The sequence below is a fragment of the Streptomyces sp. NPDC058955 genome, assembly GCF_042741435.1.
GTDB lineage: Bacteria > Actinomycetota > Actinomycetes > Streptomycetales > Streptomycetaceae > Streptomyces.
Genome location: NZ_JBHYKM010000020.1, coordinates 1 through 55590, shown reverse-complemented (window position 1 = coordinate 55590; position 55590 = coordinate 1). Strand labels below are relative to the sequence as shown.

Here is a 55590-nt window from a genome sequence, read left to right as displayed (position 1 = left end):
GCCGCGGTCCTGGCGGGCCTGGTCCTCATCACCGCCGGCTTCTTCGCGGGTCACGCGGTGGCGTCGTCCGCGGTGAGCCGGACGGCGAGGACCGGGCGGGCGCAGGCGTCCGCGCTCTACCAGTCCGCCTACTACCTGGGCTCCAGCGCGGGCGGCACGCTCGGCGCGATCGCCTTCCACGCGGGCGGCTGGGCCGGGACGGTCACGATCGGTCTGGTGGCGGTGGTCGGCGTCGTCTCGATCACCCTGTACGGGTCGCACAGCGCCCGCGTCGAGGCGCGGCGGATCCGCCCGGTGACGGCCTGAGCACGGCCGTGTGACCGCCTTGTCACGGGTTCGGTCCCGGCGCAACCGGACCCCTCCCCCGCACGTCCCAAATATCAGGACTCAAGGGGGAGTTGACGATCATGAACGGATTCACGCGCCGAGCGGGGAAGAGAGCCGGCATAGCCGCCGGCCTCACCTCGCTGCTCGTTCCGGCCGCCCTCGTGCTGGGCGCCTCGCCGGCCCAGGCCGCGTCGTGCAACGTGACGACGGGCCCGTACCAGAAGCAGGTCGAGAAGTTCCTCGGCCGCACCGTCGACGGGCGCCAGTCGCTCGGCGACTGCCAGGCCATCCAGGCGTTCCAGCGCAAGCACGGCATCACGCCGACCATGGGCTACGCGGGGCCGCTGACCTGGCGCACCATGAACACGATGATCCAGCAGAAGGCGGCCGGGACCAACCCGAACAAGGCCGGCAAGTGTCCGACCAACAAGGGCCGGATCGCCTGCGTGGACCTCACCCGCCAGCTCAGCTGGATCCAGGACGGCTCGCGCCTCAAGTACGGCCCGGTGCCGGTGCGCACCGGCAAGGACGGCACCGAGACCCGGACCGGCCTGAAGAAGATCTACTGGCGGAACATCAACCACTGGTCGACGATCTACCACGTCTCGATGCCGTACTCGCAGTTCTTCGACGGCGGCCAGGCGTTCCACTCCACCACCAAGTCGATGTGGAACCCGCCGGGTTCGGGCGGCTGCGTCAACATGCGGTCGGCCGACGCCAAGGCGTACTGGAACCTGCTGCGCAACGGCGACGACGTCTACGTGTACGGGCGCAAGCCGGGAACCTGACCCCGGCTGTCGGTGCGCTGCGGTAGCTTCGCTCTCACCGGCACCGAACGGGTGCCGGTGAGGGGTGAGTGGGGACGCGATGGGCGAGACCGCCGTGGTGACGACCGATGAACTCGACAAGTACCGGCGTGAGCTGACCGGTTACTGCTACCGGATGCTGGGGTCCTCCTTCGAGGCCGAGGACGCGGTGCAGGACACGATGGTGCGGGCCTGGAAGGCGCTCGACTCCTTCGAGGGGCGTTCGTCGCTGCGGTCCTGGCTCTACCGGATCGCCACCAACGTCTGCCTGGACGCGCTGAACGCGGGGAACAAGCGGGCGCGGCCCATGGACCTGTCCGGGCCGACGCCGGTCGCGCAGGCGCAGCTCGTCAAGCAGCCGGAGATCACCTGGCTGGAGCCGATCCCGGACGGGCGCGTGCTGCCCACCGTCGGCGACCCGGCGGAGGCGGCGCTGCACCGGGAGACCGTGCGGCTCGCCTTCGTCGCCGCGCTCCAGCACCTGGCGCCGAAGCAGCGGGCCGTGCTCATCCTGCGCGAGGTGCTCGCGTGGAAGGCGGCCGAGGTCGCCGAGCTGCTCGACACCTCGGTCGCCTCGGTGAACAGCGCGCTCCAGCGGGCCCGGGCGACCATCGCCGAGCAGGCCCCCGCCGAGTCCGACGCGGCGAACCCGCTGGACGAGGAGCAGCAGGCGCTCCTGGAGCGGTACGTGGCCGCCTTCGAGGGCTACGACATGCAGGCGCTGACCGCGCTCCTCCACGAGGACGCGACCATGACCATGCCGCCGTTCGACCTCTGGCTCCAGGGCCACGAGAACATCGTGGGCTGGATGCTCGGCGTCGGCGACGTCTGCCGCGGTTCGAAGCTGGTGCCGACGGTCGCCAACGGCTCGCCGGCCTTCGCGCACTACCACCCGGACCCGGAGGGCGGTTACAGCCCGTGGGCCCTGATCGTCCTGGAGCTGCGGGACGGGAAGGTGGCCGGGATGGACTTCTTCCTGGACACCCCGCGCTGGTTCCCGCTCTTCGACCTGCCGGAGCGGCTGGAGGCGTAGTCAGAGGACCTCGTCCAGGCCGGTGAGGCGGAGCAGGGCCGTGAGGTCGGGTCCCGCTCCGTCGAAGGTCAGCCGGTGGCCCGCGCGCCGGGCCGCGAGCGCCAGGCGGGCCAGCGCGTCGAGGGCCGGGAGGCCGTGGGCGCGCGGGTCGACCTCGCACCGCACGTCCCCGGGCGGGGCGGCGGCCAGCTCGGCGCAGAGCCGGGCGACCTCCTCGCGGGTGGGCGCGGCGGGCAGGGTCATGACGAGGGGCTGACTGGTGTCCACGAGGGGGTGACCGCCGGAGGGCGGGAAAGTCATCGCGCTAGGCTCGCGATCATGACTTCTCACCCCGTCGAACTGGTGATCTTCGACTGTGACGGCGTTCTGGTGGACAGCGAGCGGCTCTACTGCCGGGTGGACCGGGAGGTCTTCGCCGAGCTGGGGGCCGAGTTCACCGAGGCGGAGCTGGTCGAGCACTTCGTGGGCTCCCCGCACGAGATCTGGACGGCCCTCGTCGAGGAGCGGCGGGGCCGGCCGCTGGAGCCGGGCTGGCAGGAGCCGTACCGGATCCGGTACGAGACGGTGCTCGACGCCGAGCTGACGGCGGTCGAGGGGGTGACGGAGGTCCTGGACGCCCTGTCGGTCCCGTACTGCCTGGCCTCCAACGGCAGCCACGTCGAGATCCGCCGCAACCTCACCCGCACGGGCCTGCTCGACCGCTTCGAGGGGCGGGTCTTCAGCGCCCGCGATGTCGCGCGGGGCAAGCCGGCCCCGGACCTCTTCCTGCACGCCGCCGCCACGATGGGCGTGGCGCCGGAGCGGTGCGCGGTGGTGGAGGACAGCCCGTACGGGGTCCGCGCGGCGCGGGCGGCGGGGATGCGGGCGTACGGCTACACGGGGGGTCTGACCCCGGCCCACCGGCTGGAGGGGGCGGGCACGGTGGTCTTTGACGACATGCGGCGGCTGCCGGGGCTGATGGGGGTCAGCTGACGGGGAACTCGCTCGTGTCGAGGGTGAGGTCGAAGGGGGCGGGGAGGTGGATCTCCTCGCCGAACGGGACCGCGCCCAGGACCCGGTAGACGTCGCCCTTCGGTTCGCCGTAGAGGGTGACGGTGGGGCCGCCGGGGGCGTGGGCGTCGATCAGGAGGTAGAGCGGCACTCCGGCTTCCGCGTACGCGGCGGCCTTCGTGATCCGGTCGGTGCTCGCGTTCGACGGAGAGGTGACCTCGACGACGAGTTCCCCCGTTGTGGCGGGGATGAGATGGCCGGGTTCGTCCAGTTCGGCCAGAGGAGCCACGAGGAGGTCGGGGACGAAGGCGCTCATGCGGCTCGGAATCGAGACGGATTGCGTCTGGTAGACGCCCCAGTCCTCGGGGATGACGGGTGCGAGCCGCCTCAGAACCCGGTAGGCGATGCTGTTGTGCCGGCCGGATGGCGTGGGTGCCACGGTGATGATCCCCTCGATGATCTCCACCTTGCAGCCCTCGGGCCAGTCCATCGACTCCCAGCGACGGACCAGGTCCTCCCAGCCGTTGCCCGCGTCGGCGTGGGGCTCGGCAGCGAGTGCGCTCATGGTGTGCTCCTCAATCGGTCGTCACCGATCCCAGCATGCCGAACGGGACCGGTGGGGGTCCACCGGTCCCGTTCACCCGAAGGTGTCAGCGGCACATGCCAGGGCCGTTACGCGATGCGGTCCAGGACGATCGGGGTCGGGGTGAAGTCGGTGCCCTCGGGGGCGATGTCCCAGGCGGCGTCCAGGGACTTCAGGGCGTAGTCGAACTTCTCCGGGGTGTCCGTGTGGAGGGTGAGGAGCGGCTGGCCCGCCGTCACCGTGTCGCCCGGCTTGGCGTGCAGCTCGACGCCCGCGCCGGCCTGCACCGGGTCCTCCTTGCGGGCGCGGCCGGCGCCGAGGCGCCAGGCGGCGATGCCGATGTCGTACGCGTCGAGGCGGGTCAGGACGCCCGAGGACGGGGCCGTGACGACGTGCTGCTCGCGGGCGACCGGGAGGGCCGCGTCCGGGTCGCCGCCCTGGGCCGCGATCATCCGGCGCCAGTGGTCCATCGCGGAGCCGTCCTTGAGGGCCTTCGCCGGGTCGGCGTCCTTGATGCCGGCCGCGGCCAGCATCTCGGCGGCGAGGGCGATCGTCAGGTCGACGACGTCCTGGGGGCCGCCACCGGCCAGAACCTCGACCGACTCGCGGACCTCCAGGGCGTTGCCGGCGGTGAGGCCGAGCGGGGTCGACATGTCGGTGAGGAGCGCGACCGTCTTCACGCCGCTGTCGGTGCCGAGCGCGACCATGGTGGAGGCCAGCTCGCGGGCGTCCTCGATGGTCTTCATGAAGGCGCCGGTGCCGACCTTGACGTCGAGGACGAGGGAGCCGGTGCCCTCGGCGATCTTCTTCGACATGATCGAGGAGGCGATCAGCGGGATCGCCTCGACCGTGCCGGTGACGTCGCGGAGCGCGTACAGCTTCTTGTCGGCGGGGGCGAGGCCGTCGCCGGCCGCGCAGATGACCGCGCCGGTGGTGTCGAGGACGTGCAGCATCTCCTCGTTGGAGAGCAGCGCGCGCCAGCCGGGGATGGACTCCAGCTTGTCGAGGGTGCCGCCGGTGTGGCCGAGGCCGCGGCCGGAGAGCTGCGGGACGGCCGCGCCGCAGGCGGCGACGAGCGGGGCGAGCGGGAGGGTGATCTTGTCGCCGACGCCGCCGGTGGAGTGCTTGTCGGCGGTCGGGCGGGAGAGCGAGTCGAAGTTCATGCGCTCGCCGGAGGCGATCATGGCCGCCGTCCAGCGGGCGATCTCGTCGCGGTTCATGCCGTTGAGCAGGATGGCCATCGCCAGGGCGGACATCTGCTCGTCGGCGACCGCGCCGCGGGTGTAGGCGTCGATGACCCAGTCGATCTGCTCGGGGCTCAGCTCGCCCTTGTCCCGCTTGGTGCGGATGACGGAGATGACGTCCATGTCGTGGTGCCTCTTTCTACGCGCATAGAGGGGGGAACGGAAGGAGCGGCCCTTCCATCGTGCCGGAAGGGCCGCTCCGGTGTGCTACTTGGCGAGGTGGTCGGGGCCGAACGCCTGCGGCAGCATCTCCGCCAGGGTGACGAACCCGGCGGGCGTCTCCAGGACGAGGTCGGGGCCGCCGAACTCGTACAGGAGCTGCCGGCACCGGCCGCAGGGCACCAGCGACTCGCCCCGGCCGTCCACGCAGACGAAGTGGGTGAGCCGGCCGCCGCCGGTGGCCTGGAGCTGCGAGACCAGGCCGCACTCGGCGCACAGGCCGAGCCCGAAGGAGGCGTTCTCCACGTTGCAGCCGGAGACCGTCCGCCCGTCGTCGACGCGGGCGGCGGCCCCGACCGGGAAGCCGGAGTACGGGGCGTAGGCGCGGGACATCGCGTCCCGGGCCGTGACCCGCAGGGCCTCCCAGTCGGCCTCGGACAGGGCGGTGGTCACTTGCCCTGGCCCTTCCGGTACGGCAGACCGTCCGCCTTCGGCATCCTCAGCCGCTGTGCGGACAGGGCCAGCACGAGCAGGGTGGTGATGTACGGGGCGGCGTCGACGAACTGGCTCGGGACCTGGTCGGTGAGCGCGTACCAGAGGAAGAAGCCGACCGCGAAGACGGCGGAGACCACGGCGGGCACGTACTTCTTCTTGTACAGCTGCCAGGCGGCGGCAAGCACCAGGAGGATCGCGACGAGCAGCAGCAGCGCGTGGACGTTCTCGGCGCCGCCGCGGATCTTGAGGCTGTCGGTGAAGCCGAAGAGGCCGGCGCCGAGCGCCATGCCGCCGGGCATCCAGTTGCCGAAGATCATCGCGGCGAGACCGATGTAACCGCGGCCGCCGGTCTGGCCCTCCTGGTAGATGCCGGTGGAGACGATCGCCAGGAACGCGCCGCCGAGGCCGGCGAGGGCGCCGGACATGGTGACGGCGATGTACTTGTACTTGTAGACGTTGACGCCGAGGGACTCGGCGGCGACCGGGTTCTCACCGCAGGAGCGGAGCCGCAGGCCGAAGGCGGTGCGCCAGAGCACCCACCAGGTGGCCGGGATCAGCAGGATCGCGACGACGGTGAGCAGCGACAGGTCGGTGACCAGGCCGCCGAGGATGCCGGCGAGGTCGGAGATCAGGAACCAGTGCTTCTGCTGGAGGTCGGCCAGCCAGTCCGAAAGCCCCGGGATGGTGATGTCGGTGATCGGGTCGATGCGCGGGGACTGCTTGGAGGAGCCGCCCTCGGCCTCCGCGAACGTGAAGTTCGAGAGGTACATGGTGAAGCCGGCCGCGAGGATGTTGATCGCCACACCGGAGACGATGTGGTTCACGTTGAACGTGATCGTGATGATCGCGTGCAGCAGGCCGCCGAGCGCGCCGCCGAGCACACCGAGCAGGACGCCCACCCAGGGGCCCCACTGGTAGCCGGCCCAGGCACCGAACCAGGTGCCCAGGATCATCATGCCTTCGAGACCGATGTTGACCACGCCCGCGCGCTCGGCCCACAGGCCGCCGAGGCCGGCCATGCCGATCGGCACGGCGAGGCGGAGCGCGCCGGAGACCTGGCCGACGGAGGTCAGGTCGTCGGCGCCGGAGATGACGCGGACGAGGGAGAAGAGGACGAGGCCGGCCGCGACGATCAGCAGGATCCAGGGCCAGGTGAGCTTGCGGCGCCCGGTCTTCTTGGGAGCGGCGCTCGGCTTGGCGACGGTACCGGTGCTCATGCCGAGACCTCCTTGTCGGTCTTGATGGCGCCGCCGGCGGCCAGCTCCTCGCCGACCTTCTGCTGCTGGCGGCGGGTGCCGTAACGGCGGACGAGCTCGTAGGAGACGACCACGGCGATCACGATGATGCCCTGCATGATCTGCGTGATCTCCTTCGGGTAGCCCTCGACGTCGAGCGACGAGGACGCCTTGTCGAGGAACGCGAAGAGCAGCGCGGCGAAGAGGATGCCGACCGGGTTGTTCCGGCCGAGCAGCGCGATCGTGATGGCGGTGAAGCCGACGCCGACCGGGAAGGACAGGCTGTACGTGTGGGTGTCGCCGAGCAGCGTGGGCATGCCGGAGAGGCCCGCGAGACCGCCGGAGATGAGCATCGAGGTGAGGATCATCTTCTTGGCGTCGACGCCGCTGGCCTGGGCCGCGGACTCGCTCTCGCCGGTGGCGCGCAGGTCGAAGCCGAAGCGGGTGCGGTTGAGGACGAACCAGTAGACGACGCCGAGGGCGAGGGCGACGAAGGTGAAGCCGTAGATCTCGCCGTTGCCCTGGCCCATGTCGATGCCGGGGAACCAGCCGGACTCGGCGATCTCGCCGGTCGTCAGGTCGTTGGAGCCCTCGGGCTGGACGCCGAGGTTCTTCGGCAGGATCAGCCAGGCGATCAGCGAGGTCGCGATGGCGTTCAGCATGATCGTCGAGACGACCTCGGAGACCCCGCGGGTGGTCTTCAGGATGCCGGCGATGCCGGCCCAGAAGGCGCCGGTGAGGATCGCGACGACCACGATCAGCAGGATGTGCAGCGGCCCCGGCAGCTCGACCGAGGCGCCGACCACGGCCGAGACCATCGCGGCGAGGCGGTACTGGCCGTCGACGCCGATGTTGAAGAGGTTCATCCGGAAGCCGATGGCGACGGCCAGGGCTGCCAGGTAGTAGATCCCCGTCTGGTTGACGATCAGGACCTGGATGTCCGAGTAGCCGGCGTTGTCGATCATCAGCTGGATCGGCTCGATCGGGTCGAGGCCCGTCGCGAGCAGCACCAGCATGGTGAGCACGAACGAGGAGACCAGCGCGAGCACCGGGCCGGCGGCCCCGATGATCAGCTTGTCCTTGTCGAATTTCATCATCGGGCGTCACCGTCTTCGGACTGCTCGGTGCCTTCGAGGTGGCCGGAGGCCGCGCCGGTCATGGCGGAGCCCAGCTCCTCGGGCGTGATGGTGGCGGGGTCCGCGTCCGCGACGAGCTTGCCGCGGTACATGACCCGGAGGGTGTCGGAGAGGCCGATCAGCTCGTCGAGGTCGGCGGAGATCAGCAGCACCGCCAGGCCCTCGCGGCGGGCGTCGCGGATCGCGTCCCAGATCTGCGCCTGCGCGCCGACGTCCACACCGCGGGTGGGGTGGGCGGCGATCAGGAACTTGGGGTTGTGGCTCATCTCGCGGCCGACGATCAGCTTCTGCTGGTTGCCGCCGGAGAGGGAGGCCGCGGTCACGTCGATGCCCGGGGTGCGGACGTCGTACTCGCGGACGATCCGCTCGGTGTCCTTGCGGGCGGCCTTCGGGTCGAGGATGCCGCGCTTGGAGTTCGGGGCCTCGGTGACGTGGCCGAGGATGCGGTTCTCCCAGAGCGGGGCCTCCAGGAGCAGGCCGTGGCGGTGCCGGTCCTCGGGGATGTAGCCGATGCCGCCCTCGCGGCGCTTGCGCACCGAGACCTTGGAGATGTCCTCGCCGTCGAGGGAGATGACGCCCGCGTCGGGGGTGGCCATGCCCATCAGGGCCTCGATGAGCTCGGTCTGGCCGTTGCCCTCGACGCCGGCGATGCCCAGGATCTCGCCCTTGTGGATGGTGAGCGAGATGTCGTCGAGCAGCTTGCGGCCGGCCGCGACCTCCGGGACGACCGTCGTGCTCGACGGGTCCGCGGGGGCGGCGGTGGTCAGCGGGGCGCCGGTGGCCCCGCCCTCCAGCAGGGTCAGCCCCTGCACCTGGAGCATGGCGACGTCGGTGACGGTCGACTCGCGGGTCTCCGGGGAGGGCAGCTCGCTGCCGACCATCAGCTCGGCGAGCTGCTTGGTGGTGGCGGTCTTCGGGTCGGCGGTGCCGACGGTGGTGCCGCGCCGGATGACGGTGATGTCGTCGGCGACCTTCAGGACCTCGCCCAGCTTGTGCGAGATGAAGATGACGGTCAGGCCCTCGGCCTTGAGCTCGCGCAGGTTGTCGAAGAGCGCGTCGACCTCCTGCGGGACCAGGACGGCGGTCGGCTCGTCGAGGATGAGGATCTTCGCGCCACGGTAGAGGACCTTGAGGATCTCCACGCGCTGGCGGTCGGCGACGCCGAGGTCCTCGACGAGGGCGTCGGGACGGACGCCGAGGCCGTACGCGTCGGAGATCTCCTTGATCTTCTTGCGGGCCTTGGCACCGATGCCGTACAGCTTCTCGCCGCCGAGGACGACGTTCTCCAGGACGGTGAGGTTGTCGGCGAGCATGAAGTGCTGGTGCACCATGCCGATGCCGCGGGCGATCGCGTCGCCGGGGCTGGAGAAGGAGACCTGCTCACCGTCGATGGCGATGGTGCCCTCGTCCGGCTTCTGCATGCCGTAGAGGATCTTCATGAGGGTCGACTTGCCGGCACCGTTCTCACCGATGAGGGCATGGACCGTGCCCTTGCGGACGGTGATCGCGATGTCCTTGTTGGCGACGACGCCGGGGAAGCGCTTGGTGATGCCGTGGAGTTCCACGGCAGGGGGGCTGGACGCGTTGATGACGCACTCTCCTTGGCCGAAAGGAGTGGGAGCGGAGGGCAGGGCGGGGCGAAGTTATCGTGCCGGTGCGACATCTACACGCGTAGCGCTGCCGAAAAATGAAAACCCGTACGGGAATGGGGCCGGGCCCGCGGGCAACAGGTCGTGAGCTGCGCGCCTTACGGAGCGGTCTTGACCGTGATCTTGCCGTCGACGATGTCCTTCTTCGCCTTGTCCACCGCGGCGATGAGGTCGGTCATCGACTTGTACTTCGGGTTGGAGTCGGCCAGGCCGACGCCGTCCGTGGCGAGACCGTAGCGGACCTCACCGGTCTGCGGCTTGCCGTCCTTGACCGACTTGATCAGGTTGTAGACCGAGTCGGAGACGTCCTTGGTGACCGAGGTCAGGATCGAGTCCTTGTACTCGGCGAGACCCGCCTGGTTGTACTGGTCGGAGTCGACGCCGATGGACCACTTGCCGGCCTTGGAGGCGGCCTCGATCGCACCGGAGCCGGCGAGACCGGCGGCGGCGTAGACGACGTCGGCGCCCTTGTCGAGCTGGCCCTCCGCGGCGGCCTTGCCCAGGTCGGGCTTGGCGAAACCGTCGAAGTTCGGCGGCTGGGTCAGGTACTGGGTGAGCACCTTCGCCTTGGGGTTGGTGTCCTTGACGCCCTGGACGTAGCCGGCCTCGAACTTCTTGATCAGCGGGACCTCGACACCGCCGATGAAGCCGACCGTGCCGGACTTGGACGCCTTGGCGGCGGCGACGCCGGCCAGGTAGGAGCCCTGCTCCTCGTTGAAGACGAGGTTGGCGATGTTCTTGCCGGTCACCGAGGTGTCGTCGATGATGCCGAAGGTCGTGTCCGGGAACTGCTTGGCGACCTTCTCGATGGCCGGGGCGTAGGCGAAGCCGACGCCGATGACCGGGTTGTTGCCGGCGCGGGCCAGCGAGGTGAGGCGCTGCACCTTGTCGGCGTCGCCCTCACCGGACGACGGCTCGGCCTCGGCACCCTTGACGCCGAGCTCGTCCTCGGCCTTCTTCAGGCCCGCGTAGGCGGCGTCGTTGAAGGACTGGTCGCCACGGCCGCCGATGTCGTACGCGATGGCGGCCTTGGCGGCCTTCGAGTCGGAGTCGGAGCCGCCGTCGGAGGACGACTTGCCGCAGGCGGTCGCGGAGAGCGCGAGCGCCGCGGAGGCGATGCCCACGGTGGTGATCCTGGTGATCCGGCGCAAGAGGAGGGTCCCTTCAAGACTGACCGAAAGCGCCTCTTCCGGCGCTGGCTTTGCGGCGATCGTAACGCGCGTAGATGTCAGTTAAAGACCCGTTCATGAGTCGTTACCGTATCGACGCGAACCCACGGGTCACAGTACCCGTACACGCTTCGCGATCAAGGCGCAACCCCGTGTCATCAGCCGAGATCGGGGCACCGCCCCACGCATGGCGGGAGGCGGTGCCCCGGGGGTTCAGCTCGCGTCGGCGTCGATCAGCGCGGCGGCGGTGAAGAGCTCCACGGCGGTCCGGATGCACCGCTCGTCGACGTCGAAGTCGCCCGCGTGCAGGTCGCGTACGCGCGGATCGCCGGGGGTGCGGACGCCGAGCCGGGCCATCGCGCCGGGCACGTGCTCCAGGTACCAGGAGAAGTCCTCGCCGCCGAGGCTCTGCTCGGTGTCCTCGACCGAGTCGACGCCGCACCGGGCGGTCATGGCCTCCCGGAGCAGTTCGGCGACCGTGTGGTCGTTGACCACCGGCGGGACGCCCCGGACGTAGTTCACCGTGGACTTGGCCCGGTGCAGCGCGGCGACCTCGTCGACGGCGGCGTGCACCAGGTCGGGGGCGTCGCGCCAGGCGGGCAGGTCGAGGCAGCGGACGGTGCCGGAGAGTTCGGCGTGCTGCGGGATGACGTTGGGCGCGTGGCCGGCCTCGATCCGGCCCCAGGTGACCGAGAGTCCGGAGCGGGCGTCGACCCGGCGGGCGAGCACGGCCGGCACGTCGGTGGCGATCCGGGCGGCGGCGGTGACCAGGTCGGTGGTGAGGTGCGGGCGGGCGGTGTGGCCGCCGGGGCCGTCGAGGGTGATCTCCAGGCGGTCGCAGGCGGAGGTGATGGGACCGGTGCGCAGCCCGATCTTCCCCGCGTCGACCTTGGGGTCGCAGTGGACGGCGATGATGCGGCCGACGCCGTCGAGGACGCCGGCCGCGACCGCGTCGGCCGCGCCTCCCGGCAGCACCTCCTCGGCGGGCTGGAAGAGCAGCCGCACCGGGCGGGGCAGCCGGCCCTCGCGCTCCAGCTCGGCGAGGACCAGGCCGGCGCCGAGGACGGTGGTGGTGTGCACGTCGTGGCCGCAGGCGTGGGCGCGGTTGGGAACGGTGGAGCGGTACGCGACGGTCTTGGCGTCGGGGATGGGCAGGGCGTCGAGGTCGGCGCGGACGGCGAGCATGGGGCGCCCGCCGTCGTAGGTGCCGATGTCACAGATGAGGCCCGTGCCGCCCGGGAGGACGCGCGGCGCCAGGCCGGCCGCCTCCAGGCGGGCCTTGAGCGCGGCGGTGGTACGGAACTCCTGGTTGCCGAGCTCCGGGTGCATGTGCAAGTCCCTGCGGAAGGCGATCAGTTCGTCGCGCAGGGCGGAGGACAGCGTTCCGGGCAGGGTGACGGATCCGGGCTCACGGGACTTCAACTGGTTCACCCTTTGAAGCGTAGGCCCATCCGGTGATCAACTGCCCGTTGATCACGAAAACTTCAGCCCGTTAGGGGAAAGAATCTCGGTTTGCCGTGCATGGGACACACTCCGTATGGGTATGGTCACCCGAATTCGAGCCGGTCGACCGCCGACGCGTTGCGCGGGGTGAGCCGGTCCGCCCCCGACGCCGTGCCGGCGACGCCCGCGAGGAAGCCCTGGGCCCGGGGCGAGGCGGTGGCCTTCAGCCACTCCGGCGCGATCTCGCAGACCGCCACCTTGACCCCCGTGCCCGCCAGCGCGAGCGGCAGGGTGTGGACGACCGTGGACGGGAAGCTGACGATGGTGGCGCCGATCGGGCCGCGCCGGGCGATCAGCTCCAGCGGCAGGTCCGGGCGGACCACCTGGAGGCCGGTCTCGACCGCGACCCGGTGCAGCTTCTCCGGGGTCTCGCGGCGGTGGGCGAAGTAGCGGGTGGCGCCGTGGGTGCGGGCCAGCTGCCCGACCACCCGGAGGTAGTGCTCCGCGTCGACCACCCCGGTCTCGACGAGCGAGGTGCCCACGAGGTCGGCGCCACCGGTGAGCGGGGGCGGTCCGAAGCGCTCCCGGGTCCACGCGTAGGAGTTCTCGGTGACCTCGGTGCCGGGCGGCGCCTGCACGGGCAGCGAGGTGAAGATCTCCACGGTCCGGCCGGGCCCGGGGGCCAGCCGGCGGCGGGCCAGCGAGGTGACCGGGGCGAGGACCAGCTCGCGCGGCCCGAGGTCGCCCTTGCGGTGCCAGCGGACCAGCCGCTCCCCGCCCGCGAGCTGGGCGGCGAACTCCATGGTCGCGGTGCCGTCGTCGACGACCGTGACGTGCCGGGGGCCGAACAGGGTCAGCAGCAGCTGGACGTAACGGGAGAACGGGTCGCCGACGATCACGCGGTCGGCGGAGCGCAGCGGCCCGCCGAGCTCCCGCAGGGTCCGCACGAGCGCGCCGCGCCCGGCCCGCGCCTCCTGCCAGTGCACGGCGAACCCCTCGTCCCGGGCGAGCTGGGCCATCCGGCGCAGCTGGCCCCGCGACATGGGGTCGGTCGGCGAGAGGACGACGATCCTGAGGTCGTCGGCGGCACCGGGGCCGGACACCGGGGCGGAGGCCGCCGCGGTGTCCGGCTCGGGCGTGGGCGCGGGGGCGGGGGGGCGGGCGGGGCGGGGGCGGGACCCCGGCCGCGCGCGTGCGCCCACTCCAGGACGTTCAGGAGCTGGACGGGGCTCTCGACGAACGCCAGTCGGCCGGTCATGCGGAGACGGGCTCCTGGACGCGGCGGAGCTTCTTCATCGGGCCGAGCTCCGACTCGTACACCTTCTTGACGCCGTCGCCGAGCGCGGTCTCGATGGTGCGGATGTCGCGGACGAGGCGCTCCAGGCCCTGCGGCTCGACGGAGGCGGCCTGGTCCGAGCCCCACATGGCGCGGTCGAGGGTGATGTGGCGCTCGACGAAGGTGGCGCCGAGGGCGACGGCGGCGAGGGTGGTCTGCAGGCCGGTCTCGTGGCCGGAGTAGCCGATCGGGACGTTCGGGTACTCGTCCTGGAGCGTCTGGATGACGCGCAGGTTCAGCTCCTCGGCCTTGGCCGGGTAGGTGGAGGTGGCGTGGCAGAGCAGGATGTTGTCGCTGCCCAGGACCTCGACCGCGTGGCGGATCTGCTTCGGCGTCGACATGCCGGTGGAGAGGATGACCGTGCGGCCGGTGGCGCGCAGCTCGCGCAGCAGCTCGTCGTCGGTGAGGGAGGCGGAGGCCACCTTGTGGGCGGGGACGTCGAACTTCTCCAGGAAGGCGACGGCCTCGGTGTCCCACGGGGAGGCGAACCAGTCGATGCCGCGCTTCTTGCAGTGCTCGTCGATCTGGCGGTACTCGTCCTCGCCGAACTCGACGCGGTGGCGGTAGTCGATGTACGTCATCCGGCCCCAGGGGGTGTCGCGCTCGATGTCCCACTGGTCGCGCGGGGTGCAGATCTCGGGGGTGCGCTTCTGGAACTTGACGGCGTCGCAGCCGGCCTCGGCGGCCACGTCGATCAGCTTGAAGGCGTTCTCGAGGTCGCCGTTGTGGTTGATGCCGATCTCGCCGGTGATGTAGACGGGCTGACCCGGGCCGGCGGTCTTCGAGCCGAGGGTGCGCAGACGGGTGTTCATGGTGGTGCTTCCTTTATTCGGCAGGGGTGGTGGTGGGGGTGTTCAGCTCGGGTCCGAGGAGCCAGGCGGCGATCTCGCGGATCGCTCCGAAGCCGCCCGGGGTGGCGGTGACCGCGCGGGCCGCGGCCCGGACGGAGTCGTGGGCGCTGCTCACCGCGACGGGCCAGCCGACGAGGTGGAAGCAGGGCAGGTCGTTGACGTCGTTGCCGGCGTAGAGGACGCGCGCGGGGTCGATGCCCTCGGCCTCGCACCACTCCTTGAGGGCGAGGTCCTTGCGGTCGATGCCGTGCAGCACGGGGATCTTCAGCTTGCGGGCGCGGGCGGCGACGACGGGGTTCTGCTCGGTGGAGAGGATGAGGACGGGCAGTCCGGCGCGGCGGAGGGCCGCGATGCCGAGGCCGTCGCCGCGGTGGGCGGAGACGAACTCCCGGCCCTCCGCGTCGAGGTGGACCCGGTCGTCGGTCTGGGTGCCGTCGAAGTCGAGGACGACCGCGTCGACGTCGGTGAAGCCGGGGGTGACCGGCTCGTCGAGGAGCGGCGCGAGGGCCTTGGCGCGGGCCAGGTCGTGCGGGTCGTCGATCTCCAGGACGCGCGCCGGGTCGGTGACGACGAGCGCGGTGCGGCCGAAGAAGCGGTGCCCGTGGGTGCGGAAGCCGGCCGCGTCCATCGCGTAGACGGCGCCGGTCTCCAGGTACTCGGGCTCGCGGTCCTGGCGGCGCGGGCGGTGCGCCTTGTCGTGGTTGACGCCGGTGGCGCCGTCGGCCGTTTCCTTCCACAGGAAGCCGTGCGAGGGGGCGGCGGTGAAGGCGGTGTCGGCCTCCCCGTCGACGATCCGGGCGACGGCCTCGGCGACCTCGGCGGAGGTCAGGAAGGGGCTGGTGCACTGGACGAGGAGGACCACGTCGGCGGTGCGGCCCGCGGTGGCCTCGAAGGCGTCCAGGGCGTGCAGGACGGCGGACTCGCTGGTGGCGGTGTCGCCGGCGATGGCGGCGGGGCGCTGGACCGCCTCGGCGCCGAAGGAGCGGGCGGCGGCGGCGATGGCGTGGTCGTCGGTGGAGACGACGACGTCGGTGACGCCGACCGCGCCGAGGCAGGCCCGGACCGCCCGGCCGACCAACGGGATCCCGGCGACCGGGGCGAGGTTCTTGGCGGGGACGCCCTTGGAGCCGCCCCGTGCGGGGATGACGGCGAGCACGGTGGGGCTCGGCTTCTTCACGGTCATCACAGTTCTCCCAGGCGTCGGACGACGGGGGCCACGCGCTGGACGCCGTGGCGGTAGGCGCCGCGCGCCGCCTCGCGGACGATCCGGCGCAGCCCGCTGTCGCGGACCGGGGGCGCGGTGACGTCCAGGCGGTGGCGGGCGAGGATCCCCGGCAGGTAGCCGGGGGCCGTCTCCGCGGTGTAGTAGGGGCTGATCGGGGGCAGTTCGGGCAGCGCGAGCAGCGTCGCGACCCGCTCCCGGGCGGCGTCGAAGGCGGCGGCGTACGAGCCTCCGGCCGCGACGCCCTGCCGGGACAGCCACTCCTCGTCGGGCTCGGGCACCTCGCCCCGGTCGAGCCGGTCGAAGGAGGTGAGGAGGCCGGAGCTGATGAAGTGGTGGTTGCCGTTGACCTCGCGGACCCCGCAGTCGGTGAGGATCGCGGTGGGGATCCGGCGGTGCAGGGCCTCCAGGGCGGCCGTGGAGGAGACGGTGACCAGCAGGTCGGTGCGGTCCAGGACCTCGCCCATGTGCCCGTACACCAGACGGAAGTTGGCGGGCGGGTCGAGGTCGCGCACCAGCCGCTGGTACGGGTGCTCCTCCAGGTGCGTGGTGTGCTCGCCGGGCTTGGAGCGGAGCTTGAGGAGGACCTCGCGCTCCGGGTGCAGCCGGGCGTGCCGGACCAGGCGTTCCAGGACGTACGCCCGCTCGGTCCGGGTGACCGGGACGGACGGCTGGGCGGCGAACACCAGGGTGTCACGGCCCTCTTCGGGGCGGTGCGGGGCGCCGCCGAGGAACGGCAGCGCTGCCTCGACGACCGACCCGGCGCCCGCGCCGACCCCTTCGTACACGGCGCGGAACCGGTCCGCGTCGTGCCGGGAGTTGGCGAGGACGACGTCGGCGCCGTGGCGCAGCAGCAGTCCGTCGGCCAGCTTCTCGTAGACCACGCCGACATAGCCGGTGACGATCACCGGCCGGCGGTCGAGACCGAGGTCGGCGAGGCCCTGGAGGACGGCCCGGACGGTGCCGCCGACCAGTGCGAGGACCACGACGTCGTACCGCTCGCCGCGCGCCTCCGCGTCCCGCACCTCGCGCAGGAACTCCGCGCCGGTCACCTCGCGCGGGGCGGCCGTGGAGGCCCCCGTCTCGGCGAGCTGGCGGGCGGTGGGAGTGGCCCGGCCGCGGAGGACGAAACCGGTCGGCTCCTTTTCGGAACCTGAGGCGTCCGCCGGGGTGATGCGGCGCGCGGTGAGCGCACCCCATTTCCACCGGGTGTCGGAATCCGCGAGTACGGCGACCCGTACCGCTTCACTGGAACTTGCTGGCACGTCGAGGACGCTAGAAGTCCATTCCGGTCAACGGCCCAACTGAGCCGCAACAAACGGTGAACAGCACCTCTCCGCGATCTGAAGCGGCCCGGGATTCAGCCGTTGGACGGCCCGAAATCCCCTTGGGTAAAGGCGGTTAATCAGCCCGCCGCTTCGTGTTCACCGAAAATCCCCCGGACGGTCGGCGGGGCGGCCGGGCGGCCGCCTAGCGTCGGCCGCGTGGTCAAGCTCTCCGTCGTCGTGCCGTTCTTCAACGTGCAGACATACGCCCCCGACACCCTCGCCAGTCTGCGCGCCAACGCCCGCGACGACTTCGAGTTCCTCCTCGTCGACGACTGCTCGTCCGACGACACCCCGGAGATCCTCGAACGGGCCGTACGCGAACTGCCCGGCGCCCGCCTGATCCGGCACGAACGGAACGAGGGCCTGGCGACGGCCCGCAACACGGGCCTCGACGCCGCCCGCGGCGAGTACCTCGCCTTCCTCGACGGCGACGACTGGCTCTCCCCCGGCTACTACGGACGGCTGGTCGCGGCCGCCGAGGACCTCGGCTGCGACTTCCTGCGCACCGACCACACCTCGGTCACCGGCCGCGCCCGCTCCGTCCGCCGGGTGCCCGTCCCGCGCCGCGCCGAGGTCCTGGACCCGCGCGAGGCGATCCTCCCCGCCCACCGCACCACCTCCGTCGACTACCCCTTCGCCTGGGCCGGGATCTACCACCGCCGGCTCCTCGACCGCGGCCTGCTGCACTTCCCGCACGGCCTGCGCACCGCCGAGGACCGGCCGTGGATCTGGCGGCTGCACCGCGAGGCGGAATCCTTCGCCGCCATCGGCGAACTCGGCGTCTTCTACCGGCGCGGAGTGGCGACCTCGCTCACCCAGATCGGCGACGTCCGGCAATTGGATTTCATCCGCGCATTCGACCTGGTGATCGAGGAGACCGCGAAGGACAGGGAAGCGGACCGCTTTCTCCCGAAAGCCGTCCGCACCTATTGCGCGGTCATCGCCCATCACATCGGCTCCATCGAGAAGTTCGAGCCGGACGTGGCCAAACAGCTGAAGGCGATGAGCGCCGGCGCGCTGCGCCGGATGCCGCAGGACGTCCTCGACCAGGCGCTGACCGCTATGGGCGGCGACCGGGCCGCGGTCCTGCGCAGACTGCGCCGCCGGCGCCCCGCGCCCCCACCGCCGGCCCCGCCGGGCGGCCGGGGTCCGGTGGCCGGCACGACCCCCTCGGAGGTGGCCGCGTGAGCGAGCGCCGTACGACCCAGATCTTCGCCGCGTCCACCCTCTACGGCGCGGTCACCCTGGCCGCCGCCATAGACAGCGGCTGCTTCGGCGCCGCCGCCCGGCGGATCCTCCTCGTCACCCACAACGCGCCCGTCCCGGAGACCACCCCGGCCTTCGACGAGGCCGAGGGCTTCGACCGGATCCGCGACCGCTTCGACGAGGTGGTCTCCTGGAACGAGACCATCTCCCCGCTCCACCCCGGCGGCTGGACCCCGCGCGGCCAGGACGTGCCGATGCTCCAGCGCCACCTCCACAAGCTGTGGGGACTCGGCGACGACCGGATCGAGCTGGTCCTGGAGTCCATCCAGGTCACCCCCGCCCTCGCCATCGCCACCCTGCTCCCGGAGGCGGCCCTCACCGTCTACGCGGACGGCCTGATGAGCTACGGGCCGACCCGCAACAAGATCGACCCGCTGATCGGCGGCCGCGCCGCCCGCCTCCTCCACCTCGACCTGGTGCCGGGCCTGCGGCCGCTGCTCCTCGGCGAGTTCGGCGCGGTGCCCGAGACCGTGCCCGTGGAGGCGTTCACCAAGGCCGTCGCGGAACTGGCCGGCACCGACGCCCCGGCCGGCGGCGACGAGGGCCCCGCGCTGCTCCTCGGCCAGTACCTGGCCGCGCTCAACCTGATGACGGCCGCCGAGGAGGAGGAACTGCACCTGAGCATGGTGCGCGGCGCGGTCGCCCGCGGCCACCGCGCGCTCGTCTTCAAGCCGCATCCCACCGCCCCCGACTCCTGGACGGCCACGCTGGCCGAGGAGGCGGCCCGGCTCGGCGCCGAACTGACCGTGGAGACCCGCCCGGTCCTCGCCGAGGTGCTCTACCGCGAGCTGCGGCCCGCGCTGGTCGTCGGCTGCTTCTCGACGGCGCTGATGACCGCCCGCACCTTCTACGGCCTGCCGGTCGCCCGGGTCGGCACCCGGGAGCTGCTCCAGCGGCTCACCCCGTTCCAGAACAGCAACCGGATCCCGCTGACGGTCGTCGACGCGGTCCTGCCGCCGCTGGTCCCCGGCCCCGACGACGAGGAGCCGGTGACGGACGCCGCCCGGCTCGACGACCTGGTCGCCGCGGTCGGCTTCGCGATGCAGCCGAACATAAGGGCCGACCTGCGGGAGGCGGCGGTGCGCCACCTGTCCGGGCCGTACGCCGAGCGCACCCGGCACCACTTCACCCGCCGCCGGCTCACCGTCCTCGACCTGCCGGGCGGCCTGCCGGTCCCCCGCCACCCGAGGGTCCGCCGGCTGGCGCGCCGGGCGCTGCGGCTGCGCAAGGCGCTGCTGAAGTAGCCCCGCGGCCGCGCGGGACCGGCCCGGGACCTGTGCGGAGGTCCCGGGCCTCACCGCGTCACGGGCGGGTGATCGGCTCCTGGATCTCGGTCACCCATCCGGCCGGGTCCTCCGGGCACTCCAGGTACAGCTCGCGGGCGAAGCCGGCCGACGCGTACCCGTTGGTGTCGATCCAGGCGGCGAGCGTCTGCGAGGTGGCGAGGACGTCGTCCATCGAACCGCGGTGGACGACGGTCGCCGCCTCCTCGATCCCGGGCAGCACGTGCACCCGCACCCCCTCCGCCTCGGTGCCCTCGGGCACGCTCATCCCGGCGTGCACGACGACCGACCCGTCCCCCTTCCCGGCGTCCTCGTAGTACGCGACCCCCGGCCCGAAGCCGGTGACCCCGGCGGCCTCCAGCCGGCCGCACAGCTCCTCGTACAGCGGCCCGATGACGGGCGTGATGGCCTCCGGCTCGAAACCCCCGGCTTCCGCGCTCAGCTCCGCGATCCGGACCGCGGGGATCTTCTTGACGACGACGTCCTGCGTGGACATGCGTCCCTCGCTCTCGATGGCTCGGAGCCGCGCACCGACCTGGGCGAGCCGGGCGCGCGCCGCTTCCAGCGCCGCCTCCAGCTCGGCCTGCCGCAACCGCAGCATCCCCCGCAGCTCCTCCGCGCCGATCTCGTCCCCGAGGATGGCCCCCACCTGTTCCAGGGTGAAGCCCAGGTCCTTGAGCGCGATGACACGGTTGAGCCGCGCCAGCTGGTCCGCCGAGTAGAAGCGGTACCCGCTGTACGGGTCGACGTGGGCCGGGCGCAGCAGCCCGATGGCGTCGTAGTGACGCAGCATCCGGACCGACACCCGCCCGTGCCGGGCGAAGTCTCCGATGGTGAACATGACGCCCCCTACGGAACGGCCTCACACGGTGTGAGGGTCAAGCGGTGTCAGGCGGCGCTGCTCAGCGACAGCTTCACCGCGAAGCCGAGGAAGAGGGCGCCGGCGGCGGAGGTGGCGCCGGCGGAGAGGCGCTTGCGGCGGCGGAAGGCGGCGGCGAGGCGGGTGCCGCCGAAGATGAGGGTCGTCAGGTAGAGGAAGCTGCCGAGCTGGAGCAGGGTGCCGAGGACCAGGAAGGAGAGCGCCGGGTAGGCGTAGGAGGGGTCCACGAACTGCACGAAGAAGGAGATCAGGAAGAGGATCGCCTTCGGGTTGAAGAGGCTGATGATCAGCGCCCGGCGGTAGGGGTGCTCGGACGGGCCCGTCTCCGGCGCGTCGGCGGCCTCGGCGGCGGCCTCGTGCCGGGTGCGCCACATGGCGAGGGCGGCACGCAGCATGCCGTACGCCATCCAGGCCAGGTAGCCCGCGCCCGCGTACTTCACGATCAGGAAGAGGAGCGGGGTGGTCTGGAGGAGGGAGGCGGCGCCGAGGGCGGCCAGGGTCATCAGGATCGTGTCGCCGGTGAAGACGCCGGCGGCGGCCTTGTATCCGGTCCGGGTGCCCTTGCGGGCGGCGACGGACAGCACGTACAGCGAGTTCGGCCCCGGGAGGAGGATGATGAGGACGAGCCCGGCGAGATAGGTCGGCAGATCGGTGACACCCAGCATGAAGCGGAGTGTCGCACACCGGTACGACACTCCGCGTCGGGTTTCGACGGGTGGACGATCAGAAGACGTCGCTGGGCACGTAGGTGCCCCAGACCTCGCGGAGGGCGTCGCAGACCTCGCCGACGGTGGCGCGGGCCTTGAGCGCGTCCTTCATCGGGTAGAGGACGTTCTCCGTGCCCTCGGCGGCCTTCTTCAGGGCGGCGAGCGCGGCGTCGACGGCCGGCTGGTCGCGCTCGGCGCGCAGCTTGGCGAGGCGGTCGGCCTGCTGGGCCTCGATGGCCGGGTCGACGCGCAGCGGCTCGTACGGCTCCTCGACGTCGATCGTGTAGCGGTTGACGCCGACGACGACCCGCTCGCCGGAGTCGGTCTCCTGCGCGATGCGGTAGGCGGAGCGCTCGATCTCGTTCTTCTGGAAGCCGCGCTCGATGGCGTTGACCGCGCCGCCCATCTCCTCGACCTTGGCCATCAGCTCCAGGGCGGCGGCCTCGACGTCGTCGGTCATCTTCTCGACGACGTACGAGCCGGCGAAGGGGTCGACGGTGGCGGTGACGTCGGTCTCGTACGCGAGGACCTGCTGGGTGCGCAGGGCGAGGCGGGCGGACTTGTCCGTCGGCAGGGCGATGGCCTCGTCGAAGGAGTTGGTGTGCAGCGACTGCGTGCCGCCGAGGACGGCCGCGAGGCCCTGCACGGCGACGCGGACCAGGTTGACCTCGGGCTGCTGCGCGGTGAGCTGCACGCCGGCGGTCTGGGTGTGGAAGCGGAGCATCAGCGACTTGGGGTTCTTGGCGCCGAACTCCTCCTTCATGACGCGCGCCCAGATCCGGCGGGCGGCGCGGAACTTCGCGACCTCCTCCAGGATCGTCGTGCGGGCCACGAAGAAGAAGGAGAGCCGGGGCGCGAAGTCGTCGACGTCCATGCCGGCGGCGACGGCGGTGCGGACGTACTCGATGCCGTCGGCGAGGGTGAACGCGATCTCCTGCGCGGGCGAGGCGCCGGCCTCGGCCATGTGGTAGCCGGAGATCGAGATCGTGTTCCACTTCGGGATCTCGGCCTTGCAGTACTTGAAGATGTCCGCGATCAGCCGCAGCGACGGCTTCGGCGGGAAGATGTACGTGCCGCGGGCGATGTACTCCTTCAGCACGTCGTTCTGGATCGTGCCGGTCAGCTTGTCGGCGGCGACGCCCTGCTCCTCGCCGACCAGCTGGTACATCAGCAGGAGGAGGGAGGCGGGGGCGTTGATCGTCATCGACGTGGAGACCTTGTCGAGCGGGATGCCGTCGAAGAGGACCCGCATGTCGTCGACCGAGTCGATCGCCACGCCGACCTTGCCGACCTCGCCGTGCGCGATCGCCGCGTCCGAGTCGTGGCCCATCTGGGTGGGCAGGTCGAAGGCGACCGAGAGGCCCATGGTGCCGTTGTCGATCAGCTGCTTGTAGCGGGCGTTCGACTCGACGGCGGTGCCGAAGCCGGCGTACTGCCGCATGGTCCAGGGGCGGCCCGTGTACATGGACGGGTACACACCGCGGGTGAAGGGGTACGCGCCCGGCTCCCCCAGCTTCCCGGCGGGATCCCAGCCCTCCAGGGCGTCCGGCCCGTACACCGGCTCGATGGGCAGTCCCGACTCCGACTCGCGCGCCATTGCTTGTGCCTCCCGATTGACCTGCTGCCGCTCATACTCGGCGGTACCGACCCTCGCGACGGACTGTAGCCGTGGGCGTGCGGCCCGGTGGAGAGCAGCACGCTGGGACCTTCCTCACAGCATGAGCGCTTGCTCGCGCACGTGCGCAACCGCGGGCGCGCGGGAAGCATCCCTATGGACACAGTTCACATCCCGGGGGGCAACCATGAAGCGTTCTTCCGCCATACGCAGAGCCGTTCTCGCCACCGCCGCCGTCGCGCTCGCCGTCACCGGCTGTACGGCCCAGGCGGCCGGCGGTGGGGGCGGTGCGTCGACCGCGCCGACGACCGCGCCCACGACCGCGCCCGGTGACGGGAAGCCGTCCTCGCCGGCGCCGACGTCCGCGCCGCCCGCGCCCACCGCCTCGGCGCCCGCTCCGTCGCCGTCGGCGAAGGTGCTGATGAAGGACGGCGACGAGAGCGACCAGGTGCGGGAGCTCCAGGCGCGGCTGCGCCAGCTGGACTACTTCGACCGGGCGCCGACCGGTTTCTACGGCACGATCACGGCAAAGGCCGTCTCGGGCTTCCAGCGGAAGCGGGGGCTGCCCGCGACGGGTTCGGTGGACGAGACGACCTGGCAGCGGCTGCTGGGCATGACGAAGAAGCCGACGGCGGACGAGCTGAAGCCGTCCACCACCAACAAGCTGGACACGCCGGACGCGCGCTGCATGACGGGCCGGGTGCTCTGCATCAGCAAGGAGAGCCGGACGCTGGCCTGGATGATCGACGGCCAGGTCGTCTCGTCGATGGACGTGCGCTTCGGCTCGGAGAACACGCCGACCCGCGAGGGCACCTTCTCGGTGGAGTGGAAGGCCAAGGACTGGACGTCGACGATCTACCACACGCCCATGCCGTACTCGATGTTCTTCAGCCGCGGTCAGGCCGTGCACTACTCGGCGGACTTCGCGGCGCGCGGCTACGCGGGGGCCTCGCACGGCTGTGTGAACGTCCGGGACCGGGCGAAGCTCGCGGCCCTCTTCGACCAGGTGAAGGTCGGCGACAAGGTCGTCGTCCACTGGTAGCGGACGGGGAGTGGAGAAGGGGCGCGGGTGGGACCGGGGGAACGTGTCCCACCCGCGCCGGGTGCGCGGAGCCGTAGGTACGGGGGGAACCCCGGCTCTCTGCGCGGCCGATGACCAGTCGGCTCACTCAGTACTGCGCCGACGGGCCCGAAAGTGTCACACCCCCGTGTCGGGGGCTCCCGCCGGGCAGAGCGCGAGGGCCTCGACGGGCGCCCCGGCCATCGCCCCGGTACGGGACTCGGCCCGCGTCCGGGCCTGCGCATCGGACTGCGTCTCAGCCTGCGTATCGGCCTGCACATCGGCCTGCGTCTCGTCCCGCGTATCGGCCTTCGCCCTGGGCTTGGCCTTGGGGCGGTCCTTCGGGTCGGGCCGGTCCTGGCCGCGCCTGCGGCTGGGGTCGCTGGGGGTGGGGACGGTGCCGTGCGAGAGGTCGGGCGCGTTCCCGTCCTCTTCCTTGGCGTCGTCGTCCTTGGCGTCGCCGTCCTTCTCCTTGTCGCCGGCGTCGGCGCCGGAGCCGGAGCCGGAGCCGCCGGAACCGGTGGAGCCGGTGGACGCGGAGTCGTCCGCGCCGCCGCCGAGGATCCGGTCGCAGTAGACCCGCAGGGTCTCGCCGGTGCGCAGGGCGGTGGAGAGCCGGCGGCGGCCGGCCTCGTCGAGGCGGCCGGAGCGGTAGTCGCGGCAGGCCGCGATCCTGGCCTCGCCGGTGTCGCCGCCGCGGGCCGTGGCGGTGGGGTCGGCGGGGTCGCGCTCGGTGCGGTCCTCGCCGGTGGGCGTGGTGCCGGGCCGGGGGCTCGTGGTGCCGTCCTGCGGCCGGGCGGTGGGGCTCGTGCCGGGCGCGGGCGTGCCGGACGGGCGGCCGGGGTCCGCGCTGCGGGAGGGGTCGTCGTGCCCTTCGAGCCCCGCGGTCGGTTCGCTCGGGTCGGGCGGGGTGGCGGTCTCCGCGGCGGTGACCGTGCGGGAGGGCTCCTTGTCGACGAGCGGCAGGACCCCGGTCCCGGCGGCGACGGCGACGCCGCCGACGGTGACGGCGGCGAGCGCGGCGGCCAGCCCGTACCGCAGGGAGCGGCCCCAGCGCCGGCCCGGTCCGGGGGCGGGGGCGAGCCGGACCCGTCCGAGGTCGGCGGGGGCGGCGGACGCGGCCGCGGCGGTGGCGCGGGCGGCGGAGGCGGTGCGGAAGGCCGCGAGGGCGGCCTCCTCCCCGGCGAGCGGGGCGCCGGGGGCGGGTGCGGTGGCGGCGCGGGCCGCGTCGAGGGCGTCGGCGAGGGCCGCCGCCCGGGTGCGGGCCGACGGGTCGACGGGGTCGACGGGCTCGCCGCGGAGCAGCCGCTCCGCGGCCTCCGGGTCGAGCCACTGGTACCGCTCGTCGGCCATCACATGTCCTTCTGCGTACGCGGACGCCAATGCGTCACACCGCCGGGGGCTATGGACCCCGGGTTCCGGCCGCGCTGGGGTGGCACGCCGTCGAGCGACTGGCCGCCGTCGGCGGCCTCCTCGCCGGTGTCCGGGCCGGTCGTGCCGTCGACGCCGAGGAGTTCGGCGAGCTTCTTCAGGCCGCGGTGGGCGGCGGTGCGGACGGCGCCGGGGCGCTTGCCGAGGGCCTCCGCGGCGCTCTTGGCGTCGAGGCCGACGACGACGCGGAGGACCACGGCCTCGGCCTGGTCCTGCGGGAGCCGGGCGATGAGGGCGAGGGTGTCGCCGGTGGCCAGGGCCTCCAGGGCCTCGCCCGCGGTGTCGGAGTCGGCGGGCTTGTCGGTCAGTTCGGTCTCGTCACCGCCGGAGGCGGGCCGGCGGCCGCGCATCCGGATGTGGTCGAGGGCGCGATTGCGGGCGATCCGGGCCGCCCAGCCGCGGAAGCGGTCCGCGTCGCCGCTGAAGCGGTCGAGGTCGCGGGCGATCTGGAGCCAGGACTCCGAGGTGACGTCCTCGGCGTCGGCGTCCCCGACCAGTGTGCGCATGTAGCCCAGCAGACGGGGATGCACGGCGCGGTACACAGTCCGGAAGGCGTCCTCGTCCCCGTTCTGCGCAGCGAGCACCGCGGCCGTCAGCTCCGCGTCGTCCCCCAGCACTCCCCAAACCCTGTCCGTCGGTCGCCTTCTGCGCGCGCGTCAGTACGTCGGCCGCGTCGTCGGGGCTGGTCATCGCCGCCGAGTCCGCCTCGCGCTCCAGCAAACTACGTCGAGTGCGGGGGTCGCGTCCACGTGGTACGCGCACCTTGTGCAACTTGCAACCTTCGCTCCCCGCGCGGGTGGTGTGACAGAAACCGCACCACCGGCGCTGTATGGAGTACGGAGCCGTGCTGCGGCTCCGTGGATGACGACCGGGGCCTCTCCTGTGGGGGGTGGCGGCCCCGGTCGTCTCCCTTTTTTTGGCCCCCGGGTGCCCGGTTTCTCCCATCTTCACGCGATACGACGCATCACTCGAAAGAGGTCATCGCCCTCCACTGTCAACCACTCGTTGACAGTGGGGGACTGTCAACCTAAGGTTGCCTCATGACGCAGCCCGTGGTTCCGAACGTCAGCATCCGTCTCGACGAACTCATCGAAGCGATCAAGAAGGTCCACCCGGACACGCTGGACCAGCTCTCCGGCGCGGTCATCGCGGCGGACTACCTCGGCGAGGTCGCCGACCACCTCATCGGCCACTTCGTCGACCAGGCCCGCCGCTCCGGCGCCTCCTGGACCGACATCGGCCGCAGCATGGGCGTGACCCGCCAGGCCGCCCAGAAGCGGTTCGTCCCCAAGGACCCCGACACCGAGAAGATGGACCCGAACGCCGGGTTCGCCCGCTTCACCCCGCGCGCCCGCGCGGTCGTCGTCGCCGCGCAGAACGAGGCGATCGCCGCGCGGAACGACGAGACCGTCCCCGGCCACCTCGCGCTCGGCCTGCTCGCCGAGCCCGAGGGGCTCGCCGTCCTGTGGATCACCTCGCAGGGCGTCACCGCCGAGCAGCTGCGGGAGGCCGTCACGCCGACGCTGCCGCCGGCCGTCGAGGACGTGCCGGCGCTCGTCCCGTACGACGCGGCGGCGAAGAAGGTGCTCGAACTGACCTTCCGCGAGGCGCTGCGGCTCGGCCACAACTACGTCGGCACCGAGCACATCCTGCTCGCCCTGCTGGAGCACGAGGACGGCGAGGGCGTGCTGAGCGGCCTCGGCCTGGAGAAGGCGACGGCCGAGCGGCAGCTCTCCGAACTCGTCTCCTCGGCGTCGGTCGGCTTCGAGACCCCCGCGGAGGGCTGAGCCTCAGGCGGTACGGGCCCGGCGCGCGACCACCGCGCGCAGCACCCGGCCGCCCTCGACGGAGAGTTCGCGGGCCCGGCGCAGTCCGGTCGGGCCGTGCGCGACCGCGTCCAGGACGGCCTGCTGGCGCCGGAGTTCACCGGCGTGCAGCGGGCCGTCCTCGGTCACGTCGAACAGGCGGTGCACGGCGAGGGCGACCGAGGAGCACCGGCCGGCCCACTCCCGCAGGGGCCCTTCGGCCCACTCGGCGGGTACGCCGTCGAGCATCGCGCGGACCAGGGTGACGGTCCCGCCGTCCTCGGCGGCCTCGCCCCCGGCGCCGTCCAGCTCGACCCTCGCCTTGGCGACGGCCTCGGCCCAGGTGCCGCCGTCCCCGCGCGCCACCGCCGCCCACACCGGCCGGAGCGCCTCGCCGCCGTCGGGCGCGAGCAGCGGCAGGCACCGGTCCAGACAGGCGAGTCCGGCGGCGGCGAGACCGCGCTCGTCGGCCTCCTCGATCCGTTCCAGCAGACTCCGACCCGTACTCGACGTCATGGACGCCTCCTCGCCACCTGATGCGGACGCTCTACGTCCACTTCTGCGCCGAAGGGCGCTTTCTCGTCACTTGGCGGCCGAAAGCATGCCAGTGGCCTTGGTGTGCTGCATAGAGGTGAGACGGCGTACGAACAGGATGGCGAGGACGCCGGCGGCGACGACGAACCCGTATCCGGCCAGGGACCAGGCCGCCGCGGTGGTCAGCGCGTCCAGCGTCTCGGCCCGGTCGTAGAGCGAGCTGGACAGCCGGTCGAGGACCACCCCCACCACGAAACACGTCCACCAGGAGTTGAGCAGCGTGAGCTCCCGGGCGCCGTCGGCGGCGTACGGGTCCTGGCGGCTGGCCCGCCAGATCTCGACGGCGATCTGCCGCGGGAGCCACAGGTTGGCCAGCGGGATGAACCAGGCGCCGATGGCCCAGCCGTCCGTCCGGGTCTGGGTGTCGGGGGCGAAGAGCCCGGCGTTCAGCCGGACGCGGTGGAACCAGACGATGAAGACGACGACGGTCGCGATGCCGGTGAGGGCGAAGGCGAAGGCCAGCAGGGCCAGGCCGCCGGCCTCGACGCCGGCGAACGCCTCGGCGGCGGCGAGCGGGTCGGCGAGGAGCCACCCCTCGGAGGCCGCGCTCAGCAGGCACAGGAGGACGTCGAGGCCCAGCAGGACGGTCAGAGCCGTGGCCAGGCCGCGGGGATTGCGCAGCATGAAGGTTCCCCCCAGGAACATGTGATCGGAACGCCCCTCCCCCAAGGGGCCGGGCCGGAACATATGCCACCCGGAAGCGTTCCGTCCAGGGAGAAACCGCAGCTCAGCCGCGTACCTTCAGCGCCAGCGCCCGGAAGTCGGACCACGTCCGGGTGGGTTCGCGGGGGTCCCACACCTTCTGGGAGAGGGCCGCGAGCGGGAGGCGGATGCCGGCGGCGACCTGGTCCTGGGTCTGGGCGTTCGCGAAGTCGCACCAGACGGCGAGCCGGGCGCCCTGGATCTGGGCGTCGTAGCGGGCCGGGACCGGGGTGGTGCCGCGGACGACCAGCGGGGTCCACTGCTCGTAGATGCGGCGGCCGGTCGGGTAGGTGAAGGCGTTGGGCTCGCCGAGCACGTAGTACAGGTACTCGTCGTTGAGGTTGACCAGCCGGCGGCCCGCCTGGAGGTACGGGAGCGGGGGCCGGGCGCCGTACTCCTTGCCCGTCCAGTACTCGACCTCGATGTCCTTCGCCGCGCTCACCACGCCGCCGGCGAAGAAGCCGTCGTTCCACGCCTTGAGGGTCTTGCCGGTCGGGCGGACGGTCGCGGCGCGGTCGTTGAGCCAGTCGGTGGCCAGGTCCTGGACGCGGCCGGAGGGCCCGTACGCCTCCCGTGCCGCCGCCGCGAGCTGCGGGTAGCTGGCCTCGGGGTCCTTCGCCATGAGCGCCACGTACTCGTCGGCGCCGAGGTGCCAGTAGGCGCCGGGGAAGAGCGCGGAGAACTCGCGCAGCAGGTCGTCGACGATCCGGGCCGCGTCCGGGTCGGAGATGTCGACCGCGCCGCGCGGGGTGCGGCCGCTCGCGCTGACCAGCTGGAGGTCGGGGTGGGCGGCGATGACCGCGCCGAGGTGTCCGGGCGAGTCGATCTCGGGGACGACGGTGATGTGCCGGCTCGCGGCGAGCGCGAGGATCCGGCGGACCTCCGCCTTGGTGAGGTGCTGCTTCGACACGACCTCGGGGTGCGAGTCGGACTCGATCCGGAAGCCCTGGTCGTCGGAGAAGTGCAGACCGAGCTGGTTGAGCTTGAGGTCGCCCATCTCCCGGATGCGGTCCTCCAGCCACTCGGCGGTGAAGTGCTTGCGGGCGATGTCGACGTTGAGCCCGCGCTGCGGCTTGGCCGGCCGGTCGGCGACCGTGCCCTCGGGCATCGTCCCGGCCGACCTGACGGACTGCTTCAGGGTGCGGGTGCCGTAGAAGACGCCGGCCTCGTCGGGGCCGGTGATCCGGACCCGGTCGTCCTTCACCGTGAGCGTGTACGACTCGGGGGCGCCCTGCCCGCCGAGCGCCAGCTCGACGTCGCCGGGACCGGCGGCGGCCTCGCCGCGGTAGCGCAGGCCCAGCTCCTGGGCGAGCAGCCGGCCCTCGTCGGCGAGGCCCGCGCTGTCCGCGCCGAGGACGACGCCGGCGGTCGCGGCGGGCTTCCAGCCCGGGCCGCGGGCCGGCTCGTGGGAGCGGACGGCGGGGACCGTGCGGGGGGCGGTGGAGAGCGGATACGTCCGCGTGGGAGTGGGGGTGGGCGTGGGGGACGGCTTCGCGGCCGTGGTCCCCGGGGACGTACCGCCCGGCGGGGCCGGGGAGGGGGAGCCCGCGCCGGACGGGGAGCCGTTCGAACAGGCCGCCACGGTGGTCAGCGCCACCGCGGCCGCCAGGAGTGCCGGGCCGCGCAGGGGGCCCCGTGGGGAGTACCGCATCACACGGCATCCTCCCCCACCCCCGGCGGAGCGGCCAATCGTCCGTCCGCGGATCCTCACCCGACCGAACGGAATGTCCACGTCCATCACACGTTCCTAAACTCTCCCTTCCGGGTGAAATTCGCGCACCCGTCGGACACTTCCCCCGTCCCGTCGATAACGTTGCGTCACGCCCACCCCTTTCGTCCCGCCGTCCCGGAGCCCACGCTGACCAGCGACACCCACGCCCCCTGCCGCACCCCGGCTCCGGCGGACGCGCCTGCCATACCCGCCCAGAAGTCCTCCGGCGCCCCGCGCGGCCCGCTGCTGCTCAACGCGGCGACCCCCGCCGACGCGGTCAGGCTGCTGCTCTCCTGCTGCCACAGCCGGCGCTGGGCCGAGCGGATCGCCGACCACCGGCCCTACCCCACGGTGGACGCCCTGCTGGCCGCCGCCGAGGAGGCCGGGTACGACCTGACCGGCGCCGATCTCGACGAGGCGCTGGCCGCCGAGTCCTCCGCGCTGCCGCACCCGGACGCGCCGCCGGCCGCCCGGACCGCGCTGCGCGCCGCCCACGCCGCGTACGAGGGCCGTTTCGGCCACGCGTTCGTCATCAGCCTCGACGGAGTGCGGCCGGGCGAGCGGCTGGACGCCGTCCTCGCCGGAATCCGGTCACGTCTCGGCAACGAACCGGAGGAGGAGCGGGCCGTCGCGGCCGACGAACTGCGCCGGCTGGCCCGCTCCCGGCTCGCCTTCACGCTCGCCCAGGGGCTCACCCAGCACCGCCAGGACCTGTGATTCTCCCCGGAACGGGCGGATTTCGCCCCGGACGATAGTCCGTCCGTGCCTGTTTGATCACACTGAAGGACCCCGCGCGAGCGAACCGACGAGTCGTCGCTACGATGACCGGGGCCGGTGGACCGTACCCGGCCGGGCCAGACCGACAGAGAAGCCGGCCGGGCCCCGATCCCCGCTCCCGGAGGGTTTTTCCGTGCCGGCTGGAACGCTGTACCGCGGCCGGGAAGGAATGTGGTCCTGGGTGGCTCATCGAGTCACCGGCGTCCTCATCTTCTTCTTCCTGTTCGTACACGTGCTGGACACCGCTCTCGTCCGCGTCTCCCCCGAGGCGTACGACGAGGTCGTCGCGACCTACAAGACGCCGATCGTCGCTCTTCTGGAGTACGGCCTGGTCGCCGCCATCCTCTTCCACGCGCTGAACGGCCTCCGGGTCATCGCCGTGGACTTCTGGTCCAAGGGCCCGCGCTACCAGAAGCAGATGCTCTGGACCGTCGTGGGCGTCTGGGTCGTCCTGATGGCGGGTTCGCTGTACCCCGTCCTCGGCCACGCCGCACGTGAACTGTTCGGGAGCTGACGCCACGCATGTCCGCTGACACGACTTCCAAGATCGGGCCCGTCGAGGACGCCTCCTACGACGTGGACAACCCCGCCCCGTACATCGAGGCCCCCCGCAAGCGCACGGGCAAGACCCCGCGCGCGACCCGCGGCAACTTCGAGATGGCCGCCTGGCTCTTCATGCGCCTCTCGGGCGTCGTCCTCGTGGTCCTCGTCCTCGGCCACCTGCTGATCCAGCTCTTCCTGGACGGCGGCGTCTCCAAGATCGGCTTCGCCTTCGTGGCCGGCCGCTGGGCGTCCCCGTTCTGGCAGGTCTGGGACCTGCTGATGCTGTGGCTCGCCATGCTGCACGGCGCCAACGGCCTCCGTACCGTCATCAACGACTACGCGGAGCGCCCCAACACGCGCCTGTGGCTCAAGGGCCTGCTGTACACCGCCACGGTGTTCACCATCCTTCTGGGCACGCTGGTGATCTTCACCTTCGACCCGAACATCCGCTAGGCACGGGGCTGAGGTAACCACCCAATGAAGATCCACAAGTACGACACCGTCATCGTCGGCGCCGGCGGCGCCGGCATGCGCGCCGCCATCGAGGCGACGAAGCGCAGCCGCACCGCCGTGCTGACGAAGCTCTACCCCACCCGCTCCCACACGGGCGCCGCGCAGGGCGGCATGGCCGCCGCGCTGGCCAACGTGGAGGAGGACAACTGGGAGTGGCACACCTTCGACACGGTCAAGGGCGGTGACTACCTGGTCGACCAGGACGCCGCCGAGATCCTGGCGAAGGAGGCCATCGACGCCGTCCTCGACCTGGAGAAGATGGGTCTCCCCTTCGGTCGTACGCCCCAGGGCGACATCGACCAGCGCCGGTTCGGCGGTCACTCCCGCAACCACGGCGAGGCCCCGGTCCGCCGTGCCTGCTACTCGGGCGACCGCACCGGCCACATGATCCTGCAGACGCTGTACCAGAACTGCATCAAGGAGGGCGTGGAGTTCTTCAACGAGTTCTACGTCCTGGACCAGCTCATCGTCGAGGTCGACGGCGTCAAGAAGTCCGCCGGCGTCGTGGCCTACGAGCTGGCCACCGGTGAGATCCACATCTTCCAGGCCAAGTCGGTCGTCTACGCCTCCGGCGGCACCGGCAAGTTCTTCAAGGTGACGTCGAACGCCCACACCCTGACCGGTGACGGCCAGGCCGCCTGCTACCGCCGCGGCCTGCCCCTGGAGGACATGGAGTTCTTCCAGTTCCACCCGACGGGCATCTGGCGCATGGGCATCCTGCTGACGGAGGGCGCCCGCGGTGAGGGCGGCATCCTCCGCAACAAGGACGGCGAGCGCTTCATGGAGAAGTACGCGCCGGTCATGAAGGACCTCGCGTCCCGTGACGTCGTCTCGCGCTCCATCTACACGGAGATCCGCGAGGGCCGCGGCTGCGGTCCCGAGGGCGACCACGTCTACCTGGACCTGACGCACCTCCCGCCGGAGCAGCTCGACGCCAAGCTCCCGGACATCACCGAGTTCGCCCGTACGTACCTCGGCATCGAGCCGTACACGGACCCGATCCCGATCCAGCCCACCGCGCACTACGCCATGGGCGGCATCCCGACCAACGTCGAGGGTGAGGTCCTGGCGGACAACACCACCGTCGTCCCGGGTCTGTACGCGGCCGGCGAGGTCGCCTGCGTGTCGGTGCACGGCGCCAACCGCCTCGGCACCAACTCGCTGCTCGACATCAACGTCTTCGGCCGCCGCGCGGGCATCGCCGCCGCCGAGTACTCCCACAAGCACGACTACGTCGAGCTGCCGGAGAACCCGGAGGCCCAGGTCGTCGCGCAGATCGAGAACCTGCGCAACTCCACGGGCACCGAGCGGGTCGCCGACCTGCGCCGCGAGCTCCAGGAGACGATGGACGCCAACGTGATGGTGTTCCGCACGGAGCAGACCATCAAGACGGCCGTCGAGAAGATCGCCGAGCTGCGCGACCGCTACAAGAACGTGTCCATCCAGGACAAGGGCAAGCGCTTCAACACCGACCTCCTGGAGGCCATCGAGCTGGGCAACCTGCTCGACCTGGCCGAGGTCATGGCCGTCTCGGCCCTGGCGCGCAAGGAGTCCCGCGGCGGTCACTACCGCGAGGACTACCCGAACCGCGACGACGTCAACTTCATGCGCCACACGATGGCGTACCGCGAGGTCGGCGAGGACGGCTCCGACTCCGTCCGTCTCGACTACAAGCCGGTCGTCCAGACCCGCTACCAGCCGATGGAGCGTAAGTACTGATGGCTACCCCCGTTCTGGACAAGGTCGAGGCGGAGTCCGCCGCCTCCCCGTACATCACGGTCACCTTCCGGATCCGCCGCTTCAACCCCGAGGTCTCGGACGCGGTGGTCTGGGAGGACTTCCAGGTCGAGATCGACCCGAAGGAGCGTGTGCTCGACGGTCTCCACAAGATCAAGTGGGACCTGGACGGCACGCTGACCTTCCGTCGCTCCTGCGCGCACGGCATCTGCGGCTCGGACGCGATGCGGATCAACGGCAAGAACAGGCTCGCCTGCAAGACGCTGATCAAGGACATCAACCCCGAGAAGCCGATCACCGTCGAGCCCATCAAGGGCCTCACGGTGCTGAAGGACCTCGTGGTCGACATGGAGCCCTTCTTCCAGGCGTACCGCGACGTCATGCCGTTCCTCATCACCAAGGGGAACGAGCCGACCCGCGAGCGCAAGCAGTCCCCCGAGGACCGCGAGCGCTTCGACGACACCACCAAGTGCATCCTGTGCGCCGCGTGCACGTCGTCCTGCCCGGTCTTCTGGAACGACGGCCAGTACTTCGGTCCGGCCGCGATCGTCAACGCGCACCGCTTCATCTTCGACTCGCGCGACGAGGGCGGCGAGCAGCGCCTGGAGATCCTGAACGACAAGGACGGCGTGTGGCGCTGCCGCACCACGTTCAACTGCACGGACGCCTGCCCGCGCGGCATCGAGATCACCAAGGCGATCCAGGAAGTGAAGCGCGCGCTGATCACGCGTCGCTTCTAGCCTTCGCGGTACGCGGAAAGGCCCCGTCTCCTCCGGGAGGCGGGGCCTTCGCCGTCTGCCGGCGGGGTCAGCCGTGCCAGTGCGGGGCGGCCGGGTCCGCCTCCGCGGCGAGCATGACGCGGCGGAGCAGGTCGTTGAGGGTGGTGCGTTCGGCGGGGGTGAGGACGCCGAGGAGGCGCTCCTCCTCGTGGCCGAGGACGTCCATCGCGCCGAGCCAGGTGGTGCGGCCGGCGTCGGTGAGCCCGACGACGACCCGGCGGCGGTCGGTGGTGGAGGGGGTGCGCCGGACGAGTCCGCGCTTCTCCAGGGCGTCGAGGCGGCCGGTGACCGAGGCGGGGGCCAGGTCGAGGTCCTGGGCCAGTTCGGAGGGGGCGGCGGAGCCGCCGCGGCCGGCCAGCTTGTGCAGGGTGTCGAACTCGTGGCGTTCGAGGTCGAAGTCGACGAGGGACTGTTCGCGGACCCGGCGGAGGTAGACCGAGAGCTTCTTCATCCGGGTGACCGCGCCCTCGACGACGGGGTCGAGATCGGGCAGCACGGGCTGCCAGCGGGCCACGTGGCCGTCGGTCCAGTCCTGCTCCTGGGGCGCTGCGGGGTCCGGCTGGTTCATGGGGTGATCGTACGTGCGGGTCCCGGCCCCGCCCGGCAAGGATATTTCGTTGCCGAATTATTCGGCACCGAAATACTCTGCGGTCATGCCGCCTGCCGCCACCGCCCCGCCCGCCGTCCGCCATCCGCTCCGCACCCGCTCCTTCCGCCTGCTCTTCACCGGGCGGGTGCTCTCGCTCACCGGCGACGCCGCCATCCCCGCCGCCCTCGCCCTCGCCGTCCTGGAGGCCACCGGATCCACCGGCGCGCTCGCGCTGGTGCTCGCGGCCGCGATGGTGCCGAAACTGCTGCTGCTGCCGGTCGGCGGCGTGCTCGCCGACCGCTTCGACGCCCGGACCATCGCCCTCGCCATGGACCTCGTCCGCTGCGCCGCCCAGCTCCTCGTCGGCCTCCAGCTCCTCGGCGGCAGCCCCACCCTGTGGCTGATCGCCGCCGCCTCGGCCGTCGGCGGCGCCGCCGGGGCCTTCGCCATGCCGACCGGCTCCCCGCTGGTCAAGGGCTCCGTGGCCCCGGAGGCACTCGCCCGCGCCAACGCCGCCATGGGGATCGCCAACAGCGCCACGCGCGTGGCCGGGCCCGCGCTCGCCGGCGCGCTCGTCCTCACCGTCGGCCCCGGCTGGGCCTTCGTCCTCGACGCCGTCTCCTTCGCGGTCAGCGCCGCGCTCCTCGCCGCCCTGCGGATCGACCGGGTGCCGATCCCCCGCCGCTCCTTCACCGCCGACCTGCGCGAGGGCTGGCGGGAGGTCAGGTCCCGCGACTGGTACTGGACCAGCCTCGTCGCGCACAGCGCCTGGAACGGCGCCGCCGCCGTCCTCATGACCCTCGGCCCCGCGATCGCCGTCGACCGGCTCGGCGGCGCCGGCACCTGGGTGCTGCTGCTCCAGACCGGCGCGGTGGGACTGCTGGCCGGCTCGCTCCTCGCCGACCGCCTCAAGCCCTCCCGCCCCGTCCTCACCGCCAACCTCGCCCTCGCGAGCTACGCGCTCCCGCTGCTGCTGCTCGCCGCGGACGCCCCCGCCCCGGCCGTCGTCGCCGCCTACGGGCTCGCGCAGGCCGGGCTCGGCTTCCTCTCCCCCGTCTGGGACACCGTCGTCCAGCGCGCGGTCCCCGAACAGGTCCTGGCCCGGGTGGTCTCGTACGACTGGCTCCTGTCGCTGGCCGCGATGCCCGTCGGCTACGCCCTGGCGCCCCTCGCCGCCGACGTCTGGGGCCCGGCCGTCCCGCTGGTCGCGGCGGCCGTCCTGGTCGGCGGCTGCTGCCTGGCGACGGCCCTGGTACCGGGGGTGCGCACCGTGCGCTGAGGCGTTGTCAGTGGCGGGACCTACCGTGGTCGACATGGTGGGGATCACGGGCCCGGCGAAGGCCATGGGCGAGGCGGTGGGGCGGGCGACGGCCGAAGGGCCGGACGCGCTGCGGGCGTTGCTGGACGGACTGGAGGGGGCGGAGCTGCGGGAGGCCGCGCTCGCCCTGCACCTGCGCGCCTGCCGCGGGAAGGGCGGGCAGACGGTGGCGGCGGCGCTCGCCGGGCTGGCCCGCCGGGACCTCGGCTGGTCGGCCGACGAGGCGGACCTCCTGCTGTCCCGGATCCTGGGCGGCGAGGCGGGCGTGGCCCCGCACGAACTCCGCGCGGACTTCACCGCCCTGGTGCCGCTCGCGGTGGCGGCCTGCGAGCAGGCGGGGGACTTCTCGCGGTCCCACGTCCGGACCCTGCGCCGGATCGCCGAGGGCCTGCGCGGCTTCTCCCAGGACGGGTTCAGCCTGCTGCGCGACCGGCTGGACGCCCTGCTCGCGCGCGAGACACGGGTGGACCCCGGCCTGCTGCCCCGTCACGTCCTGGACGGCTTCGACGAGTACGGCCCGAGGATGCGGGCGGCGCACGCGGAGCCGCTCGCGGGGCCCGGGGTCGCCGCGTTCCTGGCGCACTGCGCGCTGCTCGACAAGCCGCGCGCCACCCGGGTCTGGCGCAGGCGCGCGGCGGAGCTGCTGGCCGGTGCCGAGCGGGGCGCGGAGGTGGTGCGGCTGCTCCTGGAGGGGGTCACCGACCAGGCCGCGCACCGGGTGAACGACCCGGACCCGGTCGGGATGGGGATCCCGACGCTGGCGAGCGCCGCCAACACCTCGCTGGTCCGGGGCCTGTTGTGGGCCGCGCTGGACGTCCGGGAGGAGTGGGTGGTGCCGCTGGTGGGGGCGGTGGCGCTGCACGCCGGGACGGGGCTCGGCGGGCACGGGGGCATGTGCCGCAGCCAGCCGATGGCGACGGCGGCCGTCGCGGTGCTCGGTGAGTTCCCGGCCTACCGGGCCGAGGAGGCCGTCGCCGAGCTGGGCCGGCTGCCGCGGCGGGTGGTCAACCGGACCGTGGTGAAGGGCATCGCACGCGCCCGGGAGGCGGTCTCCGCGCGGGCGGGGGTGACCGCGTCGATGCTGCGGGAGCGGGCCGTGCCGGCGCTCGGGCTGGACGGCGGCGGGGCGCGGGAGGTGGCGCTGGGGGCGTACACGGCGGAGCTGGCGGTACGGGAGCCGGGCACGGCGCTGCTCTCCTTCAGGGGCCCGGAGGGGAGGCTCCTGAAGAGCGCGCCGAAGGAGGTGCGGGAGGCGCGTGCCGAGGAGCTGAAGGAGGTCAGGGCGGGGCTGCGGAAGCTGTCGGCGCTGCTGGCGGAGGAGCGGGCCCGGCTGGAGGAGCACCTGGCGGCGGGCACGACCTGGCCGGCCGGGGACTGGCGGCGGTACTACACGGACCATCCGGTGACCGGGGCCGTGGCGCGGGCGCTGGTGTGGGAGGCCGGGGACGGCGCCGGCGGCTGGACGGCCGGGCTGCCGGAGCGGGCGGCCGGCGGCGGCTGGGCGCTGGCGGCGGCGGACGGCACCGCGCGGCCGGTCGGGGAGGGCGACCGGCTGCGGCTGTGGCATCCGCTGCGGGCCGGGGACGGGGAGGTCGCCGAGTGGCGGGCGGCGCTGCTCGACCGGGAGGGGCGGCAGCCGTTCCGGCAGGTGTTCCGGGAGGTGTATCCGCTGACTCCGGCGGAGCGGGAGACCGCCTCGTACTCGAACCGCTTCGCGGGGCACGTGCTGCGGTACGGGCAGGCGCGGGCGCTGATGACGGCCCGGGGGTGGGCGGGGAGGCATCTGGGGCTCTTCACCGGCGGGGAGTCCTCCGAGATGGTGAAGGAGCTGCCCGCGCCGGGCGAGCTGCCGGCGGCGGAGGGGACGCGGTGGCGGGCCCGGTTCTTCGTGGACCTGGCCGGCGAGGGGGTGTCCTCGGACGGGGGCGCCGTCTGCTGCGCGACCGATCAGGTGCGGTTCGAGCGGCGGGAGGGCGCCGCGGGGCCGAAGGGCCCGTGGGAGGCGGCACCGCTGGCGGAGGTGCCGGCGCTGGTGCTGTCGGAGGCGCTGCGGGACGTGGACCTGTTCGTGGGGGTGGCGTCGGTCGGTGCGGACCCGGACTGGCAGGACCGGGGCGAGGACCGGCGGTACGGCGACTACTGGATGCGCTGGGGCTTCGGGGAGCTGGGCGAGGCGGCGCGGGTGCGGCGGGAGACGCTGGCCCGGCTGCTGCCGCGGACCCCGATCGCGGACCGGGCGGAGCTGACGGACCGGTTCCTACGGGTGCGGGGCAGGATGGGCGCGTACCGGATCCATCTGGGCTCGGGGAACGTGCTGATGGAGCCCTCGGAGGTCTATCTGCCGGTGACGGCGGACCGTTCGCGGGCGGCCGGGCGGGCGGCGAAGGTGTTCCTGCCGTTCGAGGAGGACGGCGGGATGCTGTCGGTGATCCTGGCGAAGGCGTTCCTGCTGGCCGCCGACGACGAGATCACCGACCCGGCGGTCACCGCCCGGCTGCGGCGGGGGTGGTGAGTCCGGCGAGGTGGTCGAGGAGGAGGCGGAGGGTCTCCTCGGGGCGTTCCAGGGACGGCAGGTGGCCGGCCCAGTCGAGGACGACGCGGCGGGAGGCCGGGAGGAGGGCGGCGGTCTTCTCGGCGATGGCGCGGAAGTCGGGGACGTCGTGCGCGCCGGAGACGACGAGGGCGGGCACGGCGATCGTCCTGAGGTCGTCCTCGGTGACGCCGGAGGGCTGGGCGTCGTGCTCGTCGGGGGCGCCGAGCTGGAGCTCGAAGGCGCGGCGCTGCATGGTGTGGACGAGGGCGCGGGCCGCGTCGTCGGCGTGGGGGCCGAGCCACAGCTCGACGTTGAGGGCGGTGGCGGCGTCCAGGTCGCCGGCGTCGAGGAGGGCGTTCTCCTCGGTGAAGAAGGCGCGGAGTTCTGGTCCGGCCTCGTGGTCGACGGGGGCGGCGGCGCAGAGCAGGGTGAGCGCGGCGACCCGCTCGGGGTGACGGACGGCGACCTCCAGGGCGACCTCGCCGCCGAAGGAGGAGCCGACGAGGACGGCCCGCTCGACGCCGAGGTGGTCGAGGAGGTCCCGGACGTCGTCGGCGTGGACGTGCGGGGCGTCGACGGGGGTCTCGCCGAAGCCGCGGAGGTCGCAGCGGACGACGTGGTGCCCGGCCTCGGCGAGGGCGTGGAACTGTCCGTCCCACATCCGGCGGTCACAGACCCCGGAGTGCAGCAGGACGACGGTCTGGGGGCCGGTGCCGGCCGAGTCATGAGAGAGCGTCACCCGCGTGACTCTAGGCGCCGCCGACCCCGCGGGCCACTTCTTTCGACCACCGACTTGAACGCGTTCAAGAGCGGGCCTACAGTCATGCCTGCCAGCATTTGAACGCGTTCAAGGGAGCGTGGGGCATGGACCTCACTGTCGTCGCGTACATCGCCTACCTGCTGATCGGCGTGGCCCTGACCATCTGGGTCGGCCGCACCCTCAGCCGTAACGGAAGGTTCTTCCTCTCCGACGTGCTGCACGGGAACGAGAAGCTCGCGGACGCCGTCAACCACCTCCTGGTGGTCGGCTTCTACCTCGTCAACTTCGGCTTCGTCGCCCTGTACCTGAGCCAGGACGCGGCCGTCCTCGACGCCCGGGCGCTCTTCGAGGCCCTCTCCGTCAAGCTCGGCGTCGTCCTCCTCGTCCTCGGCGTGATGCACCTCGGCAACGTCTACGTGCTCAACAGGATCCGCCGCCGCGGCGTCATGGAGCGCGAACAGATCCCGCCCGTCGCCCCGCAGGGCTGGACCGCCGCCCCCAAGAACGGCCCCTGGGCCCCGCCCGCGCCGCAGGCGTGACCACCGTGTCGACCCCGGCGCACCCCGTGACGCCCACGACGCCCACACCCCCCACGGCCCCCGTGGGACGGCTGACCGTGCTGTACGACGCCGACTGCCCGCTCTGCGTCCACCTCAGGCACTGGCTGCTGCGCCAGCGGCAGCTCGTGCCGCTCGACCTGGTCCCGGCCGGCTCGCAGCGGGCCCGGCAGCTCTTCCCCGACCTCGACCACACCGCCACCCTGCGGGAGATCACCGTGGTCGGGGACCGGGGCCAGGTCTACCGGGCCTCGGCCGCCTGGATCGTCTGCCTCTGGGCGCTGGCCGAACACCGGCCCAGGGCCCACTGGCTCGCCACCCCCGCCGGGCAGCCCTTCGCCCGCGCCGCCGTCCTCGCCGCCGCGAAGTGGCGGGAGGCGCTCAAGGGCGCGGAGGGCTCCGGCTGCCAGGACGGGCACTGCGACCTGCCCGGCGCGCCCGGCTAGGCTCGGCCCCGTGAAGGACGCGAAGGAAGAGAAGAAGGCCCCGGTCGCCCCGAAGGCCCTGGTCGCTCCGAAGGACCAGGACGCTCCGAAGGCCCCGAAGAGCGAGCAGACCCGGACGCTCATCCTGGAGACCGCGCTGCGGCTCTTCCGGGAGCGGGGGTACGACAAGACCACCATGCGGGCGATCGCCCAGGAGGCCGGGGTCTCGGTCGGGAACGCCTACTACTACTTCGCGTCCAAGGAGCACCTGGTCCAGGGCTTCTACGACCGGATCGCCGAGGAGCACCAGGCCGCCGTCCGGCCGGTCCTGGAGGGCGACGAGAAGGAACTGGTCGCCCGCATCAGGGGCGTCCTCCTCGCCTGGCTCGACATCGCGGAGCCGTACCACGAGTTCGCGGCCCAGTTCTTCAAGAACGCGGCCGACCCGGACAGCCCGCTCTCGCCGTTCTCGCCCGAGTCGGAGGGGCCGCGCGAGGCGGCCATCGAGGTGCACCGCCGGGTGATCTCCGGCGCCGCGGTGAAGGTCGACCCCGAGCTCTCCGAGGCGCTGCCGCAGCTGCTGTGGCTCCAGCAGATGGGCCTGGTGCTGTTCTGGGTGTACGACCGCTCCGAGGGCGCCGCCAACAGCCGGCGGCTGGTGGAGCGGCTGGCGCCGGTGACCGCGCGGGCGATCTCGCTCTCCCGCTTCCGGATCCTGCGCCCGCTGGTCAAGGAGACCCACGAGCTGCTCGCCGACTTCATGCCGACGGCGGCCGGGATGGCGGCGTCGGGACGGCCCCGCAGGACCGCCCCGACGAAGGGCTGACCGTCAGAGCCAGGACAGCTCCCACAGGCGCCAGATGCCGGTGCCGTCGGAGAGGTTCTGCGAGCCGCCGACGGCCTCGGTGGCGAGGACGTAGTCGTTCTTCTGCCAGAGCGGGATCAGCGGCACGTCCTGGGCGACGTGCTCCTGGATCGACTTGAAGTCGCCGGTGGTCCGGGAGCGGTCGTCGAACTGCTGGGTGTCCTTGATCAGCTTGTCGACGGTCTTGCTGGAGTAGCCGTTGTCCAGGGTGTTCCCGGTGCCGACGAGCGGGGCCGTGAAGCTGTCCGAGTCGGGGAAGTCGGGGAGCCAGCCGACGGTGTAGGCGTCGTAGGCGCCGCTGGTGTAGCCCTTCTGGAAGTTCTGCCAGTCGGCCTCCACCACCTTCACCTCGAACAGGCCGGTCTCCTCCAGCTGCTTCTTGATGAGCGCGGTCTCGGCCTTGTACGTGGCGTCCTGGCGGTAGCCGAAGGTGAACGCGACCGGGGTCTGCACACCGGCGTCCCGCAGCAGCTTCTTCGCCTTCTTCGCGTCGGGCGACGGGTAGCGGTCGTAGAAGGCCGTGCTGTGCCCGACGAAGCCCTGCGGGATCAGCGAGTACAGCGGCTCGACCGTGCCCTTGTAGGCGCCGGTGGTGATGTCCGGGCGGTCGAGGACCGCCGCGACCGCCTGCCGCACCGCCTTCTCGCCCATCGGCGAGTCGGAGCGGGTGTTGAAGACGATGTTGCGGATCTCGGCGCTCTCCGCCTCGGTGAGCCGGGTGCCGCCGTTGGTGTCCAGGTTCTCCACGAAGGACGGCGGGAGCTGGCGGTGCGTCACCTGCACGTCGCCGGACTTCCAGGCGTTCGCCAGCTCCTCGGACTGCTTGAAGTACTTCACGCGGACCGGTCGGCCCGTCCCGGCGAGCGCGCCCCGGTACTTCGGGTTGGGCTCCAGGAGGGCGCTCTCGCCCGGCTTGTACTCCTTGAGGACGTACGGGCCGGTGCCGTCGACGCCGTTGTCCTCGCGGAGGGTGTCGGCCTGGTAGCGGTCGCGGTCGATGATCGAGCCGGCGCCGGTGGCCAGCTTCAGCGGGAAGGTGGCGTCCCGGGCGCTGAGGTTGAAGGTGACGGTCTGGCCGTCGGCCCGCACGTCCTTCAGGGTCGGGAAGAGCGGCGCGGGGCCGACCTCCGCCTTGATCTTCAGCATCCGGTCGAAGGAGTACTTGACGTCCTCGGCCGTCACCTTGCGCCCGCTGGGGAAGGTGAGGTCGCCGCGGACGACGCACTGGTACGTGGTGAGCCTGTCGCCCACGAACTTGCAGCTCTCGGCGGCGTCCGGGGTGGGGGTGGTGAAGCCCGGCTTGAACGTCAGCAGCGACTGGTAGACGTTGCTGTACATCGCCCACGAGCCGGCGTCGTAGGCGCCGGCCGGGTCGAGCGAGGTGACCTCGTCGGTGGTGCCGACGGGGATCGGGTCGGTACGGCCCTCGTCGGAGGGCAGGAGTTGCCAGCCCCCCACCCCCGCGGCCACCAGTACTCCACAAGTGATGAGGATCCGGAGACGGACCGTCGACCGCATTGCCGTGCTTCCTTTTTTTCGTGCAAAAACCCCAAAGAGCGACGGCCCCCGAATCGTCGCGTTTGCGCCACCCAATCACACGGGTTTCACATGGGGAAGAGGAAATCTTCACACGGCATGCATATGTCCGGGAAATGCGAATTTAAGTCGATGAGCAGCACGTATCGACCCCGGCGCAGGGAGTGACACTCTCCGTTTCCGTCCCGATTACGCCTGCTTCGAGGCGAGTTGGACGACGGTGATGTCGGACGGCGCGCCCACCCTTACCGGCGGCCCCCACGCGCCGGCGCCGCGGGAGACGTACAGCTGGGTGTCCCCGTACCGTTCGAGCCCGGCCACGGTCGGATTGGCGAGTTCGGCGAGGAAATTGCCCGGCCAGAGCTGGCCGCCGTGGGTGTGACCGGAGAGCTGGAGGTCCACCCCGTGGGCGACGGCGTCGTCGATCACGATCGGCTGGTGGGCGAGGAGGACGGCCGCCCGGGACCGGTCGCGGTCGCCGAGCGCCCGGCCGAAGTCCGGACCCTGCCCCTCGCTCTCGCCGGCCACGTCGTCCACGCCGGCCAGGTCGAACCCGGCGGCGATCTCCAGGCGTTCGTTCCGCAGCGGGCGCAGGCCGAGCTCGCGGACGTGGTCGACCCAGGCGTCGGCGCCGGAGAAGTACTCGTGGTTGCCGGTGACGAAGAAGGAGCCGTGCCGGGCGCGCAGCTGCGCCAGCGGCTCGGCGGCGGAGCCGAGGTCCGCCACGGAGCCGTCGACGAGGTCGCCGACGACGGCGATCAGATCGGGCTGGGTGGCGTTGATCGTGTCCACGATCCGCTGCGAGTGGGCGCGTCCGAGGATCGGCCCGAGGTGGATGTCGGAGACGACCGCGATCCGGTATCCGTGCGCGGCCCGCGGCAGCTTGGCCAGCGGCACGGTCACCCGCTTCACCCGGGGCCCGCGCAGCACCCCGTACGCCCCGTTCGCCACGGTCCCGGCGGCGACGGCGACGGCCGCCCCGCCGACGACCCGGGACACGAAGAGCCGCCGCGACACGTCGGACGCTGGCGCTTCCGCGACCCCCACCGGCTCGGTCTCGGCCTCGGCCTCGGCCTGGGTCTCGGTCTGGGTCTCGGTCTGGGTCTCGGTCTCCCGCGCGCTCTCCGGAGCGGGTACGGGAACGGGCGCGGGCGCCGGGACGGCCACCGGCGCGGCGGCGGGGGCGGTGGCGGCGGCCCGCCGGGCGAGCACCCGGTTCAGCACCGGCCGCACGGCCTCGCCGACGACCAGCGCCAGCACCACGTACAGCAGCAGCGCCAGCCACAGGAACCCGGGCCAGGCCACCACCTGCTGGACCACGAAGGGCACCCCGGCCCGCCCGGAGGCCAGCGCGGCGACGGAGAGCAGCGGCAGCACGACCACCAGGGCCGTGCCGAGGCGCCGGGCCCGGCCGCCGGGCGCGGTGACGTCCCGGACCAGGCGGCGCCACACGTACCAGTGGACCGCGCCGAGCAGCGCGAGGACCACGACCAGGAAGGGCAGGAAGGCGATCACGCCCGGTACCTCTCTTGTGTCAGTCGGAGGAGCGGCGGGAGGCGCGCACCCCGCGCAACCCGATCACGCCGATCACCGTCCCCAGGACGAAGGACGTCACGGCGAGCAGCAGATGGACCCAGAAGTAGGCCGTCGGGTCCCCGGCGTCGTCGAAGGCGAGACCGCTCCCGTCGTTCCAGAGATTCTTGACGAAAGTGATCCAGATGAACCAGCTCCAGACTCCGAACGCGAGCAGGAACCAGGAGACGCGGCGGCTGAGCTTCATGGGCTCAGTATCGCCGTCGGCGCCCGGGGGCCCGCGTCCGGGTGGAGAGGGGCGGGGGAAGGGGACCGCGGGGTTCGGATCGGGGGGTCGTGCCTGTACGTTCTCGATCGTGTCTGCTTCGAAGAAGACCGCTGGTGCGGTCGCCGCCGCGCTGTTGCTTCCGCTCGCGATCACCTCCGGGCCCGCTCACGCGGACGAGCCGGTGAAGCCGGGGGGTACGCCGACGGCCACGCCCACGGCCACGGCGTCGGCCCAGCCGAAGCCGCCGCCGAACATGTCGTCGGTCGGCGGGGTGCTGCTGGGGTTGCCGGGGACCCAGGTGAAGCTCGGGACCGGGGCGCCGGTGCTGCCGAAGGAGCTGTCGGCGCGGTCGTGGATCGTGGCGGACGCGGAGAGCGGCGCGGTGCTGGCCTCGCACAACGCGCACTGGCGGCTCGCGCCCGCGTCCACGCTGAAGATGCTCTTCGCGGACACCCTGCTGCCGAAGTTCGAGGACAAGAAGCAGACCCGTCTGGTCACCGCGCAGGATCTGGCCGGGCTCGGCGAGGGCTCCAGCCTCGTCGGGATAAAGGAGAAGCAGACCTACACGGTCCGGGACCTGTGGCTGGGGGTCTTCCTGCGCTCCGGGAACGACGCCGTGCACGTCCTGACGCAGATGAACCAGGGCCTGACGAAGACCGTGGCCGAGATGAACGCGCACGCGGTCGAGCTCCAGGCGCTCGACACCCACGTCAAGTCGCCGGACGGCTACGACGCCCCGGGGCAGGTCTCGTCGGCGTACGACCTGACGCTGATCGCCCGCAGCGGGATGCAGAAGGCGGACTTCCGGGAGTACGCGGCGACCCCGCGCGCGGCCTTCCCCGGCGAGGCGAAGCCGGGCAAGAAGCGCGAGACCTTCGAGATCCAGAACACCAACCGGCTGCTGACCGGCGACTTCGGCATCGCCCCGTACCCGGGCATCGCCGGGGTGAAGAACGGCAACACCACGCACGCGGGCGCCACCTTCACCGGGGTCGCCGAGCGGAACGGGCGGGTGCTGCTCGTGACGGTCATGAACCCCTCGTCGAAGGAGCAGCACGCGGTCTACAAGGAGGCCGCGCGGCTGCTCGACTGGGGGTTCGCGGCGTCCGGGAAGGTGACGCCGGTGGGTGAGCTGGTGCCGCCGAAGGACGCGCGCCCGTCGGCCCGTCCGGTGGGCGGTACGGAGTCGGGCGCGCCCGCGCCGGGCAAGGAGCTTCCGGAGACGGGCGGGCCGGCCGTCGCGGCCGCCTCCGAGGAGGGCTCGGGCGGGGTCGGGATCGCGCTCGCCATCGCGGGCGGGGTGCTGGTGCTGGTCGCGGCCGCGGTCTTCCTGGTCAACCGTCGCTGGCCCGCGGCGGACGGCGCCGGGCGTCTTCGCCGTCCCCGGAACCGTCCTCGTCCCCGTCCTCTCGCCGACGATCCGGCTCCGGAGTCGGACTCGACGTCGGAGCCGGAGTCGGACTCGAGGTCGGACGTGACTCCGTAGCGGAGGTTCCGAGCGATCCCACCGCCGTCCACGCGGAGCAGAACAGCAGGAGCTTCGCGGTGAAGTTGATCCACAGGAGCAGCGCCACCGGCACGCCGAAGGCGCCGTACATCGACTTCGCCGCGACCTCCCGCATGTAGCCGCCGAGCAGCAGCTTCAGGAGTTCGAAGCCGGCCGCGGCGATCAGCGCGGCGACCACGAGCCGGCGGCGCGGCGGGTCGACGCCCGGCAGCAGCTTGAGGACGTACAGCAGGATCAGGAAGTCGGCGCTCATCGCCACGAGCACGGCCGCGCCCTGGAGCAGGACGCCGCCGGCGCCGCCGCCGGAGATGCCGAGCCGGTCGGCGCTCCAGCCGACGGCGGTGGAGCCGAGCCAGGAGGCGGCGAGGGAGCAGAGGGCGACGCCGCCGAGGCCGACGAGGATGACGGCGTCCTTGCCCTTGCGGAGCACCGGGTTGCCCTCGTCGGTGTCGTCGAGGCCCCAGACGGCGCGGAGGCAGTCCCGCATCGAGCCGATCCAGCCGATGCCGGTGAAGAGCAGCAGGGCGCCGGCCACGAGGCCGACGGTGCCGGCGTTGGCGACGAGCCCGCCGATGTCGAGCTGGTCGGAGATGCCGGGGACCTGGTCGGAGAGCTTCTCCTCGATGCGGGCGAGCTGGTCGTCGGTGAGCAGCGCGGCGCCGATCGCGGCGGCGACGGTGATCAGCGGGAAGAGGGCGAGGAAGGAGAGGAAGGTGATGGCGGCGGCGAGCCTGCTCCAGTGCACCTCGTCGAGGCGCTCGTAGGAGCGCCATGCGTGCGTCTTCATGAGCCGGGCGACCCAGGGGCCGATGACGGGGAGCTTGGTCAGCCAGTCCATGGGTCGAGGATCCCCCGGGGGCGGGCGGTGGGTGGGGACCGACACCGCGCGTCGGAGCACGGCAATACCGGCATAAGCGACAGACGCGGCGATACCTTCACTCCCATGGCTGTCGAACCCCTCGTCCTGGACGACGACTTCGTGCCCCTCACGGGCGCCGGGCGCACCGCGCCCTCGCTCGCGCTGCTGGCCCGCCCCCGCTCGGCGGCCGAGGCCGCCGGGGCCGTCCTCCGGCGGGGGCCGCGCGGCGCGGTCGCCCGTGGCCGGGGCCGGTCCGGCGGCGACGCGGCGCAGAACGCGGGCGGGACCGTCCTGGACCTGGCCACGCTCGACCGGATCCGCGGCCTGGACGGGGCGGCGGGCCTGGTGGTCTGCGAGGCCGGTACGGAACTGGGCGCGCTGGCCCGGGCGTTGCTGCCGCTCGGCCTGTATCCGCGGACCGGCGCCGGCCCGTGGACGGTCGGCGGGGCGATCGCCTCGGGGTACGGAACCGGGGTCGTCGCGCTCGAACTCCTCGGCGCCGACGGGGAGTCCAGGACCGTCCGGCGCGGCGAGCCGCTCTTCGACGCGACCGTCGGCGGGCTCGGCCTCACCGGGGTGGTCCTGTCGGCGACGCTGGCGGTGCGGCCGGTCGAGACGGCGTACCTGCGCGAACGGACCGCCCGTTTCCGGGACGTCGACGCGCTGCTGGCCCACTGGACGGGCGCCGGCGCGCCCCGGGAGCCGTACGCGCGCGCCCGGGTCGAGCCGGCCGGGCGGGGCCGCGCCGTCCTCACGACCGCCGCGCCGGTCCCGTACGCCGCTCTGCCCCGGGGGCACCGGGCCCGCCGCGCCCCGCTGGCCCCGCCGTCCTTCCCGGTGTCGTCCTTCCTCGGGGTGCCGGCCCTCCCGGGGACGCGGTCGGGCGGGCTGCGGCCGCTGCCGGGGCTGGCACGCGCGCGCGTGGTCCCGGCGTACGGCTCCGGGGGCGCGTTCGTGCGGTACCGGTGCGCCGTGCCGGAGGGGCGCGAGGAGGCGCTGCGCGGGATCCTGGCGCTGCTGGCCGACCGGCGCTCCCCCGTCCGCGGCGCCCGGCACGCGCGCGTGGAGCGGGTGCACGCGGACGGGGCGGGCCCGCTGGCGTTCCCGGTGCACGGCTGGTGCCTGACCGTCGACGTGCCCGCCGGGGCGCGCGGGCTCGGGCGCTTCCTCGACGTCCTCGACGAGCGGGTGGCGGCGGCCGGCGGGCGGGTCTGCCTCGCCGAGGACGCCCGGCTGCGGCCCGCGCTGCTCCCCGTCATGTACCCGCGCCTCGCCGCCTTCCAGGAGCTGCGGGCCTCCCTCGACCCCGGGTCCGCGTTCCGCTCGGACCTCTCCCGCCGTCTCGGCCTCTGAACCGTTCAGGAGTGATGCGTCGTGAAGGACGCCTTCGGTGCCCCCCAGTCCCTGCTGCTGCTCGGCGGCACGTCCGCCATCGGGCTGGCCACCGCGCGCCGGCTGATCGCCCGCCGCACCCGTACGGTCTGGCTGGCCGGCCGCCCCTCCCCCGAGCTGGCGGCGGCCGCCGGGTCGCTGCGCGCGCTGGGCGCGGAGGTGCACGTCGTGCCCTTCGACGCCCTGGACACGGACGTCCACGCGGAGCGGCTCGGGCGGGTCTTCGCCGAGGGCGACGTCGACCTGGTGCTGCTGGCCTTCGGGGTCCTCGGCGACCAGGCGCGCGACGAGTCCGATCCGGCCGCGGCGGTGCGGGTCGCGCAGACCAACTACACGGGAGCCGTCTCGGCGGCGCTGGTGTGCGCGGGCGCGCTCCAGGCGCAGGGGCACGGTTCGCTGGTGGTGCTGTCGTCGGTGGCGGGCGAGCGGGGGCGCCGGGCCGACTTCATCTACGGCTCGTCGAAGGCGGGGCTCGACGTCTTCGCGCAGGGGCTGGGCGACGCGCTGCACGGGACGGGGGTGCACGTGATGGTGGTGCGGCCCGGTTTCGTGCGCTCGGAGCGGACGGCGGGGCGGCGGGAGGCCCCGCTGGCGACCACCCCGGAGGCGGTGGCGGGCGCGATCGAGCTGGGGCTGCGGCGCCGCTCGGAGACGGTGTGGGTGCCGGGGCCGCTGCGGCTGGTGGCGTCGGCACTGCGGCACGTGCCGCGGCCGCTGCACCGGCGGCTGCCGGTGTGACCGTACGGCCTCAGGAGGTCGAGCGGACCGGGCTGCCGCCCTGGGAGGGGACGGCCGGGACGGGGCGGCCGCCGCCGAACTCGTAGTCGTACAGCTTCCGCCACACGCCGTCCGCGCCCTGCTCGTAGAGGGCGAAGGAGGCGCAGGTCCAGGCGGCCTCGTAGCCGGCCAGTTCCTCGTAGGCCCGGTCCATGGCCTCCTCGGCGATGCCGTGGGCGACCGTGACGTGCGGGTGGTAGGGGAACTGGAGCTCGCGGACGAGCGGGCCGGCCTCCTCGCGGAGGCGGGCCTGCAGCCGGTCGCAGCCGGCCGTGCCCTCGGCGAGGGTGACGAAGACCACCGGGGAGAGCGGGCGGAAGGTGCCGGTGCCGCTCAGCCGGATCGCGAAGGGGAGACAGTCGGCGGCGACGTCGGCGAGGTGCGCCTCGATCTCCGGCAGCCGGTCCTGGTCGACCTCGGTGGGCGGGACGAGGGTGACGTGGGTGGGGATGGCGTGCGCGGCGGGATCCCCGAAGCCCGCGCGCCGCTCCTGGAGCAGGCTGCCGTGAGGCTCCGGGACCGCGATCGAAACGCCGAGCGTTACGGTCCCCACGTCGTTCTCCTCCGTCGTCCGGGTCGGGTCGGTGTGTGGTGGTGCAGCCGCCAGTGTGCGGCCTGCACCACCCTCATGGCCAGGGTCCTCGGACCTCGTGTGGTCCGGCTCTCCGGCTCAGTGCTTCGCGGGCAGGAAGCCGATCTTCTCGTACGTCTGCGCCAGCGTCTCGGCGGCGACCGCGCGGGCCTTCTCCGCGCCCTTGGCCAGGATCGAGTCCAGCGTCTCCGGGTCGTCCAGGTATTCCTGGGTGCGGGTCCGGAAGGGAGTGACGAAGTCCACCATGACCTCGGCGAGGTCGGTCTTGAGGGCGCCGTACATCTTGCCCTCGTAGCTCTTCTCCAGGTCCGCGATGCCGGTGTCCGTGAGGGTGGACATGATCACGAGGAGGTTGGAGACGCCGGGCTTGTTCTCCGGGTCGAAGCGGATCACCGTGTCGGTGTCGGTGACGGCGCTCTTGACCTTCTTGGCGGTGACCTTCGGGTCGTCCAGGAGGTTGATCAGGCCCTTCGGCGTGGACGCCGACTTGCTCATCTTGATCGTCGGGTCCTGGAGGTCGTAGATCTTCCCGGTCTCCTTGACGATGTACGGCGCCGGGACGGTGAAGGTGTCGCCGAAGCGGCCGTTGAAGCGCTCCGCGAGGTCGCGGGTCAGCTCGATGTGCTGGCGCTGGTCCTCGCCGACCGGCACGTGCGTGGCCTGGTAGAGGAGGATGTCCGCGACCTGGAGGATCGGGTAGGTGAAGAGGCCGACCGTGGCGCGGTCGGCGCCCTGCTTGGCGGACTTGTCCTTGAACTGGGTCATGCGGGACGCCTCGCCGAAGCCGGTGAGGCAGTTCATGACCCAGCCGAGCTGCGCGTGCTCGGGGACGTGGCTCTGGACGAAGAGGGTGCAGCGCTCCGGGTCGAGGCCGGCGGCGAGGAGCTGGGCGGCCGCGAAGCGGGTGTTGGCACGGAGCTCGGCCGGGTCCTGGGGGACCGTGATGGCGTGCAGGTCGACGACCATGTAGAAGGCGTCGTGGGTCTCCTGCAGCGCGACGTACTGCCGGATCGCACCGAGGTAGTTGCCGAGGTGGAACGAGCCCGCGGTGGGCTGGATTCCGGAGAGCGCGCGGGGACGTGCATCAGAGGCCATGCACATCATTCTCTCAGGTGCGGGAACCGATCCCGGACTTCCGGTGTACCAAGAGTGTGAGGACACGGGAGGGGGGCTCGGCCGTCGTCGACGAGAGCGCCGTGATCGCCCGGGTGCGCGCCGGAGAGCCGGAGGCGTACGCGGAGCTGGTCCGCGCGTACACGGCGGTGGCGCTGCGGGCGGCGGTGGCGTGCGGGGCGGGCGCGGAGGCCGAGGACGTGGTGCAGGCGGCGTTCTTCAAGGCGTACCGCTCGCTGGGGAGTTTCCGGGAGGGGGCGTCCTTCCGGCCGTGGCTGCTGAGCATCGTGGCCAATGAGACGAGGAACACACTGCGTTCGGCGGGCCGGCAGCGGGCGGTGGCGGGGCGGGAGGCGGAGCTGCTCGCGGGCGAGCCGCTGATACCGGAGTCGGCGGACCCGGCGGTGGCGGCGGTGGACGGCGAGCGGCGCCGGCGGCTGCTCGCGGCGCTGGACGGGCTGCCGGAGGAGCACCGGCGGGTGGTGGTGCACCGCTATCTGCTGGAGCTGGACGAGGCGGAGACCGCGGAGGCGCTGGGGTGGCCGCGGGGGACGGTGAAGTCGCGGCTGAGCCGGGCGCTGAAGAGGCTGGGGTCGGCGATGGGGACGGCGGAGGGAGGTGAGGGGCGTGCGTGAGGACGAGGGTGCCGGGGGGCTGCCGGAGGAGCTGCGGGAGCTCGGGCGGTCGCTGCGGGTGCCGGACGTGGACGGGGAGTCGATGGCCGAGCGGGTGCTGGCCCAGCTCCTCGCCGAGCGGGTGCCCGTGCCGGTGGCCGTGGCGGAGGCGGAGCGGGAGCGGTGGGGGTGGCTGCGGCGGCGGTGGCGGGCGCTGCTCGCGGCGCTGTCCGGGGTGCTGGTGGTGGCGGTGCTGACGCCGCCGGTGCGGGCGGCGGTGGTGGAGTGGCTGGGCGTGGGCGGGGTCGCGGTGGAGTACGTGCCGGGGGCGCCGCCGGTGGCTCCGGCGGAGGTGCCGGGGTGTCCGGATCCGGTGCCGGCGGCCGAGGCGGCCCGGCGGGCGGGGTTCGCGCCGCTGCTGCCGGAGGGCGTGGCCGGGGCGGTCACGGCGGTGACCGGGCGGGCGCCGAGGGCGGTGCTCGGCGTCTGCTGGCGGACGGCGGAGGGGGCGGTGGTGCGGCTGGACGAGTTCCCGGGCGCACTGGACCCCGGCTTCGTGAAGGCGATACGGGTGCAGCCGGAGCCGGTGGTGCTCGCGGACGGGACGGCGGCGTACTGGTTCGCCGAGCCGCACCGGCTGACCTTCCCGCTCGCCTCGGCCGACGGCCGGTGGAGCCATGAGGTGAGGGCGGCGGGGCCGACGCTGGTGTGGGTGCGGCCGTCGTCCGGTCTGACCCTCCGGCTAGAGGGCGTACGGGACCGGACGGAGGCGCTGCGGGTCGCGGCCTCCGTCCGGTAGGCGGTGCCCGGGTGCGGTCCGGGGCCGGTCCTAGGCGGGGAGGCCGGGGGCCGGGTGGGCGGCCATGAGGTCGGCGACCTCGGTGCGGATCTTGGCGAGGGTGGACTCGTCCTCGGTGGCGGCCGCGGTGACGGCGCGGTCGATCCAGTCGGCGACCTGGTCCATGTGGGCCGGGGTGAGGCCGCGGGAGGTGAGGGAGGGGGTGCCGATGCGGAGGCCGGAGGGGTCGAAGGGCTTCCGCGGGTCGTAGGGGACGGTGTTGTAGTTGGTGACGATGCCGGCCCGGTCGAGGGCCTTGGCGGCGATCTTGCCGGGGACCTGCTTGGGGGTGAGGTCCATCAGGATCAGGTGGTTGTCGGTGCCGCCGGAGACCAGGTCGAAGCCGCGGGCGAGGAGGGCTTCGGCGAGGGCCTTGGCGTTGGCGACGACGGCGTGGGCGTAGTCGCGGAAGGAGGGCTGGGACGCCTCGCGCAGCGCGACGGCGATGGCGGCGGTGGTCTGGTTGTGCGGGCCGCCCTGGAGGCCGGGGAAGACGGCCTTGTCGAGGGCCTTGGCGTGCTCCTCGGTGGACATCAGCATGGCGCCGCGCGGGCCGCGGAGGGTCTTGTGGGTGGTCGTGGAGATCACGTCGACGTGGCCGACCGGGGAGGGGTGGGCGCCGCCGGCGATCAGGCCGGCGATGTGCGCGATGTCGGCGACGAGGACGGCGCCGGCCTCGCGGGCGATCTCGCCGAAGGCGGCGAAGTCGATGGTGCGGGGCAGGGCGGTGCCGCCGCAGAAGAGGATCTTGGGCCGTTCGGCGAGGGCGAGGTCGCGGACCTGGTCGTAGTCGATGAGACCCCCCTCAGATGTTGCAGCCTGGCGGACGCCGTACTGGACGCCGCGGAACCAGGAGCCGGTGGCGGAGACGCCCCAGCCGTGGGTGAGGTGGCCGCCCATGGGCAGGGCCATGCCCATCACGGTGTCGCCGGGCTTCGCGAAGGCGAGGTAGACGGCGAGGTTGGCCGGGGAGCCGGAGTAGGGCTGGACGTTGGCGTGGTCGACGCCGAACAGGGCCTTGGCGCGCTCGACGGCGAGGGTCTCGACCTGGTCGATGACCTGCTGGCCCTCGTAGTAGCGGCGGCCGGGGTAGCCCTCGCTGTACTTGTTCTGGAGGACGGTGCCGGAGGCTTCGAGGACGGCGGCGGAGACGTAGTTCTCGCTCGGGATGAGGCGGAGGGTGTCGGCCTGGAGCCGTTCCTCGGCGCCGACGAGAGCGGCGAGCTCGGGGTCGGCCGCGGTGAGCGCGGGGTGGCCGGCGGTCTGCTGGGGCGTGGTCACGTGTTCCTCCGGGAGTACGTCGGGACGTCCCGGGCGAGGTGTTCGCACGGGACGCGGGGCGGTTCCCGTGATGCCCAGGCGAGCGGCACCTCGTGTGGTGGAGCGCGCGCGGCTCCCCCGGGGTCGGTTCCCCGTACGCCAGTCGCCGCGCGTGTTCACAGACTAGCGGGCGCGCCGTCGTCGGAGGTTTCTTCGTCCGGGATGCGAGCGACGATAAGAAAGGGGGCACACCCAGCCCCGGCCGCAGGACGATCGGAGATCCCGTGTCGAGAACGCAAGACGAGATCGCTGCCTCGGACGCGCACAGCGCCCACAACTACCACCCCCTGCCCGTCGTCGTCGCCTCCGCGGAGGGGGCCTGGATGACGGACGTCGAGGGGCGTCGTTTCCTGGACATGCTCGCCGGCTATTCGGCGCTGAACTTCGGGCACGGCAACCGCCGGCTGATCGAGGCGGCGAAGGCCCAGCTGGACCGGGTGACGCTCACCTCGCGGGCGTTCCACCACGACCGCTTCGCCGAGTTCTGCACGCGGCTGGCGGAGCTGTGCGGCAAGGAGCGGGTGCTGCCGATGAACACCGGGGCGGAGGCGGTCGAGACGGCCGTGAAGACGGCCCGGAAGTGGGGTTACGAGGTGAAGGGCGTGCCGGACGGGCACGCGAAGATCGTGGTGGCGGCGAACAACTTCCACGGGCGGACGACGACGATCGTGTCGTTCTCGACCGACCACGACGCCCGGGACCACTTCGGCCCGTACACGCCGGGCTTCGAGATCGTGCCGTACGGCGATCTGACGGCCCTGGAGGCGGCCGTCACCGAGAACACGGTGGCGGTGCTGCTGGAGCCGATCCAGGGCGAGGCGGGCGTGCTGGTCCCGCCGGCCGGCTATCTGCGCGGGGTGCGGGAGCTGACGGCCCGGCGGAACGTGCTCTTCATGGCCGACGAGATCCAGTCGGGTCTCGGCCGGACCGGCCGGACCTTCGCCTGCGAGCACGAGGACGTCGTCCCGGACGTGTACATCCTCGGCAAGGCGCTGGGCGGCGGGGTGGTGCCGGTGTCGGCGGTGGTCGCGGACGACGACGTGCTGGGGGTGTTCCGGCCGGGCGAGCACGGTTCGACCTTCGGCGGCAATCCGCTGGCCTGCGCGGTGGCGCTGGAGGTGATCGCGATGCTGCGGACCGGCGAGTACCAGCAGCGGGCGGCGGAGCTGGGCGAGCACCTGCACGCGGAACTGGGGCTGCTCGTGGGCGGCGGCGCGGTCGAGGCGGTGCGGGGCCGGGGGCTGTGGGCGGGCGTCGACATCGTGCCGTCGCGCGGCACGGGGCGGCAGATCTCGGAGCGGCTGATGGACCGGGGCGTGCTGGTGAAGGACACGCACGGCTCGACGATCCGCATCGCGCCGCCGCTGGTCATCTCCAAGGAGGACCTCGACTGGGGCCTGGACCAACTCCGCACGGTCCTCACGACCTGACGCGCCGTGCCGCCGCCGCGCCGTTGTGGGCCGGGGGGGCGGTGCCGCGGCTGCCGCTCCGTTGTGGGCAATCGTTCCGCCGGGGCGGTGCCCACCCCCAGGCCCGGCCGGGGCGCTGCGGGCGGCCGCGCCGCTCCGTTGTGGGCAATCGTTCCGCTGGGGCGGTGCCCACCCCCAGGCCCGGCGGAGGCGCTGCGGGCGCCGCCGCTGCCGTTGTGGGCAATCGTTCCGCTGGGGCGGAACGGGTGGGCACAACGGAACGGCACCCTCAGCGGTGCCTCCGCGCCCCGAGTCTGGACCCGCACCCGTACAGAGCCGTACAGCCGGTGCGGGTTCAGGCGCAGAAGCCTAGGCC

Annotated in this window: 52 protein-coding genes, 2 pseudogenes and 1 riboswitch (1 of these 55 only partly in view); of the genes and pseudogenes, 24 read left to right on the top strand and 30 right to left on the bottom strand. The window is 72.6% G+C overall.

Features of this window, described 5'->3' with window-relative positions; translation table 11 throughout:
• The 3 genes from ACFW1I_RS11265 to ACFW1I_RS11255 all read left to right on the top strand — a co-directional run.
• Nucleotides 1–306 carry the final stretch of an MFS transporter gene (locus ACFW1I_RS11265; RefSeq protein WP_384668792.1) on the top strand. It extends 969 nt beyond the left edge of the window, so 306 of the gene's 1275 nt are visible here — the last part of the coding sequence; its start codon lies off the left edge, out of view; its stop codon occupies nucleotides 304–306.
• A gap of 101 nt (nucleotides 307–407) precedes the next feature.
• Nucleotides 408–1115 carry a L,D-transpeptidase family protein gene (locus ACFW1I_RS11260; protein ID WP_384668790.1) on the top strand — a complete coding sequence of 236 codons (708 nt, stop codon included), beginning with the start codon at nucleotides 408–410 and terminating at the stop codon, nucleotides 1113–1115.
• Between the two features lie 79 nt (nucleotides 1116–1194).
• On the top strand, nucleotides 1195–2166 hold the full coding sequence (locus ACFW1I_RS11255) for a sigma-70 family RNA polymerase sigma factor (protein WP_384668788.1): 972 nt from the start codon (nucleotides 1195–1197) through the stop codon (nucleotides 2164–2166).
• On the opposite strand, the gene ACFW1I_RS11250 is transcribed toward ACFW1I_RS11255, so the two are convergent.
• A complete protein-coding gene (locus ACFW1I_RS11250) occupies nucleotides 2167–2466 on the bottom strand; it encodes an STAS domain-containing protein (RefSeq protein WP_384668786.1) in 300 nt (99 codons plus the stop codon).
• Between the two features lie 18 nt (nucleotides 2467–2484).
• Here ACFW1I_RS11250 and ACFW1I_RS11245 point away from each other — a divergent pair, with 18 nt between their 5' ends.
• Entirely contained in the window at nucleotides 2485–3138 is a 654-nt protein-coding gene (locus ACFW1I_RS11245; RefSeq protein WP_384668783.1) for an HAD family hydrolase, read from the top strand.
• Here the strand turns inward: ACFW1I_RS11245 and ACFW1I_RS11240 are convergent.
• The 12 genes and pseudogenes from ACFW1I_RS11240 to ACFW1I_RS11185 all read right to left on the bottom strand — a co-directional run bounded on the left by ACFW1I_RS11240 (nucleotide 3131) and on the right by ACFW1I_RS11185 (nucleotide 16943).
• Complete coding sequence (locus tag ACFW1I_RS11240; protein WP_384668781.1) at nucleotides 3131–3721, bottom strand: Uma2 family endonuclease; 591 nt, start codon at nucleotides 3719–3721, stop codon at nucleotides 3131–3133. The two genes, ACFW1I_RS11245 and ACFW1I_RS11240, sit on opposite strands and share 8 nt — an antisense overlap.
• A gap of 107 nt (nucleotides 3722–3828) precedes the next feature.
• Complete coding sequence (locus ACFW1I_RS11235) at nucleotides 3829–5106, bottom strand: thymidine phosphorylase (RefSeq protein ID WP_031009167.1); 1278 nt, start codon at nucleotides 5104–5106, stop codon at nucleotides 3829–3831.
• A gap of 84 nt (nucleotides 5107–5190) precedes the next feature.
• Nucleotides 5191–5595, bottom strand: a complete 405-nt coding sequence (locus tag ACFW1I_RS11230; RefSeq protein WP_384668777.1) for a cytidine deaminase — start codon at nucleotides 5593–5595, stop codon at nucleotides 5191–5193.
• On the bottom strand, nucleotides 5592–6854 hold the full coding sequence (locus ACFW1I_RS11225; RefSeq protein ID WP_384668775.1) for an ABC transporter permease: 1263 nt from the start codon (nucleotides 6852–6854) through the stop codon (nucleotides 5592–5594). Before ACFW1I_RS11225 ends, ACFW1I_RS11230 begins: the two co-directional genes overlap by 4 nt.
• Entirely contained in the window at nucleotides 6851–7969 is a 1119-nt protein-coding gene (locus ACFW1I_RS11220; RefSeq protein WP_384668772.1) for an ABC transporter permease, read from the bottom strand. The genes ACFW1I_RS11225 and ACFW1I_RS11220 overlap by 4 nt, the downstream gene beginning before the upstream one ends.
• Complete coding sequence (locus tag ACFW1I_RS11215; RefSeq protein ID WP_384668770.1) at nucleotides 7966–9573, bottom strand: ABC transporter ATP-binding protein; 1608 nt, start codon at nucleotides 9571–9573, stop codon at nucleotides 7966–7968. Before ACFW1I_RS11215 ends, ACFW1I_RS11220 begins: the two co-directional genes overlap by 4 nt.
• A 182-nt stretch (nucleotides 9574–9755) precedes the next feature.
• Nucleotides 9756–10808, bottom strand: coding sequence for a BMP family protein (locus ACFW1I_RS11210; RefSeq protein ID WP_384668767.1), 1053 nt, complete (start codon nucleotides 10806–10808; stop codon nucleotides 9756–9758).
• 231 nt (nucleotides 10809–11039) lie between these two features.
• The gene (locus tag ACFW1I_RS11205; RefSeq protein WP_384668765.1) at nucleotides 11040–12257 is read right to left on the bottom strand and encodes an amidohydrolase; all 1218 of its coding nucleotides are present in this window, start codon (nucleotides 12255–12257) and stop codon (nucleotides 11040–11042) included.
• Between the two features lie 116 nt (nucleotides 12258–12373).
• A pseudogene (locus ACFW1I_RS11200) lies at nucleotides 12374–13527 on the bottom strand (hypothetical protein).
• The gene (locus tag ACFW1I_RS11195; RefSeq protein ID WP_384668762.1) at nucleotides 13524–14417 is read right to left on the bottom strand and encodes an N-acetylneuraminate synthase family protein; all 894 of its coding nucleotides are present in this window, start codon (nucleotides 14415–14417) and stop codon (nucleotides 13524–13526) included. The pseudogene ACFW1I_RS11200 and the gene ACFW1I_RS11195 overlap by 4 nt, the downstream one beginning before the upstream one ends.
• A 13-nt stretch (nucleotides 14418–14430) precedes the next feature.
• The gene (locus tag ACFW1I_RS11190) at nucleotides 14431–15639 is read right to left on the bottom strand and encodes a cytidylyltransferase domain-containing protein (RefSeq protein ID WP_384668759.1); all 1209 of its coding nucleotides are present in this window, start codon (nucleotides 15637–15639) and stop codon (nucleotides 14431–14433) included.
• Complete coding sequence (locus ACFW1I_RS11185) at nucleotides 15639–16943, bottom strand: DUF6716 putative glycosyltransferase (protein WP_384668756.1); 1305 nt, start codon at nucleotides 16941–16943, stop codon at nucleotides 15639–15641. The genes ACFW1I_RS11190 and ACFW1I_RS11185 overlap by 1 nt, the downstream gene beginning before the upstream one ends.
• A gap of 219 nt (nucleotides 16944–17162) precedes the next feature.
• On the opposite strand from ACFW1I_RS11185, the gene ACFW1I_RS11180 reads away from it, so the two are divergent.
• Together ACFW1I_RS11180 and ACFW1I_RS11175 are read left to right on the top strand one after the other, a co-directional pair.
• Nucleotides 17163–18194: a glycosyltransferase family 2 protein gene (locus tag ACFW1I_RS11180; protein WP_384668753.1), complete on the top strand. Its 1032-nt coding sequence runs from the start codon at nucleotides 17163–17165 to the stop codon at nucleotides 18192–18194.
• A complete protein-coding gene (locus ACFW1I_RS11175; RefSeq protein WP_384668750.1) occupies nucleotides 18191–19516 on the top strand; it encodes a polysialyltransferase family glycosyltransferase in 1326 nt (441 codons plus the stop codon). Before ACFW1I_RS11180 ends, ACFW1I_RS11175 begins: the two co-directional genes overlap by 4 nt.
• Before the next feature lie 58 nt (nucleotides 19517–19574).
• Here the strand turns inward: ACFW1I_RS11175 and ACFW1I_RS11170 are convergent, their stop codons facing one another.
• The 3 genes from ACFW1I_RS11170 to ACFW1I_RS11160 are packed head-to-tail and all read right to left on the bottom strand — an operon-like array spanning nucleotide 19575 to nucleotide 22739.
• On the bottom strand, nucleotides 19575–20396 hold the full coding sequence (locus tag ACFW1I_RS11170) for a MerR family transcriptional regulator (RefSeq protein ID WP_384668748.1): 822 nt from the start codon (nucleotides 20394–20396) through the stop codon (nucleotides 19575–19577).
• A gap of 47 nt (nucleotides 20397–20443) precedes the next feature.
• Nucleotides 20444–21100 (bottom strand): leucine efflux protein LeuE, encoded by a 657-nt coding sequence (gene leuE / locus ACFW1I_RS11165; RefSeq protein WP_384668746.1) that lies wholly within the window; start codon nucleotides 21098–21100, stop codon nucleotides 20444–20446.
• Between the two features lie 58 nt (nucleotides 21101–21158).
• Nucleotides 21159–22739 carry a methylmalonyl-CoA mutase gene (locus ACFW1I_RS11160; protein WP_384668743.1) on the bottom strand — a complete coding sequence of 527 codons (1581 nt, stop codon included), beginning with the start codon at nucleotides 22737–22739 and terminating at the stop codon, nucleotides 21159–21161.
• Between the two features lie 205 nt (nucleotides 22740–22944).
• Here ACFW1I_RS11160 and ACFW1I_RS11155 point away from each other — a divergent pair, with 205 nt between their 5' ends.
• Nucleotides 22945–23799: a peptidoglycan-binding protein gene (locus ACFW1I_RS11155; protein WP_384668741.1), complete on the top strand. Its 855-nt coding sequence runs from the start codon at nucleotides 22945–22947 to the stop codon at nucleotides 23797–23799.
• A 156-nt stretch (nucleotides 23800–23955) separates the two neighbouring features.
• Here ACFW1I_RS11155 and ACFW1I_RS11150 read toward each other — a convergent pair whose 3' ends face one another.
• Together ACFW1I_RS11150 and ACFW1I_RS11145 are read right to left on the bottom strand one after the other, a co-directional pair.
• Nucleotides 23956–25170 (bottom strand): hypothetical protein, encoded by a 1215-nt coding sequence (locus ACFW1I_RS11150; protein ID WP_384668738.1) that lies wholly within the window; start codon nucleotides 25168–25170, stop codon nucleotides 23956–23958.
• On the bottom strand, nucleotides 25170–25865 hold the full coding sequence (locus tag ACFW1I_RS11145) for an RNA polymerase sigma factor (RefSeq protein WP_384668736.1): 696 nt from the start codon (nucleotides 25863–25865) through the stop codon (nucleotides 25170–25172). The genes ACFW1I_RS11150 and ACFW1I_RS11145 overlap by 1 nt, the downstream gene beginning before the upstream one ends.
• Before the next feature lie 423 nt (nucleotides 25866–26288).
• On the opposite strand from ACFW1I_RS11145, the gene ACFW1I_RS11140 reads away from it, so the two are divergent.
• Nucleotides 26289–27035: a Clp protease N-terminal domain-containing protein gene (locus tag ACFW1I_RS11140; RefSeq protein ID WP_384668734.1), complete on the top strand. Its 747-nt coding sequence runs from the start codon at nucleotides 26289–26291 to the stop codon at nucleotides 27033–27035.
• A gap of 3 nt (nucleotides 27036–27038) precedes the next feature.
• On the opposite strand, the gene ACFW1I_RS11135 is transcribed toward ACFW1I_RS11140, so the two are convergent.
• From ACFW1I_RS11135 to ACFW1I_RS11125, 3 genes are all read right to left on the bottom strand, one after another.
• Entirely contained in the window at nucleotides 27039–27569 is a 531-nt protein-coding gene (locus ACFW1I_RS11135) for a hypothetical protein (RefSeq protein WP_384668732.1), read from the bottom strand.
• A 66-nt stretch (nucleotides 27570–27635) separates the two neighbouring features.
• Nucleotides 27636–28271, bottom strand: a complete 636-nt coding sequence (locus ACFW1I_RS11130) for a DUF4328 domain-containing protein (protein WP_384668730.1) — start codon at nucleotides 28269–28271, stop codon at nucleotides 27636–27638.
• Nucleotides 28272–28374: 103 nt separating this feature from the next.
• Nucleotides 28375–30000: a glycoside hydrolase family 20 protein gene (locus ACFW1I_RS11125; protein ID WP_384668728.1), complete on the bottom strand. Its 1626-nt coding sequence runs from the start codon at nucleotides 29998–30000 to the stop codon at nucleotides 28375–28377.
• 162 nt (nucleotides 30001–30162) lie between these two features.
• Between ACFW1I_RS11125 and ACFW1I_RS11120 the strand changes: the two genes are divergently transcribed.
• From ACFW1I_RS11120 to ACFW1I_RS11100, 5 genes are all read left to right on the top strand, one after another.
• Entirely contained in the window at nucleotides 30163–30777 is a 615-nt protein-coding gene (locus tag ACFW1I_RS11120; RefSeq protein ID WP_384668726.1) for a 2-oxo-4-hydroxy-4-carboxy-5-ureidoimidazoline decarboxylase, read from the top strand.
• A 193-nt stretch (nucleotides 30778–30970) separates the two neighbouring features.
• Complete coding sequence (gene sdhC, locus ACFW1I_RS11115) at nucleotides 30971–31351, top strand: succinate dehydrogenase, cytochrome b556 subunit (protein WP_148005862.1); 381 nt, start codon at nucleotides 30971–30973, stop codon at nucleotides 31349–31351.
• Nucleotides 31352–31359: 8 nt separating this feature from the next.
• Nucleotides 31360–31833, top strand: a complete 474-nt coding sequence (locus ACFW1I_RS11110; RefSeq protein ID WP_384668722.1) for a succinate dehydrogenase hydrophobic membrane anchor subunit — start codon at nucleotides 31360–31362, stop codon at nucleotides 31831–31833.
• Nucleotides 31834–31857: 24 nt separating this feature from the next.
• Nucleotides 31858–33612 carry a succinate dehydrogenase flavoprotein subunit gene (gene sdhA, locus ACFW1I_RS11105; protein ID WP_384668720.1) on the top strand — a complete coding sequence of 585 codons (1755 nt, stop codon included), beginning with the start codon at nucleotides 31858–31860 and terminating at the stop codon, nucleotides 33610–33612.
• Nucleotides 33612–34370 carry a succinate dehydrogenase iron-sulfur subunit gene (locus ACFW1I_RS11100; RefSeq protein WP_351849832.1) on the top strand — a complete coding sequence of 253 codons (759 nt, stop codon included), beginning with the start codon at nucleotides 33612–33614 and terminating at the stop codon, nucleotides 34368–34370. The genes sdhA and ACFW1I_RS11100 overlap by 1 nt, the downstream gene beginning before the upstream one ends.
• 67 nt (nucleotides 34371–34437) lie before the next feature.
• On the opposite strand, the gene ACFW1I_RS11095 is transcribed toward ACFW1I_RS11100, so the two are convergent.
• Nucleotides 34438–34977 carry a MarR family winged helix-turn-helix transcriptional regulator gene (locus tag ACFW1I_RS11095; RefSeq protein WP_384668715.1) on the bottom strand — a complete coding sequence of 180 codons (540 nt, stop codon included), beginning with the start codon at nucleotides 34975–34977 and terminating at the stop codon, nucleotides 34438–34440.
• 85 nt (nucleotides 34978–35062) lie between these two features.
• Here ACFW1I_RS11095 and ACFW1I_RS11090 point away from each other — a divergent pair, with 85 nt between their 5' ends.
• On the top strand, nucleotides 35063–36277 hold the full coding sequence (locus tag ACFW1I_RS11090; protein ID WP_384668713.1) for an MFS transporter: 1215 nt from the start codon (nucleotides 35063–35065) through the stop codon (nucleotides 36275–36277).
• 34 nt (nucleotides 36278–36311) lie between these two features.
• Complete coding sequence (locus ACFW1I_RS11085; RefSeq protein ID WP_384668710.1) at nucleotides 36312–38828, top strand: DUF4132 domain-containing protein; 2517 nt, start codon at nucleotides 36312–36314, stop codon at nucleotides 38826–38828.
• Here ACFW1I_RS11085 and ACFW1I_RS11080 read toward each other — a convergent pair.
• Complete coding sequence (locus ACFW1I_RS11080; RefSeq protein ID WP_384668708.1) at nucleotides 38800–39588, bottom strand: alpha/beta fold hydrolase; 789 nt, start codon at nucleotides 39586–39588, stop codon at nucleotides 38800–38802. The two genes, ACFW1I_RS11085 and ACFW1I_RS11080, sit on opposite strands and share 29 nt — an antisense overlap.
• A 125-nt stretch (nucleotides 39589–39713) precedes the next feature.
• Here ACFW1I_RS11080 and ACFW1I_RS11075 point away from each other — a divergent pair, with 125 nt between their 5' ends.
• The 3 genes from ACFW1I_RS11075 to ACFW1I_RS11065 all read left to right on the top strand — a co-directional run bounded on the left by ACFW1I_RS11075 (nucleotide 39714) and on the right by ACFW1I_RS11065 (nucleotide 41417).
• A complete protein-coding gene (locus ACFW1I_RS11075) occupies nucleotides 39714–40148 on the top strand; it encodes a hypothetical protein (RefSeq protein WP_384668705.1) in 435 nt (144 codons plus the stop codon).
• 62 nt (nucleotides 40149–40210) lie between these two features.
• Nucleotides 40211–40612, top strand: a complete 402-nt coding sequence (locus ACFW1I_RS11070; protein WP_384668702.1) for a thiol-disulfide oxidoreductase DCC family protein — start codon at nucleotides 40211–40213, stop codon at nucleotides 40610–40612.
• Nucleotides 40613–40670: 58 nt separating this feature from the next.
• Entirely contained in the window at nucleotides 40671–41417 is a 747-nt protein-coding gene (locus ACFW1I_RS11065; RefSeq protein WP_384668861.1) for a TetR/AcrR family transcriptional regulator, read from the top strand.
• 3 nt (nucleotides 41418–41420) lie between these two features.
• Here ACFW1I_RS11065 and ACFW1I_RS11060 read toward each other — a convergent pair whose 3' ends face one another.
• From ACFW1I_RS11060 to ACFW1I_RS11050, 3 genes are all read right to left on the bottom strand, one after another.
• Nucleotides 41421–42974, bottom strand: coding sequence for an ABC transporter substrate-binding protein (locus tag ACFW1I_RS11060; protein WP_384668699.1), 1554 nt, complete (start codon nucleotides 42972–42974; stop codon nucleotides 41421–41423).
• Between the two features lie 207 nt (nucleotides 42975–43181).
• Nucleotides 43182–44504, bottom strand: a complete 1323-nt coding sequence (locus ACFW1I_RS11055) for a metallophosphoesterase (RefSeq protein WP_384668858.1) — start codon at nucleotides 44502–44504, stop codon at nucleotides 43182–43184.
• Between the two features lie 22 nt (nucleotides 44505–44526).
• The gene (locus tag ACFW1I_RS11050; RefSeq protein ID WP_384668696.1) at nucleotides 44527–44772 is read right to left on the bottom strand and encodes an SCO4848 family membrane protein; all 246 of its coding nucleotides are present in this window, start codon (nucleotides 44770–44772) and stop codon (nucleotides 44527–44529) included.
• Here ACFW1I_RS11050 and ACFW1I_RS11045 point away from each other — a divergent pair.
• A pseudogene (locus ACFW1I_RS11045) lies at nucleotides 44711–45772 on the top strand (D-alanyl-D-alanine carboxypeptidase family protein); the annotation flags it as partial. The gene ACFW1I_RS11050 and the pseudogene ACFW1I_RS11045 sit on opposite strands and share 62 nt — an antisense overlap.
• A 355-nt stretch (nucleotides 45773–46127) precedes the next feature.
• Here ACFW1I_RS11045 and ACFW1I_RS11040 read toward each other — a convergent pair.
• Nucleotides 46128–47138: a YihY/virulence factor BrkB family protein gene (locus ACFW1I_RS11040; protein ID WP_384668693.1), complete on the bottom strand. Its 1011-nt coding sequence runs from the start codon at nucleotides 47136–47138 to the stop codon at nucleotides 46128–46130.
• A 105-nt stretch (nucleotides 47139–47243) separates the two neighbouring features.
• On the opposite strand from ACFW1I_RS11040, the gene ACFW1I_RS11035 reads away from it, so the two are divergent.
• Both ACFW1I_RS11035 and ACFW1I_RS11030 read left to right on the top strand, forming a co-directional pair.
• On the top strand, nucleotides 47244–48512 hold the full coding sequence (locus tag ACFW1I_RS11035; RefSeq protein WP_384668690.1) for an FAD-binding oxidoreductase: 1269 nt from the start codon (nucleotides 47244–47246) through the stop codon (nucleotides 48510–48512).
• A 21-nt stretch (nucleotides 48513–48533) separates the two neighbouring features.
• Complete coding sequence (locus tag ACFW1I_RS11030; protein WP_384668688.1) at nucleotides 48534–49289, top strand: decaprenylphospho-beta-D-erythro-pentofuranosid-2-ulose 2-reductase; 756 nt, start codon at nucleotides 48534–48536, stop codon at nucleotides 49287–49289.
• A 10-nt stretch (nucleotides 49290–49299) separates the two neighbouring features.
• Here ACFW1I_RS11030 and ACFW1I_RS11025 read toward each other — a convergent pair whose 3' ends face one another.
• Nucleotides 49300–49881, bottom strand: coding sequence for a 2'-5' RNA ligase family protein (locus ACFW1I_RS11025; RefSeq protein ID WP_384668686.1), 582 nt, complete (start codon nucleotides 49879–49881; stop codon nucleotides 49300–49302).
• 117 nt (nucleotides 49882–49998) lie between these two features.
• Nucleotides 49999–51015: a tryptophan--tRNA ligase gene (gene trpS, locus ACFW1I_RS11020; protein WP_384668683.1), complete on the bottom strand. Its 1017-nt coding sequence runs from the start codon at nucleotides 51013–51015 to the stop codon at nucleotides 49999–50001.
• A gap of 56 nt (nucleotides 51016–51071) precedes the next feature.
• Between trpS and ACFW1I_RS11015 the strand changes: the two genes are divergently transcribed.
• Nucleotides 51072–51668 (top strand): RNA polymerase sigma factor, encoded by a 597-nt coding sequence (locus tag ACFW1I_RS11015; protein WP_384668680.1) that lies wholly within the window; start codon nucleotides 51072–51074, stop codon nucleotides 51666–51668.
• Nucleotides 51661–52446, top strand: coding sequence for a hypothetical protein (locus ACFW1I_RS11010; RefSeq protein WP_384668677.1), 786 nt, complete (start codon nucleotides 51661–51663; stop codon nucleotides 52444–52446). The genes ACFW1I_RS11015 and ACFW1I_RS11010 overlap by 8 nt, the downstream gene beginning before the upstream one ends.
• Before the next feature lie 30 nt (nucleotides 52447–52476).
• Here the strand turns inward: ACFW1I_RS11010 and glyA are convergent, their stop codons facing one another.
• Nucleotides 52477–53766, bottom strand: coding sequence for a serine hydroxymethyltransferase (glyA, locus tag ACFW1I_RS11005; RefSeq protein ID WP_384668674.1), 1290 nt, complete (start codon nucleotides 53764–53766; stop codon nucleotides 52477–52479).
• Between the two features lie 65 nt (nucleotides 53767–53831).
• A riboswitch (ZMP/ZTP riboswitch) is annotated at nucleotides 53832–53922 on the bottom strand.
• Nucleotides 53923–54029: 107 nt separating this feature from the next.
• Here glyA and rocD point away from each other — a divergent pair.
• Nucleotides 54030–55235, top strand: coding sequence for an ornithine--oxo-acid transaminase (gene rocD, locus ACFW1I_RS11000; RefSeq protein ID WP_384668672.1), 1206 nt, complete (start codon nucleotides 54030–54032; stop codon nucleotides 55233–55235).
• Nucleotides 55236–55590 lie beyond the last annotated feature (355 nt).

Coding starts and splice junctions, on each gene's coding strand:
- ACFW1I_RS11035 (WP_384668690.1), top strand. CDS start 47,244: ATGGCTGTCGAACCCCTCGTCCTGGACGACGACTTCGTGCCCCTCACG.
- leuE (WP_384668746.1), bottom strand. CDS start 21,100: ATGCTGGGTGTCACCGATCTGCCGACCTATCTCGCCGGGCTCGTCCTC.
- ACFW1I_RS11260 (WP_384668790.1), top strand. CDS start 408: ATGAACGGATTCACGCGCCGAGCGGGGAAGAGAGCCGGCATAGCCGCC.
- ACFW1I_RS11150 (WP_384668738.1), bottom strand. CDS start 25,170: ATGGCCGACGAGCGGTACCAGTGGCTCGACCCGGAGGCCGCGGAGCGG.
- ACFW1I_RS11130 (WP_384668730.1), bottom strand. CDS start 28,271: ATGCTGCGCAATCCCCGCGGCCTGGCCACGGCTCTGACCGTCCTGCTG.
- ACFW1I_RS11155 (WP_384668741.1), top strand. CDS start 22,945: ATGAAGCGTTCTTCCGCCATACGCAGAGCCGTTCTCGCCACCGCCGCC.
- ACFW1I_RS11050 (WP_384668696.1), bottom strand. CDS start 44,772: ATGAAGCTCAGCCGCCGCGTCTCCTGGTTCCTGCTCGCGTTCGGAGTC.
- ACFW1I_RS11110 (WP_384668722.1), top strand. CDS start 31,360: ATGTCCGCTGACACGACTTCCAAGATCGGGCCCGTCGAGGACGCCTCC.
- ACFW1I_RS11195 (WP_384668762.1), bottom strand. CDS start 14,417: ATGAACACCCGTCTGCGCACCCTCGGCTCGAAGACCGCCGGCCCGGGT.
- ACFW1I_RS11040 (WP_384668693.1), bottom strand. CDS start 47,138: ATGGACTGGCTGACCAAGCTCCCCGTCATCGGCCCCTGGGTCGCCCGG.
- ACFW1I_RS11090 (WP_384668713.1), top strand. CDS start 35,063: ATGCCGCCTGCCGCCACCGCCCCGCCCGCCGTCCGCCATCCGCTCCGC.
- sdhA (WP_384668720.1), top strand. CDS start 31,858: ATGAAGATCCACAAGTACGACACCGTCATCGTCGGCGCCGGCGGCGCC.
- ACFW1I_RS11075 (WP_384668705.1), top strand. CDS start 39,714: ATGGACCTCACTGTCGTCGCGTACATCGCCTACCTGCTGATCGGCGTG.
- ACFW1I_RS11060 (WP_384668699.1), bottom strand. CDS start 42,974: ATGCGGTCGACGGTCCGTCTCCGGATCCTCATCACTTGTGGAGTACTG.
- ACFW1I_RS11220 (WP_384668772.1), bottom strand. CDS start 7,969: ATGATGAAATTCGACAAGGACAAGCTGATCATCGGGGCCGCCGGCCCG.
- ACFW1I_RS11085 (WP_384668710.1), top strand. CDS start 36,312: ATGGTGGGGATCACGGGCCCGGCGAAGGCCATGGGCGAGGCGGTGGGG.
- ACFW1I_RS11135 (WP_384668732.1), bottom strand. CDS start 27,569: ATGACGTCGAGTACGGGTCGGAGTCTGCTGGAACGGATCGAGGAGGCC.
- ACFW1I_RS11095 (WP_384668715.1), bottom strand. CDS start 34,977: ATGAACCAGCCGGACCCCGCAGCGCCCCAGGAGCAGGACTGGACCGAC.
- ACFW1I_RS11100 (WP_351849832.1), top strand. CDS start 33,612: ATGGCTACCCCCGTTCTGGACAAGGTCGAGGCGGAGTCCGCCGCCTCC.
- ACFW1I_RS11245 (WP_384668783.1), top strand. CDS start 2,485: ATGACTTCTCACCCCGTCGAACTGGTGATCTTCGACTGTGACGGCGTT.
- ACFW1I_RS11170 (WP_384668748.1), bottom strand. CDS start 20,396: ATGTTCACCATCGGAGACTTCGCCCGGCACGGGCGGGTGTCGGTCCGG.
- ACFW1I_RS11140 (WP_384668734.1), top strand. CDS start 26,289: ATGACGCAGCCCGTGGTTCCGAACGTCAGCATCCGTCTCGACGAACTC.
- ACFW1I_RS11225 (WP_384668775.1), bottom strand. CDS start 6,854: ATGAGCACCGGTACCGTCGCCAAGCCGAGCGCCGCTCCCAAGAAGACC.
- ACFW1I_RS11160 (WP_384668743.1), bottom strand. CDS start 22,739: ATGGCGCGCGAGTCGGAGTCGGGACTGCCCATCGAGCCGGTGTACGGG.
- ACFW1I_RS11255 (WP_384668788.1), top strand. CDS start 1,195: ATGGGCGAGACCGCCGTGGTGACGACCGATGAACTCGACAAGTACCGG.
- ACFW1I_RS11125 (WP_384668728.1), bottom strand. CDS start 30,000: ATGCGGTACTCCCCACGGGGCCCCCTGCGCGGCCCGGCACTCCTGGCG.
- ACFW1I_RS11235 (WP_031009167.1), bottom strand. CDS start 5,106: ATGGACGTCATCTCCGTCATCCGCACCAAGCGGGACAAGGGCGAGCTG.
- ACFW1I_RS11240 (WP_384668781.1), bottom strand. CDS start 3,721: ATGAGCGCACTCGCTGCCGAGCCCCACGCCGACGCGGGCAACGGCTGG.
- trpS (WP_384668683.1), bottom strand. CDS start 51,015: ATGGCCTCTGATGCACGTCCCCGCGCGCTCTCCGGAATCCAGCCCACC.
- ACFW1I_RS11250 (WP_384668786.1), bottom strand. CDS start 2,466: ATGACTTTCCCGCCCTCCGGCGGTCACCCCCTCGTGGACACCAGTCAG.
- ACFW1I_RS11190 (WP_384668759.1), bottom strand. CDS start 15,639: ATGACCGTGAAGAAGCCGAGCCCCACCGTGCTCGCCGTCATCCCCGCA.